Raw genomic sequence first — 44,367 nt, 5'->3', positions numbered from 1 at the left:
AGATTAATTAATAAATGGATAAGTAAATGTGATTACGGTCTAAGGTTAAAATTATTCTTATAATAAGGTGGGTTTTATTACGAATGGTTTTATGAATAAGTATCCCTATTAATTATTTTCTTTAATATTTTATAGGGGATTTTTTACGAAGAATTTCAGTGAATACGCGGACATATTTCTCGCGACTTATGAGTTTTAAAGCCTTATTGTTTAAAGAAAGACAAGCATAGGGTATTAAGTTTAGTGAATAGAGTTTCTCCATGTTGAAATGTGAAAAATGAGGGGAAGTTCACATTCCTTGAGTGGATAAAGTCAGCGAGTATAGGTTAAAGAAAAGCATGGAGCTTAAATAGTGGCGATATACGCCTACAAAATGTCGAGTGGGGGTTATATCAACAAAAGCCGTTGTTATACAACGGCTTCCTTTTTATACTGACTAGTATTTGTTTCTCTTCCGAGATTAATTATTATTTTTTATTCACAGCTTTGTGTAGCCAATAGTCTGCACTTACATAACGACCACCGCCGTAGAAGAACAAGACAAGCAGCATAACGAAGTAGGTAATTGAGAACTCCATACCGTTATTAAGGATCACTGGGTCACCTAGTTCAGTAATGTAGTTATAACGACCAGGGAAGTTTTCAGCTAGCCAAATGATAAAGTTATTAAAGCGTGCCGCCGATTCCATATCGTTTGAAGCAATGGACAGCCAACCGTGGCTCCAGTGAACCATGGCACTTGCAACAGTCATTACCACCATCATCGGAATCGAAATTAAGCGGGTAAATAGCCCTAACGCAATACAGATTAAACCAGAGACTTCTGTTGCTGTGGCTAAGAATGCTAATAATTCAGGAAAAGGTAAGTTTAAGCCCCCCTCTGCTTTTGATGAGGCAAAAAACTCAACGGTACCGTTGAACCCAAGTACTTTTGAATGAGCACCTTCATATATTACAGGTAATAAAAATAGTCTTACGCCTAATAGTGCAATAAAGTCGAAGCGTTTGCATTTTTCAAAAATGCCATCAAAGAATGAACTGATTTTTTGGATCATGATTGATCTCCTATTAAATATTGATTAGAGCTAATTAACGAACTTATATATCCGATACTTCTTTGACTCTAATAAGATCTGTTTGGTTAAAGTGTTTAATCCAATTAACGATGCTGTTAATTGGCAAGTAATCATTAACGTTGCTATTTAGTACTTCAAAACGAATGGATTTATATTGGTATAACGATGCCAATATAAGCCGGTCGTTTATGGTCAACGGCTGCGATAAAACCTGATGCATTGTATTTCGATAAACGGAATAAGCTTGTAGTGGCTCATTTTCATTAATAAAATCAATCTCATTATTTTTAATGTTAAATGGCACTTCAATAAGCTGCAATGTTGGGTTTATCTCAATGTCGCAATTAAATAGCCATTCAGCAGAGAATGATTTTGGTAATTGCACCGCTGGTAGTGTGACTCTCTCGGCATTAATTTCCGTGTTGAAGACAACCCATTCATATTCCAATACAGTAACAAGCTGTGAGGGCAATGTACGGTTTTCCGATTGCACAAAGCGTACAAATTCAGTTGCAATATGGTGGAACTCAGGCTCTACCGCTTGACTGCGTAACAGAAAACGAGTGACCCAATCCTCCATAGTCGCTTCAGTTATTAATAGACTGAACAAAGGAAATGTTTGGGTGACAACACTGTGCACATTACTTCTAATAAACTCATGATATTGCGAAATACTCTTTGCCTTTGGTGTGTGTGTATGACGTACACCATCAGCGAAAGTTTGCATTAATATCTGCATATTGTTGGGTGGACAATGCATCTGACCTACCTAGGTGTTTTGGCGACTAGAAGCCACTGCGTAATCATAAATATGAGTTAGCTCATCTGTAAGCTCTTCTAAAGAGGGAACGAAATGATCTCGCTCTAATAACATTGCTCGCGGACCGTGGTGATCAATCACCTCTTTAGCGAATTCAATGACATCATTCGTTACTTCTTTTCCATGCGTATCAAGCAAAGAGTTATCATCTTGTTTTAGATGTCCAGCGATATGGAAATAACGGATGGCATCTGATGGTAACCCCTTAATCATTTCCAATGCGTCATAAGAATGATTGGTTGCATTAACATAGGCGTTATTAATATCAAGCAACAGTTCGCAATGCGTATTTTCAACTAACCGTGAAAAGAACTCAGCTTCTGGTATATCACCAGGGTAGTTGTAGTAATACGATATATTCTCTAATACCAATGGACGCTGTAATATATCTTGTACTGTATTGATCCGATCTGATAAATACATAAGGTTTTCTTTATGCCGAGGTATCGGAAGTAAATCATAAAGATAACCATTTTGGTCACGAGAAAAACTTAAATGCTCGCTGTAAATATCAATACTATAACGGTCAAGAAATACACCAACTTGCTTAATAAAGTCTATATTCAAAGGCTGCGTATCACCAATGGATAAACTTAGGCCGTGGGCAACCAAAGGGTATTTTTCTGCAATCGCATCGAGTGCTTCTTTTTTCATTCCACCAAGATTCATCCAGTTCTCTGGTGCAAGCTCAAGAAAGTCTATCGATTCGTGACTCGGCTGCTGAGAGAGCACATTCATGTGCTCGCTGCGCAAACCTATCCCTTTGCTAAACGGTGTTATTGCCCGCATAACCCACCTGCACATTTACCTGGTTGTGCCACATTCGCTTTAGCGGGTGCTAAACCTTGGCCAGATATGCCGCATTTTCCATCACGTGAACGCACTAGTTTGTCTTGTGGGTTTGAATTAAGCTCAACTTTGGCAAAGATTTTTTCAGTACCACATTTACCACTTGCACACTTACCGCCGTTATTGCTGCTCGCTTCTTTTACGACAGGAGCGCTTTCTTGCGGCGAGGCCTGTACAGCAGCGGTGTTAAAAGCCAGTACTGATGTCATTGCGATAGATAGGGCGATTTTATTGTTCATTGCTATGCTCCGTGATTGCACTCATTGGATAACTTGATAGGTCGCGACCAGCGTAAACAGGGCCGTTGTAGTATTTTTTGACAATCTCAATGTCTTCATCTTTTAACACTAAGCCTTTACCCATCCAGTGGTTAAGTACCAACATTTTTGGGTTGACGGCTTGAGCAATTTTGCCAACGGCAGAAGGGGTTGCATGCATGAAGGCTGAGATCGCATCTGCGCTTTCATCAATAGCCATTGGCATGACTAACATGTCAGCGCCTTGGGCAAAGTCGATAAAGCTTTCATCGGTGCCGTTTTGGTCGGCTGAAATAACAATGACACCTTGGTCGGATTCGATACGATAGGCCACTGTTGGTACATCACCATGAGGAATACCTTTGGCGTAAATGGTTAGGCCGTCTTCCTGATATACCTTGGTAGGTGCTGTTTTTTGATAATCAACATCTTGTAGTGATACGGGAAATAAGCCATCGCTGCCATCGTAGATCCCATTTAGGTAGGCATATGCGCCTTTATCATGGTTAAACAGTGCATCCATGTAATTGGTTAGGCTAGGAAATGGTTGACTTCCTGTTGGCCCAGCAATAGCTAAGGTAGATGTACGGTTAAAGAAGTAGCCGCCTTTAAGAAGGGCTGGTAAGTCAGTGACATGGTCGGTATGAAAGTGGGTAACACCAAGGAAGTCTAACTCTTCCATGCGGGAGCCTGACTGACCTAAACGCAAATACACACCTGCGCCAGCATCAATTAATATTTTAGATTTACCTTTCCACCAAATTACTTCACCAGAAGATGCACGTGCATCATCAGAGATTGGGCCGCCAGAGCCTAGAAGTTGTAAAGTGAAATCGGTATCAACAGGTTTTAATGGAATGGCATAAGACATGCTCGAAGCGATGGATAAGCCTGTCGCAACAAGTATTGTTTTAAGTTTGAATTTCATAGCACATACCTTTCTAGTTCAAGAGAGCTTTGTCGGACGCATGCAATAAATAGGGTTTTATTGATGTCGGTCAAAGCGTGGGGCTAAGATAAGAGATATGTGTGTTTAAGTATATTTGATTGTATTTAATTACTCGTTAAAAAAAATTTAACTATGTGTAATGTTAGCCAATAACGATTGTTTTTTTAGGGGGGAGAATGAGTTTGGGGACAAAAAAAACTCGCCAAGCGGCGAGTTTTATTATTGGTGCTCACATCATTAGTGTGTGAGTACTTATTTGCTATGTCGTTAGCGAGTTTTTATTCAGGGTTGTCTTGCCAAGAACGCTCTTTACGCTCCATTCGCATGCCATTCATTGCCCCACAAAAGCTGGCAAAAAGTAACCCTAATACCCAAATCAAATACCACATGTTGATTTCCCCTAGTACAAACTTGTTTTGTTTTGTTCAATATATTGTTCATCTAAGCGGCCAAACATCTTGCGGTAACACCATAAGGTGTAAGCAATAATGATTGGTACCATGACCAGTGATATCACTGTAACGATACCCAATGTTTTCTCACTCGATGTGGCATCCCATATGGTGAGGCTTTGAGAGGGATCGAGGCTTGATGGAATGATAAATGGGAATAAGGCTATGCCTGCTGTAAGTATGACACTAGCAACCGTCAGGCTAGACATCAGAAATGCAGTGCCGTCTTTTTTCCCCCTTGTTGCAATCGCTGAAATGCTTGGGGCTATCACAGCTACTGCTGGAATAAGCCACAGTACTGGGAATTGGCCAAAGTTTTTAAATAAGCCGTGTGCAATGATGCTGACCTCTTTATTGAGAGGATTAGCTGCTGCATCGGTGATGATAGGGCTGGTAATCATATAGCCATCTAAGTTGTAAGCCCATATGCCAGCAATAAAAAATAACGTAGACGTGGCGAATGCAGATAATTGACTAAACGAGCTAGCTCGTTGATGCAATGTACCTGTGGTTTTCATTTGAAGCCATGTAGCACCTTGAGTCAAAATCATACAAAGGCTGACTAAGCCGCAAAGTAATGCAAACGGATTTAATAATTCAAAGAAGCTACCCTTATAAGTTGTTATGAGAAGTTCATTCAACTCAAAAGGAACGCCTTGTAATAGATTGCCGAACGCTACGCCAAAAATAACGGTAGGGATTAAACCGCCGATACATAAAGCCTTGTCACAAGTCGCACGCCAAGTTGGACTATCGATTTTAGAACGGTAATCAAAGCCAAGAGGGCGTAGCCAGAGTGCTGCTAATGCCAATATCATTGCAAAGTAGAACCCTGAAAAAGATACCGCATAGACTAATGGCCAGACCGCAAAAATAGCCCCCCCAGCAGTAACTAACCAAACCTGGTTACCATCCCAGTGAGGTGCGACTGTATTAATCATGATTCGGCGATCATTTTCACTTTTTCCCAGAATAGGGAGTAGGGCGCTGACGCCCATATCAAAACCATCGGTGATGGCAAATCCGATAAGCAAAAGCCCAATAATAGCCCAGGCAATACATCGAAGTGTTTCATAGTCGAACATAACATCCCGCCTTATTGGTTAACTGCAGTGGTTAGAGACTTTGATTCAGGCGTTGTCTCGAAATGGTAACGGCCAGTTTTGATGGCACTTGGACCTAAACGGGCAAAGCGGATCATTAGGAATGTTTCAATGACGAAGAACAGCGAATACAAGACGTATACCATCGCTATCGATACCATGATTTGGCTAGGCTCGAGCTGAGATGCTGCCATATTAACCGGTAGAATCTCACCAACAGCCCAAGGCTGGCGGCCATATTCAGCAACTATCCAACCAGCTTCACTTGCAATCCACGGTAGTGGAATGGAAATCAGTGCCAACTTGAGTAGCCAAGGTTGCTTGGTGAGATCACGGCGACAGCTATACCAGAAGGCTGTGACAAAGAGGAACATCATTAGCATTCCGCAGGCAACCATGATCCTAAAGCTCCAGAATAGAGGGGCAACTTGTGGAATGGTGTCTTTGGTTGCTTGTTGGATTTGCTCCTCAGTAGCATCGACGACAGTATCGGTGTAAGACTTTAATAGTAAGCCGTAACCTAAGTCTTTTTTGACGGCATTAAAAGCCTGAATGTTATCCGGTGTTTTGTCGCCATTTCGCAGCTTTTCAAGCAGTCCATAGGCAATCATACCGTTACGGATCCTTGCCTCACTAAGTTTCATTAGATCATTAATACCTAGCACTTCCTCATCGAGTGAGCGGGTGGCAATGATGCCCATCAGGTAAGGGATCTTAATCGCGTAGTCGGTTTCCATGGTTTCTTGGTTTGGAAAACCAAAAAGGGTGAAGGATGCTGGTGCTTCTTCGGTATGCCACTCAGCTTCGATAGCCGCGAGTTTAGTTTGTTGCACATCGCCAAGTTCATAGCCTGATTCGTCACCAAGCATCAGTGTGGAAAGTATAGCGGCCAGACCAAATGCAGAGGCAACAGCAAATGAGCGACGAGCAAAAGTGATATCTCGGCCTTTTAAGAGGTAATAGGCACTGATGCCCATGACAAAAATGGCACCAGTTGTATAACCGGCAGAGACAGTATGCAAAAACTTCACTTGCGTGACTGGATTGAATATGACGGCTGAAAAGTCGACCATTTCCATGCGCATGGTTTCAAAGTTGAACTCTGCGCCAACAGGGTTTTGCATCCAACCATTGGCCATCAAAATCCATAATCCCGAGAAATTTGAGCCTAACGCAGTTAGCCAAGTAATTGCTAAGTGCTGACGCTTTGATAAACGATCCCAGCCAAAGAAGAAAAGGCCAACAAGTGTTGATTCCAAGAAAAAGGCAACAAGAGCTTCAATCGCGAGTGGAGCACCGAAAATATCCCCGACGTAATGCGAATAATATGACCAATTAGTCCCGAACTGGAACTCCATTGTCAGGCCTGTAGCGACACCAATGGCAAAGTTAATACCAAATAGTTTCCCCCAAAACTTGGTCATGTCTTTGTATATTTGCTGATCAGTAATGACGTACAGTGTTTCCATTACCGCGAGCAGAACAACTAACCCTATGGTTAAGGGTACGAATATAAAGTGAAACAGTGCCGTACTGGCAAACTGTAATCGTGATAGTTCAGCTACTTCTGTGAGCATGATTTCCTCCCCGTCAGGCTGATTGACGGAATATTGCTTTATTATTGTGGGTTTGCTCTATGTGTTGAGCGACAGATAGAGCGGAGGAATGGTAATCCTGCGATTTCGTTAAGGGTAGTCAAACATATATAATCATAAGTTAAATAAATCTTAACTCTTGAGTTTGTATGCCTCTTAAAGTGGTCTTGAAGCACAACGTTTGTGCTAAAACTGTGAATTAGGGGAGCAGATAAAGAAGATTATTCTAACTTGCTTTTGTGTCACTTAACCTATTGATGTTTTAGCTGGAACTCACTTGTGGGGCATGAGGTTGTTATTTACAAGCGAGGTCATACCTATTATTGACGGGGCGGAATAATAGGTATGATGTTTTAGCATACAACTGTTAACGAGCGGCCGAACCTGTCTTTGCCGACAATTAAGTTGAAGCTAAACCTTTTGGCATGAATCACGTTTAACAAGCGTGGAAGGTACGATAGTACGCTGAAGCTCGGTATGTTTATTCATTATCGTTTCAATAGTAAGTTTGGCCGTTTCAACGCCAATCTGATAAGCATTTTGCTTAATTACAGAGACTGGTACTTTAAATAGGTCCACCATAGGGATCTCATCAAATCCTAATATCGATACTTGTTTCGGTATGTCGATATCCGCTTTATTTAAAGTGAGAAGCAAATCAGTCGTAATCGCTAAGTGTTGAGTGAAGATCGCTGTGGGTGCATTGGATGCCTTGATGAGTTCAAGGGGAGAATGTGCAAAACCTGTTTCACGATCCCAAAACTGTAGCAAATCCGCATTAGCCTCTAGTCCGTATTTCTTAAGTGCATCGAGATAGCCTTGGTAGCGCGCTTTGCGTGAGTGACTGGTCGTAAACTCTTGAGCCATAAAGCAGATCCGTTTGTGTCCAAGTTGGATTAGATACTCCGTTGCTTGGAAAGCGGCTTCTTGATAATCAGAAAGTACGATATGACTTTGGCAGTCTGAGTATTCCAATTGGAATTGAACAACAGGCATATTGCTTTTAATAAACTGATTGATCAAGTCAGAGTTTAGGCCTGAAGAAGTAATGATAATCCCGTCAACACACATTTGTTGCAATGAGAGTAGGGCACGCTTTTCTGATTGTGCATCAAAGTCACTGTTATAAATCAGTACGTTGTAATTATGCTTTTTACAAAAATCGTCGATTCCTCTCAGTACTCGGCTGGTGTTGTAACCAGCGATATCACGTACAACTACACCAATTGTTTTGGTTTTTTCTACTTTTAAGCTGCGCGCAATTGGATTAGGGACATAATTAAGCTCCTCAATTGCAGATTTTATCTTCTGCTTGGTTTCAGCAGACATGTGGCCAAAACGGCCATTTAGATACTGGGACACTGTGCTTTTGGATATACCGGCATGTGTCGCAACATCAACCATTCTAACTTTCTTCATACAGGCTTCTTAAACTGTCAACTTCATCAAAATCTGGTTGTTGGTATTTTATCCATGGAACTAGATGATAGCAAGTAAACCGATTTACTTATCGTTTTATTTAAAGTAGTAATTCGTGAGTTTTAAAATAAAAATCAAAGATCTAGATGGTATTGATGATGAGCATAACCAAGTATCCACATTGGCTGTTAAGCTTCGCTTAATAGGGAACAAAATTATGTGTCTCAACTTTTCTAGTTTCGTAGGCATGTGGTCTAAACGGCCTTTTAGTATTGAATCCCGATGTTTTAGAATCGCCTAGCGCGTGATGCAACACCCATTATTCTAACTTTTCTCATACAGGCATCTTAAAAGTGTTAATTCGATCAAATTTAGATCGTTGACATTTTATCCTTGGATCTGGATTATTGTTGGTAAACCGATTTACCAAACCGATTTACCAAACCGATTTACCAAACCGATTTACCAAGCCAGTTTGGTTATATTTCTATAAGAGTATGTGCAATGAAAATTGAAGATGTAAAAGTATTTGTTACCAATCCAGGACGTAACTTCGTTACGGTGAAAGTCATCACTGATGAAGGTGTTTATGGTTTAGGTGATGCAACTGTAAATGGTAGAGAATTAGCTGTAGCGACGTATTTAGAAGAGCATGTAAAGCCATGTTTGATTGGTCGAGATGCCCATTCGATTGAAGACATCTGGCAATATTTATATATGGGCGTTTACTGGCGTCGTGGTCCAATCACCATGGCGGCGATTGCGGCAATCGATATGGCGCTTTGGGATATTAAAGGTAAAGTGGCCGGCCTTCCTGTTTATCAGTTACTTGGAGGCAAATGCCGTGATGGAGTAAGACTTTATGCCCACGCGAATGGGGAAACTATTGAAGATACACTGGATAAAACGGAACAACTGATTGAGCAAGGCTTTAAAGCTGTCCGACTGCAATCTGCTATCCCAGGCCTAAAAGAAACGTATGGGGTGTTGGGAGATAAGAAAGATTATTTCGAATTGCAGGGAACGCGTCCGTTGCCGCCTGAACAAGAATGGTCGACCAGTAAATACTTCAAATTGGTACCTGAGCTATTCGCTCAAGCAAAAGAGAGATTTGGCGACCAAGCAGAATTTCTTCACGACACTCATAGTCGATTAACCCCAATCGAGTCAGCAAAACTGGGCAAGATGCTTGAACCTTATAATTTGTTGTTCTTGGAGGACGCATCAATTGCTGAAAACCAAGAAAACTATAAGCTGATCCGCCACCACACGACAACTCCTCTTGCTCTGGGCGAAACGTATAACACCATTTGGGATTGCAAGGATTTGCTGCAAAACCAGTTAATTGATTATATCCGCACTGCGGCAACACACGCGGGTGGTATCACTGGTATGAAGAAAATTGCAGATTTTGCTGCTGTTTACAATGTACGTACTGCCCCTCATGGCGCGCCTGATTTGTCTCCGATTTGTTTTGCAGCTCATATGCACCTTAATATCTCAACCCATAACTTTGGTATTCAAGAGTTTGTGGGCTTTGGAAACGAAGAGTGTCAATCAATCTTCAAACATGACATGAAACTGGAAAACGGCATGATTCTAGTCAGTGATGCTCCAGGGCTCGGTGTGGAATTTGATGAGGTAGCGGCAGAAAAATATACCTATAAGCGCTCATACCTACCTGTTAGTCGCTTAGAAGACGGCACCCTTTGGCATTGGTAAACCAATAAATTATGAAAGTGACCTATTACAAATCTCTGTTGAGGGTAGGTCACTGCTCGTGGAACAAAATAATTAACTAGGAACTGTCCATGCAGAAAACAGTATTAGTATTTGGAACCGGTTTTGCCGGTCAAGGGCATGCTAAAGCATTTCGTGATGCAGGTGCTGAGGTTGTGGGTATTGTCGGCCGTACTGAGCATGTTGTGACTGAAGTCGCTGAAAAGATGGGTATTCCATATTCTGGCACAAATTGGGCCTTGGCCCTTGAGCTTTGCAAGCCGGATATCGTTTCTATTGCTACCCCTGGTGGTGCGCACGTTGACGCGATCAAGGAAGCAATTCAGTTTGGTTGTCATATCTTTTGTGACAAGCCGCTGACTGAGAGTGGTGAAACCGCACTGGAAGTTTACCGCTTGGCGGAAGAAAAGGGAGTGAAAACTGCTTTTGCCTCAAGTTTCCGCTACATGCCTGAGATCATGCATGCCAAGCAATTGGTGGCAGCAGATGTCATTGGCGAGCCAACTGAAGTGGAGTGCATTTCTCACTTTAACTTGGATCGCCATATTCCCTTCGGTTGGTCGCACCGTACTGAAGCAGGTGGTGGTCGTTTAAATAACAACTTCACTCATCTGCTGTCGATTGTGACTGATGTCGTGGGTGAAAATATCTTGTCAATTAGTGGTGAAGTGCGTAATGACATGCCCAAGGCACCCGTTGTTGAAGGCGTGCATAACTTTACCGAGCGTCGTAATTTTATTCCGGAGGATATCAATGATCCTGAACTTGAGTGGCGTGACTGTGATGTCGAGTGGTCTTACACGGTGTTGGCGCAAATCGAGAGCCGTATTCCTGCTGCGCAACCGGTATCTGTATTGTTTAAGCATGGCGGTCTAACACCTCGCTTCAATGACGATCATATTGTATTTCATGGCACCAAGGGGTCGATTTACATTAAAGGCCACTATGGCGATGGCCCACTGTCCGTGTGGAAAAACGGTGAATGGATCGAAGTTACATTGCCAAGTGATATTGATGACCAACTACCTAATATTGAATGCGAAACGCAGCGTAGCTGGACGCATCTAGCCACTCAACTTGTAAAAGATCTAAACGGTATTGACGTTGGACCTTACCAAACATTTAAAGATGGATGTAAGTATCAGCTAATTATCGATTTAATTCGCAAAAATGATCGTTGGGTAGATGTAAATAACCTACTGTAGTTTTAAGTTTAAGGTAAAAATATGATCTATGAATATCTTGTTATTTTCGGTTACTTTTCTCTGATTGTAGGGATTGGATTTGCCTTTAAGAAAATGGCTAATCGTTCGACGAGTGATTACTTTCGTGGTGGCGGTAAAATGCTTTGGTGGATGGTGGGATCGACGGCATTTATGACGCAGTTTTCCGCTTGGACCTTTACTGGCGCTGCGGGTAAAGCGTTTACCGATGGTTTTTCTGTTGCTTTACTATTTATTGCTAATACCGTCGCTTATCTTTTCGCTTATTTATACTTTTCTCACCGCTTTCGTCAGATGAGGGTCGATACACCAACGGAAGCTGTTAGGCGTCGATTTGGACGACATAATGAGCAGTTTTTTTCGTGGGCGTTAATCATTTTCAGTTTTATCAATGCGGGTGTTTCGCTTAATGCTCTAGGCGTATTTTCAAGTGCAGTATTTGATTCTGATCTAAATACTACGATCATCGTAACTGGTTTATCTGTGTTGATGGTTTCTGTTATTTCAGGAGCTTGGGGGGTCGTAGCTTCGGACTTTGTCCAGACTCTTGTTGTTGCAATAGTGTCTATCGCGTGTGCCATTGTCGCGCTGATCGCTGTCGGAGGACCAACAACGATTGTTACCGAGTTTCCAACCAGCTTTATGATGGGTCCGGATATGAATTATCCGCTCCTACTGGTCTGCGCGTTGATCTTTTTTGTTGTTAAGCAACTTCAAAGTATCAATAACATGCAGGACTCATATCGATTCTTAAACGCAAAAGATACCAATAATGCGAGAAAAGCAGCGTTACTTGCCATGGTCTTGATGGGCATAGGCAGTATTGTTTGGTTTATTCCACCATGGGCGTCAGCCATTCTTTATCCTGATGCGACTGCTCAGTACCCGCAACTGGGTGGCAAGGCAGCTGATGCCGTGTATCTAGTCTTTGCTCAAAATTCGATGCCAATCGGTACGGTTGGATTATTACTAGCAGGTCTATTTGCTGCAACCATGTCGACGATGGATTCAGCCTTAAATCGTAACTCTGGCATCTTCGTGCGTAGTATCTATCAGCCCTATTTTGCAAAACAAGGCGCGAGTGATTCTCATCTTTTGTATGTTGGTAAGGTGATGAGTATATTTAGTGGCGTGTTGGTTATCTTTGTCGCATTGTTCTTTAGTTCTCTGAAAGATATGAGTTTATTTGAACTAATGATGTCGGTTTCAACCATGGTCCAAGTACCATTATTAGTACCTCTGTTCTTTGGTATGCTGTTTAAACGGACACCTAGCTGGGCACCATGGGCAACCGTTGTTGTGGGAATGCTTGTATCGTGGTTAATGACTAGCGTTGTTACTGCAGATGTAATTGCCGGATGGTTTGGAGTGGATGATCTTACTCGCCGTGAGGCAGGTGAACTTCGAATAGCAGCAACGATTGCTGCACATCTATTTCTTACAGCAGGCTTCTTTATCTCAACGTCTCTATTATATAGCGAAGAGAAAGACACGCATAAAGAGGAGACAGATAAATTCTTCAAGGACGTTGAGACGCCGATTATTTCTGAGGATGAGTATGATGCTGTAGATGCTGAGCAGCGTAATAAACTAGGTTCAATGGTGATGTATATGAGTGCGGGTCTGTTAGCTATGACATTGATTCCAAATCCATTATGGGGCAGGGTTGTGTTCTTACTCTGTGCTATGACCATCTTTATTATTGGCTGGGCACTTAAAAAGAGTTCGGTTATTAAAAAGGTCACTGATCTTGAAGAACTAAAAAGTTAGTGATTAATATGAAAAGGCTCTGATATTAGAGCCTTTAACTTTTTAATATGGCTAATGGTATTGGCCTTATGCCCAAGCCCCAGATGGCTTTGAGTTGCTGGATTCTTCCAATATACACCTACAAAATCCAATCAGGCTCACAACTTTATCGACACCAAGCTACTGTGAAACCGTACTTTGGTACACTTTGGCAAGATTTTTTTAATAGTAAACCTGTGTGAAAGTTGCGATGTTGAATCATGATGAGCTAGTGCTAACGCCACTTAAAAATATCCCCTTAGTACTTTCAGACTCACCTGGAGCTGTGGCGAACTGCACTATGCTAGTAAAGCCGCTAGAGCAGTTAAGCCATGAAGTACGTAGCTTCGAACAGGAGTATCACCAAGTCAGGCAATTGGCGTTGGAGTGTCAGTTAGAATCATCGGTTAAACACCAGACTCCGGGCGAAAACGATGTAGTTTTAGAGCTATATATTCAAGGCCGTTTATCCGGTGTTGCGACATTTAGCCGTTATCTTGATGACCCCAAACGATTAGCCAGCCACTCTGATTTATTCTACGAGGTTGTGCTACATACCATCTATGTTAGCGAGTCATTTCGTGAACAAGGATTAGCGACATATTTAGCGTTAACCATTGTTGATATTGCCCGTTTGGATTGCGAGCGGCTTCATCGCTGTTTAGCCGCAAAAAATAAAAACCTGAAGTTGTGGTTTTCAGCGTTGGCGATTTCTGAAGGCGGTGAGGCGATCTGTGATTTTTTGAGCGAAACGTTTGTCGAAATGAGTGATGACTTGATTGACGAGTTACAAGACGATGGCATTGACGTGAAATATCATGAGCCGATGATCTTTGTTGAAAGCTTGCAGTAACTTTTCTATATTTCACATCTCTTAACGTTATCACTCATTTTGTCAGCAATATGATACAGCTCATATTTTGTCAAAAATATCATCACTTTATTATCATATTTTTTATATCGTTCTAAAATTCTATACATAGGTGCCGGGTTAATTATGGTTGAGCTATGGATGGAATGAACCGTGACTGAGAATGTAGCAAAAGGCATCATTGAGCCTGATAATGTTGATGGAGAAACTCGTGATAAAGGCTTGCTAGGTCAGGAAGGCAAGCAAGCGTTTACTGATAAACTAATGGTTGTCATGACAGGGGTGATGCTCACTATTACGGGGCTTGCGTTACCGCTTTCTATGTTGATGCTCTACGATAGAGTCGTCCCAAACCAAACTCGTTCAACACTATATTCAATTTTTGTTATTTTGGTAGCCGTCGGCTTATTAGAACTTCTGATCAAAACACTGCAAAAGAAAATCATTAATTACGCAGCTGTAAATTTCGAAATGAAGATGCATGAGAGAATGTTCAGTGCCATTCTCAATGCAAACTTATCGCAATATTTTAAGCGGGAGCAAGGTGCTTATTTAGAATCAGTTAGGGATGTCGGTGAATTAAAAGAGTTCTACTCTGGTCAGTCATTGGTTGCTCATATTAATGCTTTCTCTGCCTGTTTAACGGCAATTATTATTGGCTTGATGGAGCCACTAGCGCTGGTTGTGCCTATTCTCGTCATTATTTGCTTGGCTGTAATGAATCGGATTTCGGATAAACGGACACAGAAGGTTTTACAGCAGTCGCGTGAACTTGAATCGAATGCAAACTCCAGGCTCATCGAGGTCATCCGTTCGGTCGATACGCTGAAAGGTTATGCGATGGAATCAAGGATTGAAAATTGGCTCAGGCCGTTATTTAAGCAGCGTGAACTGCTTAACTTCAACCATACTCTGCAAGTTGGCGAACAGGATAATCGTACACAATATATTTCAGGATTAGCCGTTATTGTTCAGGTCGTAATTTGTGCAGGTTTGGTAATTCAAGGGGAATTATCACAAGGTGCAATGGCCGCGATTGTTATGCTAATGAATCGCTTTAGTGGCCCGTTACAGCAATCCTTCTCTTATTGGTCTCGCTATAAACAGCACAAAATCTATAAACATGAAATAGAGCAGGTACTTAGTCTTGATAGTGGCGAGACAGATCGTACTCATACGTTAGCTGACAATTTTGAATTAACGGTTACGCAGGTCAGTGGGGCTGATGACTTACGACAGTATCAATTAACCCCAGGTATGCTGGTTTGTGTCACGGGTAGTAATGGTGCAGGGAAAACCCGCTGGCTAACACGTTTAGCGGGACATGACTTTGCAAACACCAGCGAAGTTATGATCGCTGGGCGAGCTTTACAGCATTATGATGAAAGTGATTGGAATCGAAGGGTTACCTATATTGACCAAGACACCGATTTCATTACGGCATCGATTATCGATAATTTAACGTGCTTTAGACCCCACCTAAATTCGTTAGCATTAGCTATATGTGATGCGTTTAAAATTCGAGATGAAATTAATTTATTATCAAAGGGCTTTTATACGCAAGTCACTAATGGATTGAAAAACACGGTCCCGAATAAAATCGCTCAAAGCTTGTTAATTGTTCAGGCCATTGTAAATGGTAGTCATGTGGTGTTACTTGATAATGTTGATTGGATATCCGACGAAGATTACATACGGTCTCTAGACCAAGTAATTAGAACGTTTTCCTCTCGACACATTTTTGTGGTGTCAACGCATAACCCAATCATTATTAATAATGCTGATCTTGTTATCAGCGTTGAGGGCTAGTCGATGCAGGGTTTTGTCAATATAGCCGATGTTAGCCAGCGACTGAAAACATTCAACCACAGTTGGATAGGGCAGGTTAATGAAAAGAATCCACTCGTATCAACAATGTCTACTTGGTTGGTGGCAATTGGTTGGGAAGGCACAGCAGAAAAGCTAGCCGATTTTATCATTTTAGAAGAAGAGAGTAACTTTGCGAATATCGAAAAAACATTTAGCCGATTAGGCTATAAAACATCACAAGAAACAATCAACCTTAAACATTATCAGAATATGACGGTGCCTTTTTATATTGAAGGCAACGGTGTTGAAGGGCTAGTGGTTGAATATAATGAAGGTAACGCCGTTATTTGGGATCCTTATTCAGGGCAGTTAGAAAATTTTTCAATTCCTGAATATACAGTTGATATTATCTTCATTGATGATTACTCGCGTTATTATAAAGAGCCACCTCCACAAACAGCGGATAAAACCAATTGGCTTAAGCATGCTTTTCTTCGTTATAAAACAGAGATAAACCTCTTATTGCTACTGAGTTTTTTCATTAACCTTATGGGGTTAGTGACTCCGCTTTATATCATGAGTATTTATAATTTGGCACTGACCAGTGGCAGTTTAAGTACTTTAGGGTGGATAGCGGTTGGTGCATCGGTCGCTTGTACATTTGAGTTTGCGTTAAAAAATATTCGATTACGTATACTCGCCTCTTCTGGACGTGAGCTGGCAGAAACGATTTCCTATGAGGTGTTTTGTAAGCTGATTTGGCTACCGTATCGACTGATAAAAAATGCGGGAGTAACCAACCAAATTGCCCGGGTTAAAGATATCGACCAATTTCGTAAATTGGTCACAAGCACAGGTACGCTGGCGTATTTAGACTTGCCTTTTATTGTTATCTTCATTGGTGCTTTAGTCGTATTAGCCGGGTCTGCTGCTTTAGTAACTCTTGGTGGTATTGTGCTATTTATTGGCTTTGGATTTTATGCACGTTTCCAGTACCAATCACAGATGATGAAGTCATCGAGAGCAAACAGTAATAAGCAGAGCAGTTGGTTTGAAGTGCTCAGTAATCTTCGGGGGATTAAATCGTTACCTCTTGCTCAAATATTGAAGGTCAGGTTTGATATAGCCAATGGGCAGTCAGCAAAAGACAGCTATCGACTAGCAGGTTTACAAGGATTTATTGGCGACTTTGGCGCATTTTTGACGCAATTTATTGGTGTCCTAAGTATTGTTGTAACGGTTGAAGGCGTATTAGCTCAAGAGATTGAACCGGGTGTGATGATTGCTATGGTGATGCTGGTCTGGAAAGCGCTTGGTCCACTTCAAGCTATCTATAACACCATTATTCGAATGAAGCAGTTATCCATATCAGGACATCAAGTTAATCGCTTAATGGGTTTAGATGATGAGCGAGCATCATTGAGCAATACACTGCCAATTGAACAATTGGATGGTAACGTTGAGTTATTGAATATTAACTACCGTTATGCAGGAACAAGCACGGGGTTGTCCCAAATAAATGCCAACTTTTACAAGGGGGATATAGTGACGATTGTTGGCCCCAGCGGATCGGGGAAATCAACGTTACTGCGCATTATCGCGGGTCTGTATGATAACTATCAGGGCAAAGTGGTGGTTGATAGCTATAACCTTCAGCAATTTCCATCGTATGTTTACCGTAATGCGATAACGTATATTCCACAAGATACATGGTTATATAACTGCACAGTACGTCAAAACTTCATGCTAGCCGTTAGTAACGTTGATGATCACACGATGGAAAGTGCGTTAAATAGCTTTGGATTAGATAACTGGTTACCTCATGGTATTGAAACTGTTCTCGATAAACTATTTCTTGATGCTTTGCCTAGCGGCATAAAAGTGAGATTAAAATTATCAATGGCGTTTTGTAAACGCAGTGGATTAGTGATTTTAGATGAGCCAGGGTTGGGATTAGATGTCGAGTCGAGTTATCAATTTAGAGCCAAATTAAAAGAGTTAAGTCGTGGTGCAACAGTTGTCGTTGCGACGCGTAATACCGAATATCTAAGGTTGTCGGATAAAGCATTATTATTGGATGAAATGGGCAATCAAAAATATTTCGGAGCCTCCGATAAGGTCATAACAAGCTTGGCTAAACAAATAAAATAGCTATGTGAAAGGGAATAAATATGGCTGAAGAACCTGTTGAGCAGAGAAAAAATCAACTTGAAGTAAAAGATGAACGCGCCGAACTGGTTGGGCGAATTGATGCTATTAGTAAAGAGACTAGTCGCCATACAAATAGCGCTGTACATGTGCTTGAAGGTAAAATGTTAGCGGGTCGAAAGGCTACGCATACTGTTGTTGTGACGATTTTTTTCTTTTTTTTATTGGCGATTGCCTGGTCATATTTTGCAAAGCTAGAAGAAGTGTCCACCGCGAGGGGTGAACTTGTTCCTGTTGCTGCGCTTGAGCGGTTACAGCATCTTGAAGGCGGTATGATTGAACATTATTCAGTTCAAAAAGGGGATGTCGTTCAAAAAGGCGATATCATTGCCAAACTTAAGGATAAAACTCGGACTTCTCAAAACGCCATCTCTAAAAATCAATTATTAAGTCATTTGTTTGCGCGGGAACGTTTATTAGCGCTACTCAACGGTGTGTCTGTTAAATTTGATAATGTTAGCAATGATAGTAGCTTAAACTATCGTGCATTAAGGTTGGTACATGAGCAAATGTACCGCTCTGAATTAGCATTAATCACAGCTGAAGATAGGTTGTTATCTGGGCAGGTTGATAGTAAAGAAAAGCTGATCAAAAGTATGAATCAGCGCCTTGTTTCATCAAGAAAACAACTGGGGTTGATTAAAGAGCAAGTGCAAATGCGACAGACACTTTATGATCAGCAAACCTCGTCGTATTTGGAGTTGGTAAATAGCCAGATTCAAGAAATGAATATGATACGGGAAATAGAGAACCTTCAAGAGTCGATCATGACAACGGAAGATACGTTAGTTGATTTGAATAACCAATGGCTGCAAACAGTCTCTTCCAGAAATGCAAAATATAGTGCTGAGTTGAAACTTGAAGAAGACCAAATACAGGAATTAAACCAAACACGGCATGTCGATATTGATAAAACCGAACGGCTTGTTATTCGTTCGCCAGTTTATGGCATTATTCATGATCTGCCGCTGAAACATGAGTCAGCCATACTAGAGCCTGGTGGGATACTTGCCGAGATCGTCCCACTTGAAGAAGGGTTAAAAGCGGAAGTTAAAATTAACCCGAAAGACATTGGCTTCGTCCAAGTCGGTCAGCCTGTTGCGTTGAAGTTTGATACTTATGACTTTACAAAATTTGGTGCATTGAAGGGTATTTTAACCAATATCAGTGCCAGTAGTTTTAAAGAAGATGATGAAATTTATTATAAAGGTGATGTCAAACTATCGGCGAATGTTCTTTCTTCTACGGGAAGCCAGTTTCCAGTTAAACCGGGAATGGAGATGAATGCTGATATCAGCACAGGTGAAAAACGTGTGATTGAATATGTTGTTAAACCAGTGGTGTTTGGCTTAAAAGAAGCATTTAGGGAGCGGTAAATGTTTAGTGTGTTATTTAAATGGAATTATAAGCGCTTACTTCTTGCTGTGGGTACGGTTGGAGCAGCCATTGCCTGTTTTGCTATTGTTCTAATATGGGCATCGTATCGGCATGGTCTTACTCAAAAAGAACATGTCATTGAGTTAGTTAATGCTGACTACCATAATGAAATTTTACCCATTAGCTTGGTTGATGATAATCAACTATCACCACACGGTAGTTATATCCTGGCAATGCGACAAACACTGCTTGGACTTTCCAGCTCGCAAGAAGGGGAGCTAGAGGTACTTATCACGAGTATGATTAACCAATTGGATGGCTTGTGGTTAGTTGAATCTGCGACTGAGTACGTTAATCGTGATGCCGATACTCTAGAAAGTTCATTGGTTGAACTAAAAGGACAGATAGAAAATCTATTACAGGTAAACCAACGATTGCATGAAGAAAATAAGCTACAGCTTGGTTTTTCAATGGATATACCGTTAAAAGCTGTACTTCAAACCCTTGAGGCACATCAGCAAGGGACAAGCCGTCAACCGGAAGCTTTAAAGGGGCTTTCACGCTCTTCGAATGAATTGAAAGAGCAATTAAGTAAGTCGAAACAACACTTTACCGTTCAGTATGAGCAACAATTAAGTCAAGAAAAGCAAATGGCGATAATACTGACTACTTTAGTATTAGTGATATCAACGGTCTTGTTTTTTTTATTGATGATGCAATGGAAGTTGCGTCAAAAAGAAAAGGTACAATTACAATATTTAAGTAACTTGTTAGAAGCACATAGCCACATCGAAAAAGATAAAAATACGAGTGATATTGATCAGCTTGCATCATTAATTAAGCTGGTGATGAAAGCTAACTCGCATAAGATTGAGCTTTTAAATGAAACTGAAATTGAGAATGATAAATTACAATCATTAGCTTCATTTTTGGGTTATGAAATACATGCACTAACCAGTATTGTTGCTGGGGGACTTTCTATTAATGATGATGTCGATAATGACAGTAAAAATGTATTTAGCTCTGAAATAAACATTGCCCTTGAGTCACTTGAACAACTTTCTGATAACTTCATTTCTGTCTTTTCTCATAATAAGCAATCATTAGATGAGAAAATCATTATCAGGGATCAAATTAAGCGTGTTGTCGTGTTACTGAATGCGAAATGCCGCGCTCTAAATAAAGAAATTGATTTTTATGTTACTCCTGCCGTACCCGAATCAACATTAGGCAATAACTACCGCTTTTATTGGTGTTTGTATAACGTGCTTGTGCGCTTGGTTGAACAAGTCGGCCCTCGTAAATTCACTCTTATTGTTGACTGTGATAGTACAGCACTCGATAAGGTAAAGCTGTCCGTGACGTTATTGCCTGTAAAAGATGAATTGACGGCATTAGACACCCTACGTCATCAATTCCATCATGATAGTGAACAAGGTACAGGTAAATTTGATGATAGTTTCTACTCTAAGCTCGTTAGTAATTTCTTTACGGGTGGTGTTGTTTTCAAACCTTTACACGATGAATCTATTGCTGCAGAAATTTCATTCGAGTTGGTTGCGACAGCCAGATTAGAAGCCCTCTCAACAGAACCTACAGAGAATGTGATTGTGTGTGGCGAACCCTGCCTTGAGCGCGAAATACTCTTGCTCAAACTACAGGATACAGGTCTGAATTATGAGGTCGTAAGCTCGTTGCACCAATTAATGAAGCGCATTGCAAGTGGTGCTGGGTATAGCTGTGTCGTTCTTATGGATGGATTCAAAGGGGTTAACATGGCCACGATGTTAAAAGGCGTGACTGGCCGAACCCAAGGTAAAACCGTATTTGTTTCAAGACGAAACGAGTTATCTGAAGAGCTTAGTGAAAGGCTAACTGCGGTATGGCATTACCCAATTTATCATGATGATATTGCTGCACTGTCAGAATTTATTCGTTCTCAAGGCGCTTCAGAAATATCTGCTAAACCAGCAGGAACGAAAGAAGAACGCTTTGTTGAGAAGCAACTTCTTGTTGTTGATGATGACCCCTCTCAGCAGTTTATTCTATCAAGAATGCTTAAACGCATTGGCGCGAATGTGAAAGTCGTTAATAGCGGAGAGAGTGCGATTGATGAGTGGCAGGAAAATAATTATGACATTATTTTTATGGATTGCTTAATGCCAGGAATGTCGGGTATAGAGGCAACACAATCAATTCGTGACAAAGAGCGCACGATGCAACAAACAGGACAGTTAAGCCGTAAGGTTGTGATCATTGGTAATACAGCATTAACCACCCAAGAAGAAATTAATGAATGCCTAAATTCCGGCATGGATAATGTGCTACTCAAACCATATAAATATGAAACTATTTTTAATATGATTAGCCGCTACGCCTGATTTGTAACTATCTGATAATTAAAATATCCCTTGAATCCGCTCTGCTAAATGTATGGCGGATTTTTTATATGTTTAATTTCTTGATCTGTGTACGATTTTTTATACATTTCTCCGTGTTTTTTTGGCACTCCTATCAATAGGCGACCACAATTCTTATATTGCGAATAATATAATTGCGCTGCGCTGAAAATATTGAAGGGAGTCGGTATGAGTAATAGAAACAAGCCATCTCAGGATGAGAAGATCCTAAACGAAGCTGTTGAAACTTCGGGAGAATCATCCAACTCGGAACAGGCTGCCCAGCAACAGCGACAACAGGAAAATCAGCAAAATGCAAATGTAACAACGAGTTCTGAAAACTTGCGCCAAGGTGGACCTAATCAAAATGGTCGTCAAGAGCAAAGTCAAGCTCAAGAGCAAGGTGAGAGGGTGTCACCACAGCAAAATGGAGAGCCAGAAAATCAAAGTCAACGAGGCTCTCAAGAAAACTCGCAAAGCCAAGTTATAGAAGACAATGGTGGAGAGGGATCTGACGAACAAAATGAATCAGGTGTTCAGTCGGTAGGTGGTCAAGCTGGATCTTCGTTACAAGGAAGCGGCGAACGTCAACAGAGTGAAGAACCTGCGCTGCAAGGTGCCCCTCAAGCAGCACAAAATAATAGTGCTTCTCCTCAGGGAGCAAATAACAGTCCACAACCACAAAGCGATAACCCTGATGTCGCTGTCACATCAAAAGACTTTGCGGTAAATGTTGCACCGAGTGAAGGTGAAGAAGCGCCAAGTGACTGGGATCAGGAAATCACTGAACAAGTTTTCGAAATCAATGTTGAGGACGTCAACGACGGCCCAGAAGCCGGCGATCACATCGCCGCAGAAATGGATGAAGATGGTACACTGACGTTATCGCAAGATGAGTTATTGGCGAATGCTTCCGACATCGATGGCGATGACTTAACGGCCAGCAACCTGACGTCTGCCAATCCCTATGTTGAAATCACGGCGAATCCAGATGGCAGTTTTACCATCGTAACACCGGAAAACTTCAACGGTGACTTATACCTTAGCTACGACATTTCTGATGGTACCGAGACCGTATCAAGTGGTGTTGATTTATCGGTAACACCTGTCAACGATGGCCCTGAAGCCGGCGATCACATTGCCGCTGAAATGGACGAAGACGGCACGCTGACGTTATCGCAAGATGAGTTATTGGCCAATGCTAGCGATATTGACGGCGACGACCTAACGGCTAGCAACCTGACCTCGGCCAATCCCGATGTGGAAATCACGCTAAACCCAGATGGTAGTTTCACTATTACCACGCCAGAAAACTTCAACGGTGACTTATATCTCAGCTATGACATTTCTGATGGTGAGGAAACCGTCTCAAGCGGTGTTGATTTATCGGTAACACCTGTCAACGACGGCCCTGAAGCGGGCGACCACATTGCCGCTGTTATGGATGAAGACGGCACGCTGACACTAACGCAAGACGAGTTACTGGCCAATGCCAGCGATATTGACGGCGATGACCTAACGGCTAGCAACCTGACCTCGGCCAATCCCGACGTAGAAATCACTGAAAATCCCGATGGCAGCTTCACCATTACCACACCGGAAAACTTCAACGGTGACTTATACCTCAGCTATGACATTTCTGATGGTGAGGAAACCGTATCTAGCGGTGTTGATTTAACGGTTACCCCAATCAACGATGGCCCTGAAGCCGGCGATCACATTGCCGCTGAAATGGATGAAGATGGCACGCTGACGTTATCGCAAGATGAGTTATTAGCCAATGCCAGCGATATTGACGGCGATGATCTAACGGCTAGCAACCTGACCTCGGCCAATCCTGATGTTGAAATCACGCCAAATCCAGACGGCAGCTTCACCATCGTAACACCGGAAAACTTCAACGGTGACTTATACCTTAGCTACGACATTTCTGATGGTGAAGAGACCGTCTCAAGTGGTGTCGATGTAACGGTTACCCCAGTTAACGATGGCCCTGAAGCCGGCGATCATATTGAAGCTGTTACGGATGAAGACGGCACGCTGACGTTATCGCAAGATGAGTTACTGGCAAATGCATCAGATATCGACGGTGATGACCTAACAGCCAGCAACCTGACCTCGGCCAATCCCGATGTGGAAATTACCGCAAACCCCGATGGTAGTTTCACTATAACCACACCGGAAAACTTCAACGGTGACTTATCCCTTAGCTACGACATTTCAGATGGTGTAGAGACTGTTTCTAGCGGTGTCGATTTAACGGTTACCCCAGTCAACGACGGCCCTGAAGCCGGCGATCACATCGCCGCTGAAATGGACGAAGACGGCACGCTGACGTTATCGCAAGATGAGTTATTAGCGAATGCTAGCGATATTGACGGCGACGACCTAACGGCCAGCAACCTGACCTCGGCCAATCCCGATGTGGAGATCACGCCAAACCCCGATGGTAGTTTCACCATTACCACGCCAGAAAACTTCAACGGTGAGCTGTCTTTGAGTTATGACATCTCTGATGGTGAGGAGACCGTTCAGGGTGGGGTAGATTTAACGGTTACCCCAGTCAACGATGGCCCTGAAGCCGGCGATCACATTGCCGCTGAAATGGACGAAGACGGCACGCTGACGTTATCGCAAGATGAGTTACTGGCCAATGCTTCAGATATCGATGGCGATGACTTAACAGCAAGTAACCTAACGTCGGCCAATCCCGATGTTGAAATCACGCCAAACCCAGATGGTAGTTTCACTATAACCACGCCAGAAAACTTCAACGGTGACTTATACCTCAGCTACGATATCTCTGATGGTGAAGAAACGGTTTCTAGCGGTGTCGATTTAACTGTTACTCCAGTTAACGACGGCCCTGAAGCCGGCGATCACATCGCCGCTGAAATGGGCGAAGACGGCACGCTGACGTTATCGCAAGATGAGTTATTAGCGAATGCTAGCGATATTGACGGCGATGACTTAACGGCCAGCAACCTGACCTCGGCCAATCCTGATGTGGAAATTACCGCAAACCCCGATGGTAGTTTCACTATAACCACACCGGAAAACTTCAACGGTGAGTTATACCTTAGCTACGACATTTCGGATGGTGAAGAGACCGTTTCTAGCGGTGTTGATTTAACAGTTGCTGCAGTCAACGATGGCCCCGAAGCCGGCGATCACATTGCCGCTGAAATGGATGAAGATGGTACGCTAACCTTGTCGCAAGATGAGTTATTGGCAAATGCTTCAGATATTGACGGCGATGACCTAACAGCAAGCAACCTGACTTCGGCCAACCCCGACGTAGAAATCACTGAAAATCCCGACGGCAGCTTCACGATTTCGACACCAGAAAACTTCAACGGTGACTTATACCTCAGCTACGACATTTCAGATGGTGTAGAGACCGTTTCTAGCGGTGTTGATTTAACGGTTACCCCAGTTAACGACGCTCCTGATGCTGGTGATGAGATATTCCTAACGGCTCAAGAAGATACCACCGTGGGTGTATCGATGCGCGAAGAGCCAATGATCCGCCTCGATCAAGAACCTGAATTTGGCACAATCGAAGCACTTATTGATGATGAGTGGGTTGCCATGCAGGTTGGCGATGAGGTAACTCATGATACTGAAATTCGTTGCGCGCCTGATGAAGATGCCGTCCAAGCAGTAACTCACGATAGCATGATTGGTACGTTCGACGATAACGCCAAGCTTGACGATTGGGGCGAGGCGATTGATAGCCATACTCGACAATTCACTGATGGTGATCTGACAGTAACTACTTCCAGTAATGATGGTCCGTTAGGTGCGTGGAATGGTAACACTCATGTTGGTCACGGTATTGGTGACAACGATAGAAATGGATTAAGTCGTGATGAAAAGCTTACGGTCGAAATTGATGGCGAGAACATAAACCAAATTAGTTTCACGCTGGATGGTTTAGGTGGCTACTTTATGGAGTCATCGGCTAAGTTTACTGAAGTTGAAATAAAGGCTTTCGATGATGAAGGGAATGTTATTGATTCGGAAACTTACCATAAAGATGACCCGCATAGTTATGTTACCACTTACACGTTAACCGCTGATGAGCCTGTTGCGAGTTTTGAGCTAGGGACGATTCAGGGAAATGGTACTTATGTTGTTCAGAACATGACCGTTTCGCAAGTGGCTCCGGATTCAGCAGTCTTTACCTCAATTGATATTGATGGCTCGGAAATGACCGAAGAAGTGGCTTTCCATCATCAAGAAAATCAAGCGAATGAGCCCATTGAACTTTCGGCTCAATTATCTGAAGCCTATTCACAATCTGAAGATACGACTCAGTTTGCCCCTGTGGTGATCACCGAACAGCAATTACTTGAGCAAGCATCAGATATTGATAGCTTGGATCTCGATATTGTCGATCTTACTTTGCAGGGCAATGATGCCACACTACAAGATAACGGGGATGGTACATATAGCGTTATTCCGAATGAAGATTATAACGGCACAGTAGAACTTACTTATAAAGTCACAGATGGTGAACTGACGACTGAAAACAGTATCCATATTGATTTTGAAGCGGTAAATGATGCACCTGAAGTGCAGCAACCTTTGGCCGCAGAAGTGAATGAAGATCAAGAGTTAATCCTTCACCCTGATTTCTTATTAAGCCAAGTCACCGATATTGAAGGGGATGACCTATCACTGGTTGGGCTTGAGATCAAAGCACCTCTGGGTGGTACGTTGACCCCAAATCCAGATGGAAGCTACTCGTTTGCACCTCCGCCAGATTTTAATGGCTTGGTTGAACTAACATACAGCGTTACTGATGGTGAACATACTGTTGAAGGCAATGTGAGTGTCGATGTGATCCCCGTTAATGATGCACCATTCGCAACGGGTAATGCTTCGCTCACAACGTTCGAGGATGAAGGTGTAACCTTCACATCGGAATCGTTGCTGGGACTTTTCGATGATATCGACAGTGCGAGTGTTTCTATATCGCGAGTGCTGACAGCGGAAGGTGAAGAAGCTCAGGGAAGTGTGGTCGACAACGACGACGGTACGTGGACCTTTGTACCAGAAGGTGATTTTGCTGGTAGCGTTGCAATGACGGTGGAAGTGACCGATGGGCAATCTACCTATGAAACGTCAATGCCTGTTTTTGTTCGCCCCGTTGCTGATGGTGCAATGATAACCACAGAGCATGATGGCCCATTATTAATAACGGAAGATGGCAGCGGCTTACTCGATTTGAACATCAGTATGATGGATGACTCTGAATCGATGACAGCACTCGTGATGTCAGGTTATCCGGTCGGATTTGTGGTGAGCGATGGTGTTAATACTGTTGAAATTACAGAAGAAGGCCAGCAAATCAATTTAATGAATTGGGATGTTGATGTTCTTGAAATTACACCTCCAGAGAATTGGTCGGGTAATTTCTTCGTTACAGTAACAGCCACAACGGTTGATTATGGTGACGAAATTTCAAATATTCCAGCAGCAGAGTCGACCACTGTTAATGAAGGTATTCAAGGTGAAGTCAATGAAGTCTTAATGTTTAGTAGTGATGACCTACTGGAATTATCTGATATTGAGGCATCGGAAGGTGAGACATTTACGATTGAACATCTCAACTTGGTTGACCCTACTCAGGGTACGATCTCAGTTGATGAGTCTGGTGATATTGTATTCGCTCCTGCTGAAGATTTTACGGGTCAGGTACATGTGACATTCCAAGCGGTAGATCAAGACGGTAATACTCAAGATGCAGGTGTAACTCTCGGCATTGAACCCATTGGTATGTCAGATAATGCGGCGCCAGAAGCTTCAGAGGCATTAGTCGAAGAAATAAAAGAAGGCGATGAGCTCACTTTTACCGATGCTGAACTATTGGCAAATATTAACGATGCTGATGGCGATGATATAACTGTTAGCACGGTTCAAGTTACGCAGGGTGAAGGAGTATTAACCGAACAAAGCGGAACATATACCTTTACACCAGAGGCGGGTTGGGTAGGGACGGCTGAAATAAGCTATAGCGTTAATGATGGTACAGAGACTGTTTTGCAGACAATGACCGTAACGGTAGAAGAAGCTTATCCAGAGAATGCGGTAACGTTAACGGCAGAGGCGTTACTTGAAAGTTGGCCTGCTGAGGATCGTGAAAGTCTTGAGGTCGACAATGTTATTGTCGATGAAGGCCAAGGTCGTATCGTTGAAGAGGATAGCGAGACATGGACGTTTATTCCTGAGGATGGATGGGATGGAGATGCCAGTGTTTCGTATGATGTGAACGATGGTGATGCTAGCGTACCGGGGCTATACGCGTTTACCGTTGAAGAATCAGAGCAGACTCACGAGGAAGCAAGTGCCTTTACTGCTGATGAAAATGGAACGGTGACGTTTACAGATGCCGATATATTGACCCAAGCAGGTATTGAAGACCAAGATAGCATCGCAATTAATGACGTGAGTTATGAAGGTGACGATGGCATGTTGTTTGATAATCCAGATGGTAGCTACAGTTTCTGGCCAAACGATGATGCTGATAGTGAAATAGCGCTTAATGTTAGCTATAGCGTTGATGGTGAGCCAGACCAACAAGCTGTGGTGTCTTTCCAGCTCGAAGAAGACCTCGATCAAAATGAACAAGATATTGAAGAGGAAGCAATACAAATAGAGTCTTCTGAAGCGGATTATTATGGTGTCTCTGGTGATAGCCTTGAAATTGCAATACCCGAGAATATTACTGATCAGCCAGAGGTTGATGTGGTTGTAATTTCTGGTTTAGAAGACGGTGTGTCTGTTGAGTCGGCACTCGATAATGGGGATGGTAGTTTCACCGTTAGCGGTGATGATAGCTTTACCCTCAGCGCAGAAAGCGAGTTCAGTGGTGAACTTGATATCACCATGACAGGCTTTGATAATATGGGAGACCCGGTTGAAGGCGCCAGTGATACGGTAACGGTGAACTTTGACGATGACAATATTGGCAATACATCCCCACAATCTTCAGAACAACAAGATGATCAGCAAGACCAAGAAACTGATTGGACACAAGATAACAACGAGCAAGGTGGTTTTGACCCGCTGATGGATGAAGGCGCTGATAGCGGCGATGAAATCGATAACGGTCAGCAAGGTGATATGAGCTTTGATGATAGTAATTTTTAACCTATCTACAGCTTCCGTATAATTGCTCGGAATTTAAAAAGCCATAATTATGATGTTATGGCTTTTTAATTCATTTTTGAGCGAGAGGTATTATTTACGAGTTTTTCTGCGTGAGAATCCAAGACCGACCATAGCAAGGCTAAAGACGGCTAGTGAACCAGGTTCTGGCACATAATTAGCCACAAAAACCAGTTTTTCGAATCCGTTACTACCGTTTAGTCCCATGTTATTACCACTACGATAACCACCATGATTCGAAGTATGCCAGCATAGGCGGTCACGTTCGTTTCGTCCTGCTGTATCACAGGAGCTTTTATTTACAGTATCCCCTAAACCAGCAAAGCCCCACGAGTAATTTGGATTGTAGTACCATTCGGCACCATTAGACGTTGTTGTTGCTCCACCGCTCGTGCCTGTCACAGTCGTTGCATCAAGAACAGAGGTCGCGGCAAGTACATCAAGAATATTATTACCTGTACGGCGGCCAGCCAGCATGATGTAGTCATTGTTTTGGCAAGATGCGTCCAGTGATGCAATACCACCAGCGTTACGGAAAGAGTAAAATTTGGTATCACACAGTGTCCAGCCCCATACATTGGTAACGGTCGCAATGTCGATGTCATTCTGTGGCCCTACTGGGATAAATAGCGCATGTACGGAAAATGAAACTAGCGAACTGATTGAAAGAGCAAATACTAGTGCTAGCTTTCGTAGGGTTTTCAAAAAGAGGTTATCGATATGCGGCATGGAATCATTCCTTTTTTCAGCTTAAAGATGATGACGACGAAGTAAGTGCGACATAATTAGCTTTCTAACTAATGCTTTCCGATGTCAAAACGCGTCTTAAAATGCGTACCAATTTAATAGCAAGTAAAGTGCCAAATAATAAATTAAATAAAATCAATAATTTATTATTGCGCTGGAATGGTTGTGTAAAATTACCTGACACTTAAAGGTGGGTATACTCCCTTTATTGGTATATGCGGTAGAGACTGGGCCTGATTAACTTGTGTGTAAAACGTTGGCTTTGGTTTACTGCCCTCTATCTGGGGGCAATGCTGTGGTTTCACTTATTGGCGTATTAGTCAGATGGGTGTTTACTTAGATTGACATGACGCTGAAGCGGTAAAGCAAATTTGCAGCCATTAGTAGATTATTCATTTAATTAAGACTAAAATCCCTGCTTGGTTTTAGTTCCTGTTTTATTTTTTGGAATGGTTTTTGGGTTTAAGTTGTTGATTAAGAGAGTATTACTGATTGGGTTTGTTACAATGTCTCTTATGGGGTGCAAAGAATATAAAGCACCTTATGAGCCAGGTGTACCAGTGAATCCAACACACCGAGATGTACCGTCTTAAGCTTTATAAAGAAGCAGCCATTGCACAAAAAATGCAATGGCTGTTTTGACTTAGCCCTTGGTCGTTATGATTAAACCAGTTCTTTTGGCTCGTATTTCTCACTTGTTAGAGAATGTTGACTTGAGGTAAGACTTAACTTTTCTTGTGATGGAAAAGGCGTTTCAGTTTGCTCCTTCTTTTGCTTATCTTTACCAAACATTAATAAGCATGGAGTTAGGATCAGAGTCAGCAGTGTCGCAAACGCTAGTCCTCCAGCGACGGCTGTGGCCAGTTGTGACCACCATTGAGTACTTGGAGCACCGAATTCGATTTTACGATTGATTAAGTCGATATTCATTTCGAGCACCATCGGCAGTAAGCCAAGGATCGTAGTAATGGTGGTAAGCAGAACAGGGCGTAAACGTTGAGCCCCCGTTTGCATGATAGCTTCGACTTTATCTAGACCTTGTTTGCGTAGCTGGTTAAAGGTATCAATTAGAACAATGTTGTTGTTGACGACGATACCCGCGAGCGCTATTACCCCAATCCCCGACATGATGATGCCAAATGGACGCTGGAAGATCAGTAATCCTAAAAATACACCGACGGTAGAAAAGAGGACTGCACTTAAAATGAGCAGAGCTTGATAAAAACTATTGAACTGGGTGATCAGAATTAACCCCATGGCAGCTAGTGCAACCAAGAAAGCGGATTGCAAAAAGGCCGAAGACTTATTTTGATCTTCATTCTGGCCTCTTACTTCAATACTGGTGCCACTAGCAAGAGTCATTTGTGCAATGGCAGTTTCGATATCAGGCAGCATAAGGCTAAGGTTATAACCCTCCGACATATCAGCCATGACTTCCAGAACACGTTTACCGTCAATTCGGTTAATCGTATTTTGTTTTGGCGCAGGTGAAATGCTGGCAAAGTTAGTGATGGGCACCATTCCATATTGCGTCTTAACCCTTAGTTCATCAAAACGGCCGATGTCTCGTTTATCTTGTGGATAGCGGACGAGAATATCGACTTCATCATCAGTATCATCTGGCAAGTAATCACCGACTTTTAGGCCGTTTGTCACAAATTGCACTGTATTACCGACTAACGTAGCATCGCTGCCATAACGTGCAGCATCATCGCGGTTTACTGTGATTGTCCAATCAATGCCCTGCTTATCACCCGAATCTGAAATATTGGTGAATGCGGTTTGTGCCTCCATCCAATGCCTGACTTGAGCAATTGCATTTTGCATGTCTTGTTTATTGTTACCCGTTACTTCAATTACTAAATCATGATCGCTCGGCGGCCCAGCTTGCGGAAACTTAAACTCAAGTTCAATGCCTGCGATATCCGCTGTTTTTTGACGTAACTCGGCAATAATGTCTTTGATTGGTGCGCGGAGCTGCCAATCGAGTGGGTTAAGCTGTATTTGCCCAATCTGATCATCGCCACCTGTGCGGGTATATACACTTTTTATGCCTTCTGTCCCTAAAATACGAGCTTCAAGTTGTTGCATGAGCGCATCTTTTTCGTAGATAGAAAGGTCGCCGTGCGAACGCGCTTTAATCGTGAAGTGGGGCGGATCAACCTCGGGGAAGAACACGACACCTAAGCCAGCTTTGGCATAAGAGAAGCCAACGATAACTGCAAGCAATAGTGCACTGAGCAAGATCTTGAAAGGGTGACGAATAGCCACCGATAAACTATTCAAGTAAAGCTTGGTTATTCCCCGAGCTTGATCAAAATGACCATTTTCAATGGCAATTTTGCGCTGTTGCTCTGCTGAGCTAGTATATTGTGGTTTACCAATAACGCTGCCAAGCACAGGTACAAAAACCAGTGCCATCACTAAAGAGGCTGATAACGTTGCAATGAGAGTTAGAGGAAGGTAGCGCATAAACTCCCCCGTTGTATCAGGCCAAAACAGTAATGGTGCAAATGCGGCTAACGTGGTGGCGGTAGATGCCGTTATTGGCCATGCCATTCGTTTTGCTGCTTCTCGATAGGCTTGCTTTCGAGGAATATTTTCCTGCATTCGACGATCGGCATATTCAGTAACAACAATCGCGCCGTCGACTAACATCCCCACAGCCATGATCAACGCGAAAAGAACGATGATATTGACGGTAAGCCCGCTGATAGCCAGTACTAATAACCCAGTAAGAAATGAGCCGGGAATTGATATGCCGACAAGAAAAGCAGTGCGAGACCCAAGAATAGCAAGAATTACAATGACGACGAGAATGATGGCTGACAATATATTGTTTTGTAAGTCATTCAGCATGGTCTTTACTTCTTTTGATTGGTCAAGCGTATACTCAATCAAAAGGTTAGCGGGCCATTCTTCACGTTTTTGAGCTTCCTTGAGTACTGCTTTTACAATTTCAACAGTTTCGATGATATTTTCACCTGCTCGTTTTTTTACATCTAATACGACGGCGGATTGGCCGTTCAAACGAGCAAAGCTATCAGGATCACGATAGGCGCGACGGATCGTGGCAATATCGCCAAAGCTAACCACTTTATTGCCATCAACTTTTATTGGCAGTTCAAGAATGTCTTTAAGTGATTCGAAAACCGATGGCACTTTGACAGAAAAGCGGCCGTAACCGCTATCAATAAAGCCCGCAGCGACAACCCGATTATTACGTGAAATTAAATTGAACACATCTTCCTGATCAAGCCCATAGCTTTCCATCAATAGAGGTTCAACTAAAACTTCAACGACATCTTCCCTGTCGCCAGCGATATCGACCTCTAAAATTTGGCGAAAGCTCTCTAACTTATCTTGCAGTTCACGGGCAATTTGAATAGTGGTGCGTTCAGGTACGGTGCCATAAAGCACAAGTGATAAAACGGGGTCTTCACCAGCGAGTGTAATTTCATTAACGACGGGCTCGTCGCTGTCATCGGGTAGTTTTGCTTTCGCAATATCAACTGCTTCACGGACATCGGTTAATGCTTCATTAAGATCTGTACCCGCATTAAATTCAAGCACTACAGAAGCATGGCCTTCTGAAGCGGTGGCGGTCATTTCCTTAACGCCTTCAATCGAACGAAGCTCTTTTTCTAATGGCCTTACAAGTAGCCGCTCTGCGTCGTCTGGGCTAATACCCTGATGAGAAACTGACACGTAGATTATCGGAATAGTAATATCAGGGTTCGATTCTTTTGGAATGGCTTGATAGGTCGCAATACCAGCAACTAAAACCAAAATTAAGAGGGTAATAATTGTCCGAGAGCGACTGATCGCAGCATCAATAAGGGCAAACATTATTCACTCCTATTTTGGTGAACTGGCAGAGCTGTATCACCATCTCGAACAAAGCCTTGGCCAACCGTAATGACATCGATGGGTTCACTTATTCCACCCAGCCACACACCGTCAGGCTCAACTTTTACCAATGAAATAGATGTAAACCGTACCACGTTATTTTCAATCAATGCTTTAATGCCAAGGTTTCCGCCTTCATCTAACGCCAACATGGATGGTGTGATTTTTATTGCATCCTCGGTTTCTAAAATCAACTCGACATCGGCACTGATCCCAGCAGTTAATGTCATGTTTGGATTTGGAATTTCTATTTCGATCGGGTAGGTGTTGGTTTGTTCAGAAGCGACTGATGCACGATAGCGAAGCGTTCCTTGCGTTGTAAACCCCGTCACTAAGGTGATGTCTGCAAGTTGCTGTCGATAAACTTTATCAACATGGCGCTCGCTGATATCAGCATTGATAACCAATGGGTCGAGATCGACGAGATTGATGGTAGGATCACCAACCGCAAGGTAGTCACCTTGCTCAATGTGGAGTATTTCGACAATGCCATCGAAAGGGGCGTTAATACGCGTATTATCTAACGCAATCTGAAGGTTTCTGACTGTCGCTTTGGCTTCAATTAATCCGGCCTCAGCCTGACTTAAGGCGACTTCACCTTGTAAGCCACGTTTTTGAAGTGATTGCGCGGCATTGAATTCTTGATCTTTGACTTTAAGTAATGCCTTAGCCCGAAGTAGCTGTAACTCGCGATCGGCTTTTGAAAGTTGTATTAAAGGTTGCCCCGCTTTCACACGTTCGCCTTTTCGGATGAGCAAGCGTTCAACGGTTCCTGAAACCTCTGCACCTAACGTTGCTTTTCTATCAGGCGCTGTTCGACCATAAAGAGGCAGTGTTCGGGTAACGGGCTGTGGTGTAAAGCGCTCGACAATGACTTTGGCAAGGGGAGGCGCAATGTTTTGTTTATCTACTGGTTTATCAATTGGGTGTTCATTCCCTTCTGCGGCAAGGTTCTGACTGTAGTAGCCACTAAAAAGCCACGCTGATAGTAGCAATAAAATTAAACCAGAAAAAATCCATGGCCGTTTTGATAATAGTGATTTTATATGTGCCATCGCTCACATCCTTGAGAACATCGACGAACAAGTTGATAGTACCTCGTATGCTATCAAAACTTTGCGTGCAATTGGTTGATTGTCTCTTCAATCTCGACATACAACACAATGATTACTTTAAGTGAATGTGTGACGTGTCAGCTTTTTCTCAGATGTCGTAAAAAATAATTAAGATTAAGAATGTTCTAGTCGCTTCCTATTACTAGTTTTATTTGACGGTTATTTATTGATATTTAATGAAGCAGCGAATCTTGATTTCAGTATCCACGGTTGATGGATCTAAGTATCTCCAGTTAGGAAGGAAAGCACAGCAAGGTTTACGTTGGGCTAGCTATAGCGTGTTTACTGTGGCTCTGATCACAGTTGGAAGTCTTTATTATCTTATAAATGAGCGTGATTCTGCTAAATATCTACAAGCTGAACTCGAGAAAAAATCGGATTCATTAACTCAAGATCTTGTGGTTTTACAAACGCTTAAAACGGAATTAGAACAAGATTTAGAAACGCGAGAATCTCGATTAACCCTAGTTTCTGATCGATTAGGTGATATTGAAACTTTGCTCGGTGTCCATGGAGACAGCGATACAGAAATAGAATCACGCTTAGATCTAGCCGCGGTTAATTCAGCGGTTAGGCTTGCCATTTTAGATCAAGTTCCAAACGGGGCACCAGTAAAGGCCGCACGCCAATCTTCCCAGTTTGGGGTGCGAACTCACCCTATTACTGGCGCAAAAAAAATGCACCGGGGACTCGACTTCGCGGTTAACACTGGCACACCAATTTATGCCCCTGCAGATGGTGTTGTTGAGGTTGTAAGGCCGAGTAAAACGGGGTCTGGTAATTTTTTACGGATTCAGCATGCATTTGGTTTTTCCTCGTCATATTCACATTTAAATAAATTTGCGGTACGAAGTGGTGATTTTGTAAATAAGAACGATCTTATCGCATATTCCGGTAATACAGGCTTGTCGTCTGGCCCCCATTTACATTACGAAATTCGTTTTGTAGGTAGAGCGCTAAACCCCCGTCATTTTGTTGATTGGGGCATGGATGATTTTGAATCAATTTTTGAGCAAGAGAGAACATTGAAATGGGCATCTTTAATAAACAAAGTGGAGCAACGAGTCAGCAAGCAACTACAACTATCATCGCACACGGCTGCCAAATCAAAGGCGAACTCCAGCTAGAATGCAACATTCAAGTTGATGGTACGATTGATGGGAAGTTGCGCTTAGAAAAGTTGCTGATGGTAAGTAAAACTGGCCGCATTACTGGCGAGGTGTTTGCGGATAAGATGGTTGTTAGTGGTATTATTAAAGGCAAATGTTACGCCAATACGATTGAAATCCTAGAAAATGGAAAAATAGAAGGCGACATTTATTGCGATGATTTAAGCATTGCTCGTGGTGGTAAGTTCTTTGGTCAAACACACCCTGAAGAGAAAGAGCAGGTTGTCGAATTAAACCACAAGACAAAAGCGAACGAAAAGAAAGAACAAACGAATAGTAAGCCTACGCCAAAAGCAGTAAATGGTTAGTGGGAAAAAAGAAGGGCTGTTTAATCGGAAATAAACAGCCCTTAACGTAATTGTCTCATGCCCCTATTATTGAATGGTAAGCACTGTTTTTGATGCGTATTTTGCTTTTAATACATCACGCTCAAAATAAACAGGCTTAAGGCGGAAGTTAATGAAATCGTCGTATTGGTCATCATAGTGTTTAGATGGCGAGCCATCAGGTGCAATAAAGCCAGACTGCCCTGGTGCCGCAATTTCAAACGCTTCGATACTATCTTGCTTGAATACAGTCATGTTGTTTTCTGTACCACGGTTAAGCGCGATGGGCGTATCAGACACTTCATCTTCGCCGGCTTGAGGTACCCCAATATAATTTTTATTATTGAAGCGTAATACGTCGACCTGCTCAAGCCAGTTATCACTGTTAGCACCATACTGCTGAGTTAATGAGGCCACGGCAGAAGTAAGAGCCTGTAATTGAATATCCTGACTGTCTGAAGCTTTAAACAATTGTGGGTTATTCATAATATTGGCAAGCGCTTTAGTACTGGTTTGAATATTGTAACTATTGGCGAGTACTTTATCTTTGTTGCCATATCCCGGGTTGGTGAACCATGCGAGATTACTCTTCGGTATAATCGGTGAATAGGTGATCTCTAACACTTCTTGCAGCCAAGTCCGGAATAGGGCAGAGGCAGGATGGTCATATTTACCGTTTTGGTTATTATCGGTATTGCTAAAGTCCCAATCATTCAGGATTTGAGCGGCTTTCTGGTGGGCAGGTTCATTACTCGATTGTGCTAAAGATACAAGTGAGGGGACAAAATGCCTCGCATTAGGATCTATAACCGATGCTTCCACCATAAGATCCCATGCTTCTTGAGACGAAAGGGTATTCTTCGCTTCAATACGACTAGTGAGCTCTATGTTACGATCAACGGTGTTCCAGCTATACCACCACTGGTCTGGATTAGGAAAATCGGCTGCTGGTCGGTTATTCCAATTTGCAATATAGCCACTGCTCGGGTTTAGTACCTGAGGGTTGGTGCTAAATGGGTATAAACCTAGCCAATCACCACTGCCGTCGCCCGGTGTTGGCAACCTTCCATCGAAATCTGGGTGCCGCACGGGATAATGCCCACCTAGCGCGTAGGCAATATTGCCATCTTGATCGGCGTAATACCAATTGACGTTAATGGCACTGTCTGCAACATAGTCAGACCATTGTTGATGGTTTTGAGCTTTAGACACCTTGTTCCAAGCCATTAACGTTGAAAGTTCTTTGCCTGCCCAGCCACGTTTTTTGGCGTAGGCGATGTTTTGTTCTGGCTCATATTTAATCACAGGGCCATGTACTGAGCGGTAAACCGTAATGACTTTATTACTGCTATTTTTAACGTTTATCGTTTGATTTTCTTGCTCGAAAGGGATGTACTTTCCTTGATACAGGTATTCTTCAGGGTTGTTGGGATTAAGCGTTAATTGAAATAAATCGACATTGTCTCCAGCCCCCCATGTACTCCCCCAAGAGATTTGGCCATTGTGGCCAAACTGAATTAAAGGATAACCTGCTGGTGAATTGCCGACAGCATCGTAACCTGCACCGTGTAAGCCGACAGAGTAGGTATAAGCGGGGCGATAGAAGCCAAACTGGGGTCCATTAATTAAGACGGCATTAGCGCCATCTGTTTTGTCTTTACCCAACACTAAAATATTACTAAAAGGGGCTTCATTGAAGCCTCGCCAATTTAATGTACCTTGGCGGCCGGATGATTCTAACTGCAAGTTGGCGGCAAGAAGCTTTGTTGGTTCAACGTCTTGCTGATCTAATTTGGCCACAAGTTCAGCTTTAATGTTTTTTCTGTCTGCGGATGACCATTCACCGGCAGGGATTGTGTCAACAGCTTGATCACTCATATGCGGCAGTATGCTATCAAAAATATCGTTGCCCAATTGTGAACCATGCTGGCTAGAAAGGGCTGTAAGTAACTGCTGGTTATCTAATTCTGTATTGTAATCGCCAAAGCGGTTGATCATCGAGCCCACGAAGACCATGACGACATCGAATTCATCCCAGGTTGTGGGTGTGAATTGATTATCGATAAATTGTTTTGGCATTAATAAATCTGACGATTGGTTAATCTTGGTGATCCACTGGTTTATCCCTTCCGCATACCCTTTGAATATGTCTAAATCTTCTTTAGATAATGACGTCATTGCCGCTTTAATCGTATGAGGGTTATAGTGCTCGCGGACTTTTATATCCAGAGGAAGGAATTCCTTTCCTAGTACCGCAGAGACATTCCCTTGGGCGCTTCGCTTGGCCATTTCTAATTGAAATAGCCTATCTTGAGCAATGGCATACCCATAGCCATAAAATAAGCCGTAGGTCGTATCGGCGTAAATATGCGGGGTGCCATAGTCATCACGCTTAATGGTGATTTCTTGAGAGGTTGAAAAGCTGCTGCAACCACTTACGAGGCTCAGTCCAATGATCGTTGAAATTGCCACTAATGATTTATTAAACATTGCTGTTCCTTGTGCATGAATAACGAATTTTATGGCGCTATCTGCCAGTAATAGCAGCCATAAAAAAGTATCAACGGCTTATTATTTAAATTTATAACGCGTAAAAATAAGCCGTTAAATATAGAGGTACATATAGGTTACGAATAAGTGCGTCGTTTATGACCAGTCGTATTCGCTAGGTGCTGTAGAGCATGCTTGGTAACCAGAGCGATAGCGCGGGAATAAAGAGTAGTAAAACCAAGCGAATAATATCTGCGCACCAAAATGGGGTGACGCCTTTAAATATTGTGCTGGTCTTTATATCTTTAATCACCCCACTTAATACGAAAATATTTAATCCGACAGGCGGTGTAATTAAACTGATTTCCGTTACTACGACCACTATAATACCGAACCAAACTAAATCAAACCCCATGCTTTGAACGAGTGGGTAAAAGACAGGAATAGTAAGTAGCAGCATTGATAAGCTTTCAAATACCGTACCGAGAAGAATATAAATGCCAATAATGGCAAGCATCACGAGTACAGGGTCTGCGCCAATCGATTCAATTAAATTGACTAGCTCTATGGGTAGGCCCGCTCGGTTGACAAAGTTTGAGAAAATAAGCGCGCCGATAATGACACCAAAAAGCATGGTGGTCGTACGGGCTGTTTCTATTAAAATATCTTGTAAAATAGGCAGTGTGAGTGCACGGCGATATAGTGCTATGACGAAAGCACCACCAGCACCAATACCTGCGGCTTCTGTCGGCGTAAAAATGCCACCATAAATGCCTCCCATGACTAAAACGAATAACCCTAGAATGGCAGAAACAGAACGAATGGCGTGCCATTTTTCTTCTTTGCTCATTCGTTCGCCACATGGGCCAGCTTTAGGGTTGCGCCACACGACATAGCGTGTGGCAAGCATATACAGCACAATGCCCATGATGCCTGGAATAAAGCCAGCAGCAAAAAGATCACGAATACTTTGTTCAGTCAGTACGCCATAGATAATTAAAATAACACTGGGTGGGATCAATATACCGAGTGTGCCGCCAGCAGCGATTGATGCTGAAGCGAGCTCATCAGAATAGCCGTATTTTCGCATTGATGGCATAGCCACTTTTGCCATGGTTGCAGATGTTGCAAGGCTTGAACCTGATATAGCAGAAAATCCACCACAAGCAGCCACTGTTGCCATGGCTAAGCCGCCTTTTTTATGGCCAAAAAAAGCATAACAAGCACGGTAAAGTTCTTGAGATAGCCCCGCCTTGGTGATTAAGTTCCCCATTAGAATAAACATAGGGATCACGGAAAGGCCATAATCTTGTGAGGTATCAATTAAGCGCTTGGCGCTTACCGATAATGCACCATTAAAATTCCAGTCACCTAATGCGGAGTAGCCGATAAATCCAACGATCCCCATTGCAAAGGCAATGGGCATTCTAAGCAGTATCAACATCATTAATACTGCAAATCCAATTAATGTGATGAGCATATTCTATCCTTGATTATCGTACTGTTTGTTAAAGGCTTGAGTGATGACCAATACCAGAGAGGTAATAGCTGTTAACCAGCACGATACCGCAAGAAAATAAGTGAAGTAGTAGATAGGTATTTCCAAATACTCTGTTACTTCTTCGTAGCGTTGTGAGCGTGACGCTAAATCCCAAATCTTAAAGCCGATAGTAAAAAGACTAATACTGACGAGAACATTAAAAAGACTGTCTCGGATTTTTTTTACTGACGCCGGAATAATTGAGTCGGTGAGATCAACACTAATATGTTCTTTACGCCATGTAATCAGCGGCAAAGTGGCAAAAATCAAACAACCCAACAAAAGCTCGGTAAGTTCAACGCTGCCCATAAGCGGCTGGGAAAATAAATAACGGCCAATAACATCGACACACGTTACTGCCATTAAACTAAATAAAATAGTTGCAGCAAATAGTTTGAGGATACGATCAAAGTGCTGGGCTCCCCATTCCCAACACTGTGCCATTTTTATGATTGAATTACGCATCGGCTTAATCCTTAAAGCTCGATAGGTTGATAATCACGTGCTTCTGCTCTGAATGCTTTAAGCGCGGCTTCTGCATCAACACCTCGGCGATTAGCCGATTTGATCCACTTCTGGTCCATGCCTTTAATTAAATCATTAAAAAAGGCGATGTCTTCGTTTGATGCATTAACGATTTGGCTACCGCTGGCAATAATGTCGGCTTCACCAACTTCATCTGCTTTAGCCCACGCTCGTCCAGTCATTGCTGATAAACGTTCACCTGACACGCTTCTAATTGCCTCGCGATCTTTTTCTGATAGTTTGGCCATGAAATCAGGGCTCAAGAAGATCCCAAATGAACCAAGGTATAGGCCATTCGGTAATTTGATTGTATAAGGGGCGACWTCTTTAAAGCGTCCAACTTTCATCATATCCATTTGCATGAACAGTCCATCGGCAACACCTTGAGATAGCATTTCATAGGCTTTGTTAGCAGGAGCGTTCACGCCTGTGACGCCAAGGCGTTTACCAATCTCGGTTGAAATACCGCCACCCAAACGAATTTTTTTGCCTTCAAGATCTTTAATGGAATCAATAGGGGAGCGTAAGTGGATTTGCCCAGGACCGTGAACAAAAAGTCCTGCGACTTCAAGACCGTCATATTCACCTGATTCTTTAAAATATTGGTTGTTCACACGCCAGTGGGCGACAGACACCGCTTCCGCTCCGGCATCTAAACCTGGTAATTCAGTCATCTGAGGTAAACGAAAGCGGCCTGGCATATAGCCATGGAATGTCCATGCGGCATCAATAGCGCCATCTTCTACCATATCAACCAAGCTTTTTGGGTGGCCGACATCGTATTCAAGTTTAACCGTCACACGTCCTTCAGTGGCTTCTTCAATCCACTTCCCCCAAGTCGGGAAGACATCTTGGTTCATGGTATGGGTTGGACTTAACCATGTTGCGATGCGCAGTTCATGGTTAGTAGCCCATGACGTGCTTGCTAAAACCATACTTGCGGTGACGCCGACGATGCCTTTCATCATTGCTTTTTTTAGCATTCCATATTCCTTTTAAGTCACGATTTGGGTTTTGGTAGAAATAAACATGACACACATTTTTAGTTTTCTCAAAGAAATTGTGTCATTTTTATTTGTCAAATGTTGTTGAGGTGTTACATTTGTGATCGAGAGGCAAGTTCTTTAAATAGGAAACCATTTTATTTTGACGTAGCCATTTTATTTTTTACGAAGTAATAAAATGGTCATGTTTGGTGAGCCCGTTAGAAATTTCATTTAGAAGGATTAAACAATGGAACAGCTACACAGCTATGTTATGGGAAGTTGGCACTATGGAAAAAAAACACCAAGGATTGTATCCAGTGCACTAACAAATGAAGCGCTTTATGAGCTAGATAGCTCGGGCATTAATAATGTAGACATGCTTGAGTATGGCCGTGAAAAGGGCAGCAAAGCGCTGGCTGCGATGACATTTCTAGAACGTGGCAATATGCTAAAAGAAGTTGCAAAGCACTTACTCGCCAATAAAGAAATGCTGTATGCACTATCTGCCCATAGTGGTGCAACACGAGTTGATTCATGGATTGATATTGAAGGCGGTGCGGCAACCTTCTTCAATTATTCAAGCCTTGCTAATCGAGAACTGCCAAATGAAACGGTATGGGCAGAAGATGATCTGATCCCATTATCGAAGGAAGGCACGTTTGCAGCACGACACCTTCTGACGTCAAAACCGGGAGTGGCCATTCATATCAATGCGTACAATTTCCCTTGCTGGGGGATGCTGGAGAAACTGGCTCCGACTTGGCTTGGAGGCATGGCGGCGATCATTAAACCCGCTTCAGAATCGGCCTATTTAACACAGGCGATGGTAAAAGTTATCGTTGAAAGTGGGCTGGTGCCAGAAGGTGCAATACAAGTGGTGTGTGGTTCGGTTGGCGACTTGCTTGATTGCGTAGACTATCAAGATGTTGTGACATTCACGGGATCAGCTAAAACAGGGCAAATGCTACGAGCAACACCAAATTTGGTACAAAAGTCAGTACCATTTACGATGGAAGCGGATTCAGTTAACTGTGCAGTATTGGGTGACGATGTGACACCAGACTCTGCTGAGTTTAGTTTATTTGTAAAAGAAGTTTGCCGCGAAATGACGATTAAAGCGGGACAAAAGTGTACAGCCATTCGACGCGCTATGGTGCCTGCGAACTTATTAGACGATGTAACTGAGGCGATCAGTAAGCGACTAGCACGAGTCGTTGTTGGTGATCCTAGTGTTGAAGGTGTCACAATGGGATCACTGATTAGCCGGTCTCAACTTGATGATGTAAAAGAAAAAGTCACGTCATTGAGTAACCATTGCCGTGTTGTTACTGGCGGGGAGCTTTCGAACTTCACACCAACTGGACATGATAATGGTGCGTATTACCCACCTACACTACTGGTTTGTGATAACCCACGCACGGCATCTGCAATTCATGATATTGAGGCGTTTGGTCCTGTCTGTACGTTAATGCCTTATCAAGATCGTGATGATGTTGTTGAGTTAGCGCGATTGGGACAGGGAAGTTTAGTTGGAAGTGTTGTTACTGCATCACCGGACTTTGCGGCCGAAATGGTTGCTCGTATTGGTCATGCTCATGGTCGATTACATATTTTAAATGCAGAGTCAGCTAAAGAGTCGACAGGCCATGGTTCGCCTTTACCAATGCTTGTGCATGGTGGGCCAGGTCGTGCTGGTGGTGGCGAAGAAATGGGCGGGCTGCGTGGTATCAAACACTATATGCAAAGAACTGCGATACAAGGTTCACCGAGCATGCTCGCGGCTGTTGGCAGAGAGTGGGTCAGGGGGGCTGCGACGACGACCGACCTTGTTCATCCTTTTAAAAAGCATTTTGAAGACATTGCTATTGGTGAGAGCTTAACAACCGCAAGGCGAACAATTACAGAAGCCGATATTGTCAACTTTGCTTGTTTAAGCGGTGATCATTTCTATGCTCATATGGATGATATTGCTGCGAAAGAGTCGATGTTTGGTCAGCGCGTCGCGCATGGATATTTTGTTATATCGGCGGCTGCAGGTTTGTTTGTGGAAGCAGCACCAGGGCCTGTTCTTGCTAACTACGGAATGGAAAATCTGCGTTTTATTGAACCCGTTGCAATCGGTGACACCATTCAGGTTAAGCTAACATGCCAGAAGAAGATTAAAAAACGTCAACGTACCGCCGAAGAAACCCCGCAAGGTGTCGTTGCGTGGGATGTTGAGGTAACTAATCAAGAAGGTAACCCCGTTGCGTTGTATACAATACTAACGCTTGTTGCCCGTTCAAGCGGTGACTACACCGCATAAAATAATCCTACCTCTTTTAGAGCCAGCTTACGTTTAACGTAAGCTGGCTTTTCCGCGTGGGCGAGAGATAGTCATGTCGTTAAACACCATGCTTATTCCAGCACAAAGCGATTACCTTAAAAAGCCGGTTGTAAAATAAATGTG

General features: G+C 42.8%; 28 protein-coding genes and 1 pseudogene. 13 read left to right on the top strand and 16 right to left on the bottom strand.

Annotated features, from left to right (window positions below):
- Positions 1-467: 467 nt before the first annotated feature.
- From L4D78_RS25145 to L4D78_RS25105, 9 genes are all read right to left on the bottom strand, one after another.
- Positions 468-1,055: an HvfX family Cu-binding RiPP maturation protein gene (locus L4D78_RS25145; RefSeq protein WP_428456861.1), complete on the bottom strand. Its 588-nt coding sequence runs from the start codon at positions 1,053-1,055 to the stop codon at positions 468-470.
- A gap of 43 nt (positions 1,056-1,098) precedes the next feature.
- Positions 1,099-1,803, bottom strand: coding sequence for an HvfC/BufC family peptide modification chaperone (locus L4D78_RS25140; RefSeq protein WP_428469468.1), 705 nt, complete (start codon positions 1,801-1,803; stop codon positions 1,099-1,101).
- A 42-nt stretch (positions 1,804-1,845) separates the two neighbouring features.
- Positions 1,846-2,685 carry an MbnB/TglH/ChrH family RiPP precursor modification enzyme gene (locus L4D78_RS25135; RefSeq protein ID WP_428469467.1) on the bottom strand — a complete coding sequence of 280 codons (840 nt, stop codon included), beginning with the start codon at positions 2,683-2,685 and terminating at the stop codon, positions 1,846-1,848.
- Positions 2,673-2,984, bottom strand: coding sequence for a hypothetical protein (locus tag L4D78_RS25130; RefSeq protein WP_428469466.1), 312 nt, complete (start codon positions 2,982-2,984; stop codon positions 2,673-2,675). Before L4D78_RS25130 ends, L4D78_RS25135 begins: the two co-directional genes overlap by 13 nt.
- A complete protein-coding gene (locus L4D78_RS25125) occupies positions 2,974-3,930 on the bottom strand; it encodes an MBL fold metallo-hydrolase (protein ID WP_428469465.1) in 957 nt (318 codons plus the stop codon). Before L4D78_RS25125 ends, L4D78_RS25130 begins: the two co-directional genes overlap by 11 nt.
- A gap of 299 nt (positions 3,931-4,229) precedes the next feature.
- On the bottom strand, positions 4,230-4,340 hold the full coding sequence (locus L4D78_RS25120; RefSeq protein ID WP_428456866.1) for a CydX/CbdX family cytochrome bd oxidase small subunit: 111 nt from the start codon (positions 4,338-4,340) through the stop codon (positions 4,230-4,232).
- Positions 4,341-4,351: 11 nt separating this feature from the next.
- The gene (gene cydB, locus L4D78_RS25115; protein ID WP_428469464.1) at positions 4,352-5,488 is read right to left on the bottom strand and encodes a cytochrome d ubiquinol oxidase subunit II; all 1,137 of its coding nucleotides are present in this window, start codon (positions 5,486-5,488) and stop codon (positions 4,352-4,354) included.
- Positions 5,489-5,499: 11 nt separating this feature from the next.
- On the bottom strand, positions 5,500-7,083 hold the full coding sequence (locus tag L4D78_RS25110; RefSeq protein WP_428469463.1) for a cytochrome ubiquinol oxidase subunit I: 1,584 nt from the start codon (positions 7,081-7,083) through the stop codon (positions 5,500-5,502).
- 429 nt (positions 7,084-7,512) lie between these two features.
- On the bottom strand, positions 7,513-8,520 hold the full coding sequence (locus tag L4D78_RS25105) for a LacI family DNA-binding transcriptional regulator (RefSeq protein ID WP_428469462.1): 1,008 nt from the start codon (positions 8,518-8,520) through the stop codon (positions 7,513-7,515).
- A 504-nt stretch (positions 8,521-9,024) separates the two neighbouring features.
- Between L4D78_RS25105 and manD the strand changes: the two genes are divergently transcribed.
- The 10 genes and pseudogenes from manD to L4D78_RS25055 all read left to right on the top strand — a co-directional run bounded on the left by manD (position 9,025) and on the right by L4D78_RS25055 (position 29,093).
- Entirely contained in the window at positions 9,025-10,242 is a 1,218-nt protein-coding gene (gene manD, locus L4D78_RS25100; RefSeq protein ID WP_428469461.1) for a D-mannonate dehydratase ManD, read from the top strand.
- An 89-nt stretch (positions 10,243-10,331) separates the two neighbouring features.
- Positions 10,332-11,465 carry a Gfo/Idh/MocA family protein gene (locus L4D78_RS25095; protein WP_428469460.1) on the top strand — a complete coding sequence of 378 codons (1,134 nt, stop codon included), beginning with the start codon at positions 10,332-10,334 and terminating at the stop codon, positions 11,463-11,465.
- Between the two features lie 21 nt (positions 11,466-11,486).
- Positions 11,487-13,253 carry a sodium:solute symporter family protein gene (locus tag L4D78_RS25090; protein ID WP_428469459.1) on the top strand — a complete coding sequence of 589 codons (1,767 nt, stop codon included), beginning with the start codon at positions 11,487-11,489 and terminating at the stop codon, positions 13,251-13,253.
- A gap of 217 nt (positions 13,254-13,470) precedes the next feature.
- Positions 13,471-14,124 carry a GNAT family N-acetyltransferase gene (locus L4D78_RS25085; protein WP_428469458.1) on the top strand — a complete coding sequence of 218 codons (654 nt, stop codon included), beginning with the start codon at positions 13,471-13,473 and terminating at the stop codon, positions 14,122-14,124.
- 171 nt (positions 14,125-14,295) lie between these two features.
- Positions 14,296-15,951, top strand: a complete 1,656-nt coding sequence (locus tag L4D78_RS25080) for an ABC transporter transmembrane domain-containing protein (protein ID WP_428469457.1) — start codon at positions 14,296-14,298, stop codon at positions 15,949-15,951.
- Between the two features lie 3 nt (positions 15,952-15,954).
- Positions 15,955-18,102, top strand: a complete 2,148-nt coding sequence (locus L4D78_RS25075) for a peptidase domain-containing ABC transporter (protein WP_428469456.1) — start codon at positions 15,955-15,957, stop codon at positions 18,100-18,102.
- A 20-nt stretch (positions 18,103-18,122) separates the two neighbouring features.
- Complete coding sequence (locus tag L4D78_RS25070) at positions 18,123-19,535, top strand: HlyD family type I secretion periplasmic adaptor subunit (RefSeq protein WP_428469455.1); 1,413 nt, start codon at positions 18,123-18,125, stop codon at positions 19,533-19,535.
- A complete protein-coding gene (locus L4D78_RS25065; protein WP_428469454.1) occupies positions 19,536-21,917 on the top strand; it encodes a response regulator in 2,382 nt (793 codons plus the stop codon).
- 207 nt (positions 21,918-22,124) lie between these two features.
- Positions 22,125-27,104 (top strand): annotated as a pseudogene (locus L4D78_RS25060) (tandem-95 repeat protein); the annotation flags it as partial.
- Positions 27,105-29,093, top strand: coding sequence for a cadherin-like domain-containing protein (locus L4D78_RS25055; RefSeq protein WP_428469470.1), 1,989 nt, complete (start codon positions 27,105-27,107; stop codon positions 29,091-29,093).
- Between the two features lie 90 nt (positions 29,094-29,183).
- Here the strand turns inward: L4D78_RS25055 and L4D78_RS25050 are convergent, their stop codons facing one another.
- From L4D78_RS25050 to L4D78_RS25040, 3 genes are all read right to left on the bottom strand, one after another.
- A complete protein-coding gene (locus L4D78_RS25050; RefSeq protein ID WP_428469453.1) occupies positions 29,184-29,840 on the bottom strand; it encodes a PEP-CTERM sorting domain-containing protein in 657 nt (218 codons plus the stop codon).
- Positions 29,841-30,521: 681 nt separating this feature from the next.
- Positions 30,522-33,707 carry an efflux RND transporter permease subunit gene (locus L4D78_RS25045; protein ID WP_428469452.1) on the bottom strand — a complete coding sequence of 1,062 codons (3,186 nt, stop codon included), beginning with the start codon at positions 33,705-33,707 and terminating at the stop codon, positions 30,522-30,524.
- Positions 33,707-34,822 (bottom strand): efflux RND transporter periplasmic adaptor subunit, encoded by a 1,116-nt coding sequence (locus L4D78_RS25040; RefSeq protein WP_428469451.1) that lies wholly within the window; start codon positions 34,820-34,822, stop codon positions 33,707-33,709. The genes L4D78_RS25045 and L4D78_RS25040 overlap by 1 nt, the downstream gene beginning before the upstream one ends.
- Positions 34,823-35,058: 236 nt before the next feature.
- Between L4D78_RS25040 and L4D78_RS25035 the strand changes: the two genes are divergently transcribed.
- Together L4D78_RS25035 and L4D78_RS25030 are read left to right on the top strand one after the other, a co-directional pair.
- Positions 35,059-36,009, top strand: coding sequence for a M23 family metallopeptidase (locus L4D78_RS25035; RefSeq protein ID WP_428469450.1), 951 nt, complete (start codon positions 35,059-35,061; stop codon positions 36,007-36,009).
- The gene (locus L4D78_RS25030; protein ID WP_428469469.1) at positions 35,967-36,359 is read left to right on the top strand and encodes a bactofilin family protein; all 393 of its coding nucleotides are present in this window, start codon (positions 35,967-35,969) and stop codon (positions 36,357-36,359) included. Before L4D78_RS25035 ends, L4D78_RS25030 begins: the two co-directional genes overlap by 43 nt.
- A gap of 66 nt (positions 36,360-36,425) precedes the next feature.
- Here L4D78_RS25030 and L4D78_RS25025 read toward each other — a convergent pair whose 3' ends face one another.
- From L4D78_RS25025 to L4D78_RS25010, 4 genes are all read right to left on the bottom strand, one after another.
- Positions 36,426-38,867, bottom strand: coding sequence for a penicillin acylase family protein (locus tag L4D78_RS25025; protein WP_428469449.1), 2,442 nt, complete (start codon positions 38,865-38,867; stop codon positions 36,426-36,428).
- 175 nt (positions 38,868-39,042) lie between these two features.
- On the bottom strand, positions 39,043-40,347 hold the full coding sequence (locus L4D78_RS25020) for a TRAP transporter large permease (RefSeq protein ID WP_428469448.1): 1,305 nt from the start codon (positions 40,345-40,347) through the stop codon (positions 39,043-39,045).
- Positions 40,348-40,350: 3 nt separating this feature from the next.
- Positions 40,351-40,872 (bottom strand): TRAP transporter small permease, encoded by a 522-nt coding sequence (locus L4D78_RS25015; protein WP_428469447.1) that lies wholly within the window; start codon positions 40,870-40,872, stop codon positions 40,351-40,353.
- Positions 40,873-40,883: 11 nt separating this feature from the next.
- Positions 40,884-41,915 carry a TRAP transporter substrate-binding protein gene (locus L4D78_RS25010; RefSeq protein WP_428469446.1) on the bottom strand — a complete coding sequence of 344 codons (1,032 nt, stop codon included), beginning with the start codon at positions 41,913-41,915 and terminating at the stop codon, positions 40,884-40,886.
- Between the two features lie 250 nt (positions 41,916-42,165).
- Here L4D78_RS25010 and paaZ point away from each other — a divergent pair, with 250 nt between their 5' ends.
- A complete protein-coding gene (gene paaZ / locus L4D78_RS25005; protein WP_428469445.1) occupies positions 42,166-44,223 on the top strand; it encodes a phenylacetic acid degradation bifunctional protein PaaZ in 2,058 nt (685 codons plus the stop codon).
- Positions 44,224-44,367 lie beyond the last annotated feature (144 nt).

This window comes from Photobacterium minamisatsumaniensis, from assembly GCF_050336695.1.
Lineage (GTDB): Bacteria > Pseudomonadota > Gammaproteobacteria > Enterobacterales > Vibrionaceae > Photobacterium > Photobacterium minamisatsumaniensis.
The sequence above is the reverse complement of the archived record's forward strand: the minus strand, read 5'-3'. Positions and strand labels throughout refer to the sequence as shown.

Bases quoted from the DNA above. Each gene is read 5' to 3' on its own strand.
- L4D78_RS25145 (WP_428456861.1), bottom strand. From the start codon at position 1,055: ATGATCCAAAAAATCAGTTCATTCTTTGATGGCATTTTTGAAAAATGC.
- L4D78_RS25140 (WP_428469468.1), bottom strand. From the start codon at position 1,803: ATGCAAACTTTCGCTGATGGTGTACGTCATACACACACACCAAAGGCA.
- L4D78_RS25135 (WP_428469467.1), bottom strand. From the start codon at position 2,685: ATGCGGGCAATAACACCGTTTAGCAAAGGGATAGGTTTGCGCAGCGAG.
- L4D78_RS25130 (WP_428469466.1), bottom strand. From the start codon at position 2,984: ATGAACAATAAAATCGCCCTATCTATCGCAATGACATCAGTACTGGCT.
- L4D78_RS25125 (WP_428469465.1), bottom strand. From the start codon at position 3,930: ATGAAATTCAAACTTAAAACAATACTTGTTGCGACAGGCTTATCCATC.
- L4D78_RS25120 (WP_428456866.1), bottom strand. From the start codon at position 4,340: ATGTGGTATTTGATTTGGGTATTAGGGTTACTTTTTGCCAGCTTTTGT.
- cydB (WP_428469464.1), bottom strand. From the start codon at position 5,488: ATGTTCGACTATGAAACACTTCGATGTATTGCCTGGGCTATTATTGGG.
- L4D78_RS25110 (WP_428469463.1), bottom strand. From the start codon at position 7,083: ATGCTCACAGAAGTAGCTGAACTATCACGATTACAGTTTGCCAGTACG.
- L4D78_RS25105 (WP_428469462.1), bottom strand. From the start codon at position 8,520: ATGAAGAAAGTTAGAATGGTTGATGTTGCGACACATGCCGGTATATCC.
- manD (WP_428469461.1), top strand. From the start codon at position 9,025: ATGAAAATTGAAGATGTAAAAGTATTTGTTACCAATCCAGGACGTAAC.
- L4D78_RS25095 (WP_428469460.1), top strand. From the start codon at position 10,332: ATGCAGAAAACAGTATTAGTATTTGGAACCGGTTTTGCCGGTCAAGGG.
- L4D78_RS25090 (WP_428469459.1), top strand. From the start codon at position 11,487: ATGATCTATGAATATCTTGTTATTTTCGGTTACTTTTCTCTGATTGTA.
- L4D78_RS25075 (WP_428469456.1), top strand. From the start codon at position 15,955: ATGCAGGGTTTTGTCAATATAGCCGATGTTAGCCAGCGACTGAAAACA.
- L4D78_RS25070 (WP_428469455.1), top strand. From the start codon at position 18,123: ATGGCTGAAGAACCTGTTGAGCAGAGAAAAAATCAACTTGAAGTAAAA.
- L4D78_RS25065 (WP_428469454.1), top strand. From the start codon at position 19,536: ATGTTTAGTGTGTTATTTAAATGGAATTATAAGCGCTTACTTCTTGCT.
- L4D78_RS25055 (WP_428469470.1), top strand. From the start codon at position 27,105: ATGATAACCACAGAGCATGATGGCCCATTATTAATAACGGAAGATGGC.
- L4D78_RS25050 (WP_428469453.1), bottom strand. From the start codon at position 29,840: ATGCCGCATATCGATAACCTCTTTTTGAAAACCCTACGAAAGCTAGCA.
- L4D78_RS25045 (WP_428469452.1), bottom strand. From the start codon at position 33,707: ATGTTTGCCCTTATTGATGCTGCGATCAGTCGCTCTCGGACAATTATT.
- L4D78_RS25040 (WP_428469451.1), bottom strand. From the start codon at position 34,822: ATGGCACATATAAAATCACTATTATCAAAACGGCCATGGATTTTTTCT.
- L4D78_RS25035 (WP_428469450.1), top strand. From the start codon at position 35,059: ATGAAGCAGCGAATCTTGATTTCAGTATCCACGGTTGATGGATCTAAG.
- L4D78_RS25025 (WP_428469449.1), bottom strand. From the start codon at position 38,867: ATGTTTAATAAATCATTAGTGGCAATTTCAACGATCATTGGACTGAGC.
- L4D78_RS25020 (WP_428469448.1), bottom strand. From the start codon at position 40,347: ATGCTCATCACATTAATTGGATTTGCAGTATTAATGATGTTGATACTG.
- L4D78_RS25015 (WP_428469447.1), bottom strand. From the start codon at position 40,872: ATGCGTAATTCAATCATAAAAATGGCACAGTGTTGGGAATGGGGAGCC.
- paaZ (WP_428469445.1), top strand. From the start codon at position 42,166: ATGGAACAGCTACACAGCTATGTTATGGGAAGTTGGCACTATGGAAAA.